We start from the raw sequence: 57,671 nt of genomic DNA on the forward strand, positions 1-57,671 counted from the left end.
TAACCACAGGCCAGCCAGATTCAGGCTTACTAATGGCAGTTACACCAGAGTCAGGTATGGCTGCCAATACAGCTATAACCGTGGGATCTGGAATAGTAATTTGAACATTGAGGGTTTCGGTACCATCATCATTTGTGCCTTGAGCAGCTGGAATAGGACTATAACGAGTAACATGGCGTAAGTCATTTACCCCCACATTAGTCAAATCCAAATCTAACAATTGACCACCAGATGCAGCTTGACACAGGTCGTTATTCTCGCCAGTAGTAATAGTACCATTGGCCAACAAGGTAGCTATTTGTTCGCTGCCTAGCGTCTGCAGTGCTAAACCATTTGTACATGCAGCTTCCCAACGTCCATTTAATGGATCGACAGGATCACTGTAATAGGGTAAATCTATAATTCCTGACTTCATAGAAGCAGCACAAAATGCCCCTACTTGAGGGAAAACGGCAGCCGCAGTATCGAATAATGGCGAAGACGGATCAGAAATCGCGGAAATCATACCATCACAAGTATTGAGCCCCACCGCAGTTAATCCTGCCAAGTGATCTTCACCTAATAAACTCGGCGCTAGCATATCAAATGCTGTTGATACTGGCGCTTCCGATACTGGAATGACAGGTAAATATGCTGCTGCAGCTTCAGGAGATAATCCACCTTGTATAGCTTGTGCAAAAGGCGCAATTTGTAGTTGTTTAACAGTATCTATAATTTGCGTGGTAGATTGTGTGGTAAAAGTATAGCTAAATATTATCTCATCTTGACTCAATCCAGCTTGGCTAGTTAAAACCGCTTCGTAAGAATTGATAATACCCTGCAAACTAAGTTGCGATTCTGTTGCCAATGGCAAAGTTGTAATATCTTGTCTTACTAACTCATAAGTAGTTGATGGTTTTAACGCTTGTCCACCAGCAGTTAGCTTATTCGTCGCTACCACATAATAAGAAGTTGATTCTTTTAACGGTTTGAGTGGCACAATAGCCACATCATTACCACTAGCAGTAGTTACAAAATCTACCCCAAAGGTCAATTCTGCACCGACTTTACAGCCAGTAATGGGTGATACATTGGTGCAATCGGGATCATTCAAATCGCCACCAATGGCACCTTCGAATATACGCACTGCCCCAGCACTTGCCGCTGAAGCAGCATCTAAACTTACACCATCAGGATGAGAAGTTGAAAAAGTGAATGGATGTTGAGTTGACCAACCATCTAACGCTCCTAGTGCAGCCGATGGATTACCAAAATCTGGCGTTCCGCCATTTGCCTGTCCCGCAACCTCATCCGGCATTTCCAACGTACCATCATCTGTCACTTCCACTAACGCGAAAAATAAGTCATTTGGAACATTCAATACACTATTGGAGGGGTCAAACATAATACGTGAAGCGGGAACTGTTTTCGTAGTATCTTGTTGGATTTCTTTCAGTTCATCGCCACCACCGCAACCAGCGAGCACAAACACTGCAGCGATACTTGTGCTGATTAACAGTTTTTTCATTATTTCTCCCAAATACAGTTAATTCATTGATACACATGCAAAAAGTTGATTTTTTGGCCAACATTTGTATGTTGTTTGAGCCTTTCAACTTCTAACAAGTATGACCAGTTGTCATTACCACCATAGTATTGGCTTTGTTAGTTTTTTGCAAATGAGTTTGTTAAAATATTGTTAGATATCTTCACAGTGAAATAGAAGCCTAATTTTCATGGTTTGTTAAACTCCCTGAACTTACAAAAGGATGAATTCTTTCAAAACCGACTCTGATTATTCAGTTAAATTAAAAATGAATACCTCCAAAAGCCCTTAAATGTTAGGATCTATTACCTTTTTCTTAACTCATATTTTAACATGCTCAATTTTTCTGCCTCTTTAAATGCCTTACAAAACAAAACAATATTAATTACTGGTGCCGGTGCTGGAATCGGTAAAGCGGCCGCTATCAACTTCGCCAAGCATGGTGCCACAGTCATACTTTTAGGCCGCACAGTTAAAAAGCTTGAAACGGTTTACGATGAAATAATCGAAGCTGGATACCCAGAGCCAGCTATCGTCCCCTTAGATATGAAAGGCGCAACAAAAAAGCATTATCAGGATATGGCTAACACTATTATTAGTCAGTTTGGAAAACTAGACGGCGTATTGCAAAATGCCAGTCTATTAGGACACCTAGAGCCTTTTAAACAAATTGAAGAAGATATATTCAATGAGGTAATGCAGGTTAATTTAAACAGTCAATTTTTAATGACACAAGCATTGTTAGAAGCGCTTGAACTTGCTCCACAAGCCTCTGTTGTGTTTACTAGCTCCAGTGTGGGTAGCCAAGGAAGAGCCTATTGGGGAACCTACTCCATATCAAAATTCGCCACTGAAGGAATGATGCAAGTTTTAGCGGATGAATACGCAGGTACAAAATTACGCTTCAACTGTATTAATCCAGGTGCAACTCGCACTTCCATGCGCGCAAAAGCATTTCCAGGTGAAGAAACAAGTACCCTTAAAACACCAGAAGATATTATGCCTCTTTATTTATATTTAATGGCAGATGACAGTAAAGAAGAAAATGGAAAAACCTTCGTAGCCCAACCAAAATCCTAATATTATGGCTAAAGCCGAGTATTAAATAGGCCTAAAGAATACATTCCTTAGAAACAAAAAAAGTGCAGCTTTTTCAAGCAGCACTTTTTGATTAGACGAAGATAAACCTAGCTTCAGAAACTCAGTTTACATAAAGTTAATCGCCAATTTTTGCCCAAGTATCACGCAAACCAACGGTACGATTAAATACCAATTTACTTTCATTACTGTCTTTGTCTTTACAGAAATAACCGGTCCGTTCAAATTGTACAGTTTGGTTTATTTGTGCATCTAATAAGCTAGGTTCAACCCATCCATTTTTAACGATTAATGAATCAGGGTTGATGCAGTCTACAAAGTTTTCCTCAGCTGCAGGATTAGGCGTAGTGAACAAACGATCATAAAGTCGAATTTCAGCAGGCACTGCTTTACTGGCACTTACCCAATGGATCACGCCTTTGACTTTACGGCCATCGGCTGGGTCTTTACCTAAGGTATCGGGATCATAACTACAGTAAATAGTTGTCACCTCTCCTTCTGCATTTTTTTCAACTCGTTCCGCTTTAATCACATAAGCATTACGCAAACGTACCTCTTTACCCAATACTAAGCGTTTAAATTTCTTATTCGCTTGCTCACGGAAGTCATCAGCTTCAATTAATACTTCTTGGGTAAAAGGAATACTGCGCGTGCCCTTGCCTTCATCATTTGGATGATTGGCGGCAGTCAGTTCTTCAACTTGATCAGCAGGGTAATTTTCAATCACGACTTTCACTGGCGATAATACCGCCATGGCACGATTGGCATTTTCATTGAGGTCTTCTCGAATACAAGCTTCAAGCATGCCCATTTCGACCATATTATCCATTTTGGTCACACCAATACGTTTACAAAACTCACGCACTGAATCTGGGGTATACCCTCTTCTGCGCAATCCGGCAATGGTGGGCATACGTGGATCATCCCACCCGTGCACGTAGTCTTCTTCAACCAATTGGATCAGTTTACGTTTACTCAACACGGTATATTCTAAGTTTAACCGTGAAAATTCGTATTGACGTGGTTGTGACTGAATATCAATATTATCTATCACCCAGTCATACAGACGACGATTATCCTGAAATTCTAAGGTACACAGTGAATGGGTAATCCCTTCAATGGCATCTGAAATACAGTGGGTAAAATCGTACATTGGGTATACACACCATTTATCACCTGTTTGATGATGGTGAGCAAATTTAACTCGATATATGACGGGATCGCGCATACACATAAATGCCGAGGTCATATCAATTTTAGCTCGCAGAACACACTGCCCTTCAGCATATTCACCCGCAGTCATTTTTTTAAATTCAACTAAGTTTTGTTCAACTGTGGTGTCCCGATAAGGACTATTTTGTCCAGGCTGGGTTAAGGTACCACGCATTTCACGCATTGCTTCTTGGGTGGAGAAGTCAACGTACGCCAAACCTTTTTCGATTAACTCAGTGGCATAAGCGTGTAGCTGATCAAAATAGTTTGAAGAGTAACGAGCGTCACCTTCCCATTCAAAACCTAACCAATGAACATCGTTCTTGATTGAATTAACATAATCAATATCTTCTTTATCAGGATTAGTATCATCAAACCTGAGGTTACAGGTTCCTTGATAATCTTGCGCAATACCAAAATTCAGGCAGATCGATTTCGCGTGTCCTATGTGAAGATAACCATTAGGCTCAGGCGGAAAACGTGTGTGAATTTGTTTGTGCAACCCTGCTTGCAAATCTTTATCAATAATTTGACGTATGAAGTTGGTCGGACGAATGTCTGTCTCGGCCATTAATAGTTCCCCTGTAACACATGAATTAGAAACGAAAAAAGAAGCCATTATAGCACTTTGCTACCAAGGCAAAATCTTTTTAATCAAATAATTTATAAAGCTTTACACCAAAAGCTGGTGTATAAAAGTAAGGAACTAAACCAATTCCATTTACCAGCATCGCTCAATAATAATAATAAGTAATCACTATGAAAGTAAAAGCGACCTCATTTGATATTGCCCATTTAGCCGGAGTGTCACAATCTACCGTATCTAGAGCCCTTAGGGATAGCCCTTTGGTTAATCAACAAACCCGCGATAAAATCAAAGCTATCGCGGCTGAATTAAATTATAAAGTTGATAAAAATGCGAGTAATTTACGTCAACAACAAAGCAAGACATTAGCGCTGTTGTTGTTTGAAGATTTAACCACTGACGATTCTTTAATCAATCCATTTTTTCTTTCTATGATTGGCAGCATCACTAAAGCTAGTTCACTGGCCGGATACGATCTTTTGATTTCCTTTCAAAATATGGGTGATGATTGGCACGCTGAATTTAAAGACACCAATAAATCCGATGGGATTATCTTATTAGGCTATGGAGACTTTGTTGATTATCAAGATAAATTAACCCAATTAGAAGAACAACAAACCCATTTTGTTAGATGGGGCCCCGAAGATAAAGAACACCCTGGTATTTCTATTGGATGTGACAACTACCAAGGCGGATTTGATATTACTCAACATTTAATTGAAGCAGGACGTAAAACCTTTGCTTTCATAGGCGGAGCTGACGATCATGCACCAGAATTTCAGTCTCGTTATTTGGGTCATTGCCAAGCATTAAAAGATGCGCGACTAAAGGTAGAGAAAAACTATCAAGTTGAAGCATTTTCAACTGAAAATTCAGGTTATGATGCGGCTAAACAACTTTTGACAGATAGTCCAGAAATAGATGCTATCTGTTGTGCTAGTGACTTAATCGGTATTGGAGTAATGCAAGCATGCCAAGATCTAGGCAGACAAATCCCCACTGATATTGCTGTTGTAGGTTACGACAACATCCCAGTATCACGCTTTACTCACCCACCGTTAACGACGGTTTCTCAAGATACTATTCGCGCGGGTGAATTATTAGTGGCGAGTCTTGTGGCGCTGATAAACGGTAAAGAACCGAAAACACAATCCATGCAAGTAGAAGTGATTAAACGTGGATCTTGTGGATATAAAAACTAGCCTCCACTCTGTTATTTGTCCTTAATATAAAAAACGCTAGATACCGTCATCCACGTAGTTTATGCTATCGCTTTCATCCTATCCATTGAATGCACCACGGACAAACACAGTAGTACTGCCATAAGGCACCACATCCGGCGCACCAGAACTGGCATCTTGTTAAGTATTTGCAGTCTGTTAACTGGCTTGAAATTCAACCAAGATTAGATTTCAAGCAGTAATACTGATCAACGGGTAAACTCATTAGAAGAATAAAGTTAGACATAAAAAAACCCGCCTTTTTGGCGGGTTTTGTCTAGTAAATTAATTGCAGCTTACCAACCGGTAATTTCACGCAATCCTTTACCAATATCAGCAAGTGAACGAACCGTTTTAACACCTGCATCTTCAAGTGCTTTAAACTTCTCATCCGCTGTACCTTTACCACCGGCGATGATTGCACCAGCGTGACCCATACGCTTACCAGCAGGTGCAGTTACACCAGCAATATAAGACACAACTGGCTTAGTAACGTTAGCTTTGATAAATTCAGCAGCTTCTTCTTCTGCTGAACCACCAATTTCACCAATCATTACAATTGCTTCAGTTTCTGGATCTTCTTGGAACAACTTCAAGATGTCGATGAAGTTAGAACCTGGGATAGGATCACCACCAATACCTACACAAGTAGATTGACCGAAACCTTCATCTGTCGTTTGTTTAACCGCTTCATAAGTAAGAGTACCAGAACGTGAAACGATACCCACTTTACCAGGCTTATGAATATGACCAGGCATGATACCAATTTTACATTCGCCCGGAGTGATAACACCTGGGCAGTTTGGACCGATCATACGAACGCCTTTCACAGTCAAGTATTCTTTAACGAACAACATGTCGATAGTAGGAATACCTTCAGTGATACAAATAATCAATTCGATGCCCGCATCAGCAGCTTCAACAATTGAATCTTTACAGAAAGGTGCAGGAACATAAATAACAGAAGCTGTTGCGCCAGTAGTTTCTACCGCTTCACGAACAGTGTTAAATACAGGTAGGTCTAAGTGAGTTGTTCCGCCTTTACCAGGTGTTACACCACCAACCATTTGTGTACCATAAGCAATAGCCTGCTCAGAGTGGAAAGTACCTTGACCACCAGTAAAACCCTGACAGATAACTTTGGTATGTTTATTAATTAATACTGACATTATTTGCCCTCCGCAGCTTTAACAACTTGCTGAGCTGCGTCAGTCAAACTGCTTGCAGCGATTATATCTAGGTCAGAAGAAGCAAGAACTTCACGGCCTAGTTCAGCGTTAGTACCTTCAAGACGCACAACTACAGGTACGTTTACACCGACTTCTTTAACTGCACCAATAATACCTTCAGCGATCATGTCACAACGTACAATTCCACCGAATATATTAACTAATACTGCGCTAACGTTACTGTCAGAAAGAATGATTTTGAATGCTTCAGCAACACGTTCTTTAGTTGCACCGCCGCCCACATCAAGGAAGTTAGCTGGCTTGCCACCGTGAAGGTTAACAATATCCATTGTACCCATTGCTAGACCGGCACCGTTAACCATACAACCAACGTTTCCGTCTAGTGCTACATAGTTAAGTTCCCATTTAGCCGCTTCAGCTTCACGGGCATCATCTTGTGATGGATCGTGCATGGCTTTCACTTTAGGCTGACGATAAGCAGCGTTGCCATCGATTGCCACTTTAGCGTCTAGACAGTGAATGTCACCGTCATCTTTAATCACTAATGGGTTAATTTCGATAAGTGCGATATCAAGATCAACAAACATTTTCGCTAAACCTAAAAAGATTTTAGTGAACTGTTTGATTTGCACACCTTTAAGGCCCAACTGGAATGCCATATCACGTGCTTGGTACGGTTGAGCACCAACGATAGGGTCGATTTCAGCTTTTAAAATCTTTTCAGGAGTTTCCTCAGCAACGGTTTCAATTTCAACACCGCCTTCTGTAGATGCCATGAAAACGATACGACGTGAAGTACGGTCTACAACCGCACCTAAATAAAGTTCGTCAGCGATATCAGTACAAGATTCAACTAAAATCTTGCTTACTGGTTGGCCATTTTCGTCAGTTTGGAATGTAACTAGGTTTTTACCTAACCATTTTTCAGCAAACGCTTTAATTTCATCTTTGGATTTAACTAACTTAACACCGCCAGCCTTGCCTCGGCCACCTGCGTGTACTTGGCACTTTACTACCCATTCACTTCCGCCAATTTTATCGGCCGCTGCTGCAGCTTCTTCTGGAGAATCTGTAGCAAACCCTTCAGATACTGGTAAGCCATATTCTTTGAATAATTGCTTACCTTGATATTCATGCAAATTCATGGTGTTTCTATCCGTTTAATTTAATATAAAAGCCGCATTTTAGCGACTTGATTAAAGGTGTCGATAAAATACCGACATTTGGATAGATGATAGCTTTCACTATCATCTATCAATTCGATTTAGAACAAGATATTACACATCTAATAGTAGACGAGTTGGATCTTCTAACATTTCTTTAACCGTAACCAAAAAGCCTACGGATTCTTTACCATCAACAATACGGTGGTCATAAGATAGCGCCAAATACATCATAGGTAAAATTTCAACTTTTCCATTGACCGCCATTGGACGGTCTTGGATTTTGTGCATACCAAGAATAGCACTTTGTGGTGGATTAATAATTGGTGTTGATAACAACGAACCAAATACACCGCCGTTAGTAATAGTAAAGTTACCACCTTGAAGGTCATCCATAGCTAGTTTGCCATCTCGACCTTTAAGAGCAAGAGATTTAATACCACTTTCAATTCCTGCCATACCTAAAGCGTCACAATCTCGTAAAACCGGTGTAACCAATCCACGTGGCGTAGAAACCGCAATAGAGATATCAAAATAGTTATGATAAACGATATCATCACCATCAATTGATGCATTCACTTCAGGGAAACGTTTTAGTGCTTCAGTTACCGCTTTCACATAAAACGACATGAAACCTAAACGTATACCGTGACGCTTTTCGAAGCTTTCTTGATATTGCTTACGCAAATCCATAATTGGCTTCATGTTGATTTCATTAAAGGTAGTCAACATAGCCGTAGAATTTTTCGCTTCTAATAAACGACTTGCAATCGTTTTCCGTAATCGGGTCATTGGAACACGTTTTTCAGTACGTTCACCCACTAAAGCTGCAGGTGCGGCTGGCACATCTTTAGCTGCAGGTTTAGAAGCGCCTTTAAGATGTTTTTCTACATCTTCTTTGGTAATACGACCGCCTTTACCCGTGCCTTTGATATTAGACGCATCAACGCCTTTTTCAGCCAATAAACGTCTAACTGATGGGCTTAACGCGTCATTTTCATCAGCAGATTCAGCTTCTTCAGATTCTGACGCTGCCGGAGCCGATGCACCTGCACCTTCTGCAAAGTTTGCGATGACTTGCTCTGCAGTTACAGTGTCGCCTTCTTGAGCAACAATGTCAGTTAGTGAACCATCTGCTGGAGCAACGACTTCTAACACAACTTTGTCAGTTTCGATGTCCACTAGGTTCTGATCCCGAGAAACAGCTTCCCCAGGTTGTACGTGCCATGTTGCGATTGTTGCGTCAGCTACCGATTCTGGCAGCACAGGAACTTTAATTTCCACTGATTTACCCTTTGTACTTGATGTAGTTGGTTGACTAGCTGCTGGTGCTGCTGGTGCTTTTACACTGCTAGCGCCTTCGCCTTCTTCTAGTTTTGCAATGATTTGTTCACCAAGGACGGTATCGCCCTCAGCATCCATAATCTCTGTGATTGTACCCGCATCTGGTGACACAACTTCTAACACTACTTTGTCGGTTTCGATATCAACAAGATTTTGATCTCGACTGACTTTGTCACCAACTTTGACATGCCATGTGGCAATCGAAGCATCTGCTACTGATTCTGGTAGCACCGGTACTTTAATTTCTATTGTCATACTGGTTCCTAATTATAGAGTAAGTGCATCATCAACCAACGCTTTTTGCTGTTGATTGTGAACTGCATTATAGCCAACTGCAGGAGAAGCAGATGCAGTTCTGCCTGCATAAGTTAGTTTTGCTCCTTCTGGGATAGATGCCCAGAAGTGATGCTGGCTACAATACCAAGCTCCCTGATTCTGTGGTTCTTCTTGACACCATACCCAATCTTTAACATGAGGATACTTTTTAGTGATGTTTGCCACCACTTCCTCACTTGGGAATGGATAAAGTTGTTCAATTCTGACAATCGCTACATCATGTTGTTCATTTTTACGACGTTGTTCTAATAAATCGTAATAAACTTTACCGGAACACATAACAACACGCTTAACGTCTGCTGGTTTAATATCGTCAATTTCGTCAATAACAGTATGGAAAACACCATCGGTTAACTCATCAAAACTCGACACTGCTAAAGGATGACGTAATAGTGATTTAGGAGACATTACGATTAACGGTTTACGCATGGGACGAATTGCTTGACGTCTGATCATATTGTAAACCTGTGCCGGAGTAGAAGGCACACATACTTGCCAATTATGATCAGCACATAATTGTAGAAAACGTTCTAATCTAGCAGAACTATGCTCTGGACCTTGCCCTTCGTAACCATGTGGCAACAATAGAGTTAGTCCACATAAACGTCCCCACTTGGCTTCACCAGAACTTAAGAACTGATCGATTACCACTTGGGCACCATTGGCAAAATCACCAAATTGCGCTTCCCAAATAGTTAATGTACCTGGTTCAGCAGTGGCATAGCCAAATTCAAAGGCAACAACCGCAGCTTCAGAAAGCACCGAATCGTAGATTTCCATTTTACCTTGCTCTTCACTAACGTGTTGCAACGGCATATATTCTGCGCCATCACTTTGGTTATGCAAAACAGCATGGCGATGGAAGAAAGTACCACGACCGGAATCTTGACCAGTTAAGCGAATATTTGTTCCTCTTGAAACAATATCAGCATAGGCTAAATTTTCAGCCATTCCCCAGTCAATCAGTTTATCTTCAGCCAACATGGCTTCACGATCACCATAGAGCTTTTTCACTCGAGATTGCAGTTTAAAACTCTCTGGATAACTAACAATAGAACGCCCTAACTCGATAAGTTTGTCTTTTTCGATTTGTGCATCATAAGGCGAATTCCATTCATGTCCTAAATACGGAGTCCAGTCAACAGAGTGCTCAGTCATAGGACGCCATTCAGGTACAACACAAGCACCATGATCTAAGGCTGCTCGATACTCACTGACTAATTTGTCCACTTCGTGGGCTTCAAGACTTCCTTCAGCGGTTAGTTGATCAGCGTACAATGCACGGGGAACAGGATGCTTTTTAATTTTTTGATACATCAATGGCTGCGTTGCATTTGGCTCATCAGCTTCGTTATGGCCATGACGTCGATAACAAACTAAATCAATCATCACATCACGTTTAAAGGTGTTACGATAATCTAACGCTAGTTTGGTGACGAATAATACAGCTTCAGGATCATCAGAATTTACGTGGAATATAGGAGCCTGAACCATTTTTGCAATATCTGTACAGTATTGCGTTGAGCGGGTATCTTCAGTTTTAGATGTGGTAAAACCAACTTGGTTATTTATCACGATTCTAACTGTTCCACCCACTTTAAATCCGCGTGTCTGAGACATGTTAAATGTCTCCTGAACAACACCTTGTCCAGCAATAGCCGAATCACCATGAATAGTAATTGGCAAAACGGTAGAACCATCTTCACACTGGCGGCGATCAAGGCGGGCTCTTACTGAACCAATAACCACGGGGTTTACAATTTCTAAGTGGGACGGGTTGAAGGCTAATGCTAAATGCACGTTACCACCTTCAGTCGCAAAGTCAGATGAGAAACCAGCATGGTATTTTACATCACCAGCACCTAGTGACTCATCATGCTTTCCTGAGAACTCATCAAACAAAACTGAAGGGTTTTTACCTAAAACATTCACAAGAACATTTAGTCGGCCACGGTGAGCCATCCCAATCACTACTTCTTTAGTGCCATTTACACCAGCGTGACTAATCAAGCCTTTTAGCATAGGAACTAATGCATCGCCACCTTCTAATGAAAAGCGTTTAGCACCAGGGAATTTAGCCCCTAAGTACTTTTCCATACCATCCGCGGCTACTAAGCCTTTCAGTATATTAACTTTTTCATCGCGACTAATTTCAGGTTTAGCCTGCACCGATTCAATGCGCTGCTGTAACCAGCGTTTTTGTTCAGTATCAGTAATGTGCATATATTCAGAACCAATAGAACCACAATAGGTTCTATTTAAGGAAGTGAATAAATCCTTTAATGTCATGGTTTCTTGACCAATAGCATACGAACCAACATTAAAATGGGTATCGAAATCTTTTTCAGTCAAGTTGTGGTGGGATAACTCTAGATCTCGAACTCTAGGCTGCTTCCATAAATCCAATGGATCTAAATTAGCATGTTGATGCCCTCTGAATCGATAAGCATTGATTAGTTGCAGTACTCTTACTTGCTTCTCATCACTACTTGCAGCCTTCGCTGGCGCACTGCTGGTTGCTCTAGCCGCAGGACCTAGTGCTGCTAGGGCTTTGAATTGCTCTCTTATTAAAGAATGGTTGGTATCTAATTCAACACCATCTACTTTAGGCAAAGCTTCGAATATACTTCGCCACTGCTCTGAAACACTGTTTGGATCTTCCAAAAATGCTTCGTAGAGTTCTTCTATATAAGCAGCGTTTCCGCCAGCCATGTGTGAAGAATCCCACCATGCTTTCATCACGCTTTGTTGCATTATTGTCCCTTTAAAAAGTCAGGCTAACAACTGGATATCTAATATGCGTAAATATCCAAAAAATTAAAGTAAATAAACCCAAAAGGTTTGATTTTTTAAGCAAAAAAGCCATCCTACGAAGGATGGCTATTTAGACTTGCTGTCACGATTAACACCAATGGTGTCAAATGACTAAACTAAACAGCCCGTTGTAGTAGCATCGACTTAATATGGCCGATAGCTTTAGTAGGATTAAGTCCTTTCGGGCAAACACTAACGCAGTTCATTATCCCGTGACAACGGAAAACGCTAAATGCGTCATCCAAATCACTGAGTCGTGCATCAGTGGCTGTATCACGACTATCGATTAGGAATCGATAAGCGTGCAGCAATCCGGCAGGTCCAATAAATTTATCTGGATTCCACCAAAATGACGGACATGAAGTAGAACAACATGCACAAAGTATACATTCATATAAACCATCTAGCTTAGCACGCTCTTCAGGCAATTGAAGATGTTCACGTGCTGGCGGATGATTATCATCATTAATCAAAAACGGTTTAATTTTTTCATATTGAGTATAGAACTGACTCATATCAACGACTAAATCACGTACCACTGGCAAACCTGGTAAAGGACGAACTACGATTTTGCCTTTTCCTAATGCGGAAAGTGGCGTAATACAAGCCAAACCATTTTTACCATTCATGTTCACGCCATCAGAACCACACACACCTTCTCGGCATGAGCGTCTAAATGATAACGTTGGATCTTGTTCTTTAAGGGCGATAAGTGCATCAAGCACCATCATGTCTTGCCCTTCTTCCACTTCAAGCGAGTATTCTTGCATGCGTGGCGCGTTATCAACATCCGGGTTGTAACGATATATTGAGAAAGTAAGATTCATCTTCGTTACTCCTATTAATAAGTTCTAGCTTTAGGTGGAAACGCTTCGCGTAGCTTCGGTGTCATGTTCACGTCACGCTTAAGCATTGACTCTGACTCTGGCAAATAAACAGAGTGACACAACCATTGTGAATCATCACGATCTGGATAATCGAAGCGGCTATGAGCACCACGACTTTCTGTTCTAAAGTTCGCAGCTACTGCAGTACTAAACGCAGTTTCCATTAGGTTATCAAGTTCAAGACACTCAATGCGTTGAGTGTTGAAATCACTACTCTTGTCATCTAGACGAGCGAATTTCAATCTTTCCCTAATTTCTTTCAGTTCAGCAAGACCTTCGGCCATCGCATCCCCTTCACGGAATACAGAGAAGTTAAGTTGCATACATTGCTGCAAATCTTTCTTAATTTGAACTGGATCTTCACCTTTACCAACCTCTGAGCTTTCCCAGCGATTGAAACGTACCATTGCCTCTTCCACATCTGTTTGTGATGCTTCTGTAGAATCAATTTTATCGATAGCTTCACCAAGATGTAGACCTGTGGCACGACCAAATACAACCAAGTCTAATAACGAGTTCCCACCTAAGCGGTTGGCACCGTGTACAGATACACAAGCAATTTCACCACAAGCGAATAGTCCGCCAATGGGTTTTTCATTACCGTCTTTATCGATACCTATCGCTTGACCATCAACATTAGTTGGAATACCACCCATCATATAGTGACAAGTAGGAATAACTGGGATTGGTTCTTTAACCGGATCAACGTGGGCGAAGGTACGAGACAATTCAAGAATACCAGGTAATCTTGACTCAAGTACATCTTTACCTAAGTGATCAAGCTTAAGTTTAATGTGAGTACCCCAAGGACCGTCACAACCACGCCCCTCACGAATCTCGGTCATCATTGAACGAGCAACAACGTCACGACCCGCCAAATCTTTCGCGTTTGGTGCATAACGTTCCATAAAGCGTTCGCCGTCTTTGTTTAGAAGGTAACCACCTTCACCACGACAACCTTCGGTTACTAGGGTACCAGCGCCGGCGATACCGGTCGGGTGGAACTGCCACATTTCCATATCTTGAACCGGTACGCCAGCTCGTAATGCCATACCAACACCATCACCAGTGTTAATGTGAGCATTAGTAGTTGAAGCATAGATACGACCTGCTCCGCCTGTAGCTAACACCACCGCTTTAGATTTGAAGTAAACGACTTCACCACTTTCAATGTCAATTGCAGTACAACCTACTACATCACCATTTTGGTTTTTGACTAAATCAAGGGCGTACCATTCACTGAATACTTTCGTTTTATTTTTAACATTTTGCTGATAAAGCAAATGCAATAATGCGTGACCTGTACGGTCAGCTGCCGCTGCAGTACGAGCACCTTGCTCACCACCGAAGTTTTGCGACTGCCCACCGAAAGGACGCTGATAAATTCTGCCGTCTTCAAAACGAGAAAATGGTAATCCCATATTTTCCATTTCAATAATGGCTTCAGGACCTGTTTTACACATATATTCGATAGCATCTTGGTCACCGATATAATCAGAACCTTTAACGGTATCGTACATGTGCCATTCCCAGTTATCTTCGTGGGCATTACCTAACGCTACAGTAATTCCACCTTGAGCAGAAACCGTGTGTGATCGTGTTGGAAATACTTTTGAAAGTAACGCACAGGACTTACCTGATTGAGAAATTTGTAAAGCTGCTCGCATTCCAGCGCCGCCAGCTCCTACTACTACTGCATCGAACTCATGTACCGGAATACTCACTACACACCCCACAAAACAAATAAACCAACTGCAACATAAACAAATGCAATAATGTTAAGAACATATTGTAACGTTGCTCGCAAACCTGGCCCCTTGACATAGTCTGTTAAAACTTGCCAAAGACCAATTCTTACATGATACATAATTGCTACTAGCGTAATGAAAGTGAAAACTTTCATAAATATGCTAGAAAATAAATCTTTCCAAATTTCAAATGTCACCACGGGTGTAGCAATGAAGAAATAGGTCATGTAAAAAGAAAATAAGGTTATGATAAGTGCCGTAGCACGCAGAGTAACAAAATCTTGTACTCCGTTACGTTTTAAACCCGCTTGTTCGGTTACCACAATATAACTCCTATAACGATAGTCACTAATACCCACAAACCAATAGTGGCTTGTGCGCTTAAGTTGCCTGAATCGATTTCTTCCCAGTGACCCATATCCATAATCACGTGACGGATACCGCCAAGGATATGATAGGTCAAGGCGGATAAGGTACCGATAGCAACGAATTTACCAAGAGGCCCTGCCATTACTTCTTGCACTGTATTGAATCCATCTAAGGATGATACAGATACAGCCCACGCCCAGATCACAAAAATCAGAGCGAAGAACATAGCCACACCGGTTGCCCGATGTAAAATAGAAACTATAGCTGAGGGGGGAAAACTTATCGTATTGAGTTGAAGATTGACTGGTCTTTGTTTTTTCACTTTATGTGCCTGTAATCATTGTTGAGGTTTGACGCATTTATTTAAAGTTATTATGTTGTATAGTGCATAAACGAAATAGAGTTAAGCAAGCCCAACTGTTAACGCCTTGTTAATTAACTGTTAAACCTTTAACAACTAAGCGTTTTTTTCATTTAGTGTTGTAAAGTATATCCAGCGTTGAGATTAATTACAATTTTTGTTCTAGATAAAAACAGTTTAATTCTGAATTTGGGTAGTTATGAGTATTCTAGGTACATTTTAAGAATAAATATTAAACATTCATGTATTAAAATTGACTTGAGCTAACTTTCTAAGTACAAATACCACATTTTTTTTCATGGCTGTTATTATTGTATATATTTTTAACAGTTTAAGAACTTAGTCTAAGGAGAACATCTTATGGCAGAAACTAAAGCCATTTTAAAAGTAGGCGACAAAGAAGTAGAACTTCCGGTACTTTCGGGAACTGCTGGGAACGACGTAATAGATGTTCGAGCATTAGGCTCTAGCGGGTACTTCACTTTCGACCCTGGTTTCATGGCTACTGGTTCTTGCGAATCATCCATCACTTTCATTGATGGAGCTAAAGGCGTATTGCTACATAGAGGTTATTCAATTGAAGAATTGGCGAGAGACGCTGATTATATTGAAGTTTGTTACATGTTATTACACGACAAAACGCCAACTTCAGAAGAGTATACTGATTTTAAAAACACCATAACGCGTCACACTTTGGTTCACGATCAATTAACAAATTTCTTTAGAGGCTTCCGCAGAGATGCTCACCCAATGGCCATGTTGTGTGGCACAGTTGGTGCTCTTTCTAGCTTCTATCACGATGACTTGGATATTTCAGATCCTGAACAACGCCTAAGAAGTGCATACCGCTTAATCGCGAAAATGCCGACTTTAGTTGCTATGTGTTACAAATATAACGTTGGTCAACCCTTCGTTTATCCAAGAAATGATTTAAGTTATGCAGAAAACTTCCTAAATATGATGTTTTCTGTACCTGCTGAAAATTATGAAATAAGCCCAGCAGTTTCTCGCGCTATGGATCGTATCTTTACGTTACATGCGGATCACGAACAAAATGCTTCTACTTCAACAGTAAGACTTGCCGGTTCATCTGGTGCTAACCCTTACGCATGTATCGCCGCTGGTGTTGCATCTTTATGGGGACCTGCTCATGGTGGAGCAAATGAAGCATGTTTAAACATGTTACAAGAAATTGGCAGTGTTGACCGTATTCCAGAGTTTATTGATCGCGCTAAAGACAAAAATGACCCGTTCAGATTAATGGGCTTTGGTCATCGCGTATACAAAAACCATGATCCTCGTGCAACTGTAATGCGTGAAAGCTGTCATGAAGTCCTTGAAGAAATGAATATTGACGATCCATTGTTAAATGTAGCAATGGAACTTGAAAAAATTGCATTAAGCGACCCTTACTTCGCTGAGAAGAAGCTTTTCCCGAATGTGGATTTTTATTCAGGTATCATTCTTAAGGCAATAGGTATTCCAACTAACATGTTTACTTGTATTTTTGCCCTAGCAAGAACTGTCGGTTGGGTATCTCATTGGCATGAAATGCTAAGTCAACCTGGTCAAAAAATTGGTCGTCCTCGCCAGCTTTATACTGGTGAAGAGGTAAGAAAATACAACCCAATTAAAAAGTAACCAGTTAGTAATGTTAAAAATAGCGCCTATTGGCGCTATTTTTTTTCCTTTTAATTGACTGTAAACTTACTATTTTACAAAAACTTAGATATCTACGTTAATTTATCTTTAAAATTATGAAACTTGTCGTCATTGTTGACGTAACAAATATATAACATTAAAAAAAGTGATAAAAATGCTTAAATACCACGCCAAAATATTAGGTTACGCAGGATTAATACCCTTTATCATGCTGCCTTTTTTTATACTTTGGGAAACCGTCTCTTACTTTGAAGGCGTAGACTTTTTCATTCAGTATTCTGCAATAATTTTATCATTCTTAGGTGGGGCATTATGGTTTGATGGAATTGACAAAAAACGCTCTGTAGTCTTCTTATATATGGCGATGCTGCCGTCAATTCTAGCTTGGCTAAGTGTAATTTGGTTACCTCCGGTAATCGCGCTAATGACCTTAGCTTGCAGCTATACCCTAGTCATTTTCTACGAGTTTAGACTCTATACCCTCGCCTCATGGTATCGCTCATTGCGTATCCGTCTAACCGCAATTACCATTGGCAGCCATTTAATGATTATTTGGATAATTCAACAAATGTCTCGATAGTTGCCACAATGCCTGTCCCTACCATCATTCATTATCCAAAAAAAATAGCCCATAAGGACTATTTTTATTAACTTTTAACTACTACACAATTGAATTAAGCGCGGATAATCTCCAATAACTCTGCGGTTTTTTCCTCCATCAAGGTAATATCCCCTGAGGATTCAACATTTAATCGGATAACAGGTTCGGTATTCGATTTCCTTAAGTTAAACCGCCAATTACCAAACTCCAATCCTACACCGTCAGTATCATCAATGACCTCTGCCATGGGCTGATATTTTGCTATAACACGAGCAAGTGCAGCATCAGCGTCTTCTAATAAGCTATTAATTTCACCAGAAGATGGGAAAGCTGCTATACGCTGTTTCACTAATGCAGATAAAGGTTGCGCGCTGGTGCAAATTAACTCTGCTACCAATAACCAAGGGATCATACCTGAGTCACAATAAGCGAAATCTCGAAAATAATGATGAGCACTCATTTCACCACCGTAAACAGCATCCTCTTTACGCATTCTTTCTTTAATAAAAGCATGCCCAGTTTTACTTTTAATTGGTGTGCCACCGGCATTTTTCACAATATCTTCGGTATTCCAATATACCCGCGGGTCGTAAATAATTTTGCTTGAGGCATCTTTATCTAAAAACGCTTTTGCTAACAAACCGACGATGTAATAACCTTCAACAAATTCACCCTTTTCATCAAACAAAAAGCAGCGGTCAAAATCACCGTCCCAGGCAATCCCCATATCTGCTTTATGGGCAATAACAGCATCAGCTGTATCCGCCCGGCTTTCAGGTAATAATGGATTTGGAATACCATTAGGGAAGTCACCATCTGGTTGATGATGCACTTTAATGAATTTAATGGGGATATTGAGAGCTTCCAGTTGTTGTTCAATACTATCTAACGCTTTTCCTGCCGCTCCATTACCCGCATTGACTACCAGTTTCAGTGGCTTGAAGTTATTTAAATCAACATAAGAAAGCATATGTTCAACATAGGCCGGTAAACAAGAGCGCTGTGAATATTTGCCAGATGCGGTGAGCTTTTCAGTGGAAACACTTCCCTCTCCTTTTAGAAAAGCTTCATCACTACAGCGTTTATCCGAAAAAAAACTCAAACGCGACTCGACAGTGTCTTGCTCATATTGTTCAGCAATATCTTTAATTGCAAACAATCCAGTATCACCACTAATAGGACGAGATTCGCTTTTAACTAACTTCATACCATTGTAATCAATTGGATTGTGACTAGCGGTAACTTCTATACCACCATCCACTCCTAAGTGTTTAGTAGCGAAGTAAATCTCTTCAGTACCTGTCATGCCTAAATCAATCACATTAGCGCCACCATCAACTAAACCAGCACTCAATGCTAATTTTAATGGTGCTGAAGTGTGACGAACATCACCACCCACAACGACTTTATCGGCTTTCAAATACTCGGCATAAGCACGGCCTATGCGGTAAGCAACATTTTCGTCTAATTGCTCAAGTAACTTGCCACGAATATCGTAGGCTTTAAAACAACTTATTTGCATCTTGAATCCTTAATTACTTCGCTGTGCGACCATATCTATCTGAAAAACGCACAATGTCGTCTTCACCTAAATAACTTCCTGATTGCACTTCAATAAGTTCAAGGGGTACTTTGCCTGGGTTTTCTAAGGCATGGACAATGCCAATTGGTATATATGTGGACTCGTTTTCAGTCACTAAGAAGGTTTCTTCACCATTGGTTACTTTTGCAGTGCCTGAAACAACGATCCAATGCTCTGCGCGGTGATGGTGCATTTGCACGGATAATTTTTCGCCTGGATTTACGGTAATACGTTTCACTTGGAATCGTTCACCATTATCAATGGAATCATAGCTACCCCAAGGTCTGAACACTTCTCGGTGAAATTCAAACTCAGGACGATGTTGTGCTTTAAGTTCATTCACAACTGTTTTTATATCTTGAACTTTGTTCTTGTTGGCGACCAAAATAGCATCTTTGGTTTCTACCACAACTACATCATCTAACCCAACCACAGCAATTAAGCGCTGCTCTGAATTAATGTAGCTATTGTTTGTATTAGTTAACATAACATCACCCACACAAACATTGCCTTGCGGATCTTTGCTGTCAGCCGTTTCCCATAAAGATGACCAACTGCCAACATCATTCCAGCCAGCATCAAGAGGAACCATAGCCGCATCATCGGTTTTTTCCATTACCGCATAATCAACTGAATCATCTGGGCAAGTGGCAAAAATATCGGCATCAACGCGAACAAAGTCTAAATCTTTAGATTCAGATGAAATCGCCTCTTTACATACTTTGAGCATTTCAGGTGCAAATTTTTCTAGCTCTTGCAAGTAACGGCTCGCTTTAAACATAAACATGCCGCTATTCCAATAGTAGTCACCATTTGCAACATACTTTTCGGCGGTTTCCATATCTGGTTTTTCAACAAATTGAGACACTGCGAAGCCGGTCTCGGAATGGTTTAACTGTTCACCTCTGCGTATATAACCGTAACCAGTATGGGCACAGTCTGGCACTATACCAAAGGTAACCAACTTACCTTGTTCGGCCAATGCATTAGCGTGTTGTATCGCTTTATGGAAAGTTTTATTGTCTTTAATAAGATGGTCAGCGGCCAAAACCAGTAACACAGGATCTTCACCTTCGCTGCACGCTTGTAACGCAGCTAATGCGATAGCAGGAGCAGTGTTACGACCGACAGGTTCAAGTAATATACCACCGTGCTCCCTACCTTGTTGGCGCAATTGTTCAGCGACAAGAAAGCGGTGAGCTTCGTTACAGATAAAAATTGCAGGGTCCATATCTAAACCATCAAGACGGCTGATAGTATTTTGCAACATGGTGTTTTCATCGGTTAACGCTAAAAACTGCTTTGGCAATGCAGCTCGTGATTTTGGCCACAATCTACTTCCAGATCCGCCCGCCAGTACAACTGGTTTCATGTATTTTTCCTTTTTTATATTTTAATGATGCCTAGACCCATGACGTACTCCCAATACACGTATTAGAGCCCGTCATTTTCCTGAAACCATCCGTTCCACAAAGATAGATAAAAGCATGCTATAAAAGCTGCGCTTAGTAATCAACAACTGAATACCGATAAACTTAAAAACATGCGAATAAACTAAAATATAATCACTATTTTTACTTTTACGTTGCAAACTTTTAACGTCTCCTGATTACTTAAATTAGCAATATTGTTAGTAATTGATATACTGCGCCAAAATTACTATATAACAAACAAAACTCATCTATGCAGGAACAAAAATCCCGTTTCGGCGGCACCGAAAGACTTTATGGTGTTAACGAAACACAACGTCTAAAAAATGCTCACTTTTGTGTGGTAGGGATCGGTGGTGTAGGAACCTGGGCGGCTGAAGCATTAGCCCGCACAGCCATAGGGAAAATTACCTTAATTGATTTAGACGATATTTGTACCACCAATACTAATCGACAAATTCATGCTCTGAGCAATACCATTGGTGAAGCTAAAGTTGAAGTTATGGCTGCGCGCATTAAACAAATTAACCCTGATTGCGCAGTAAATTGTATAGAAGATTTTATCACTGCTGATAACTTACAAGATTACATAAACAAAGAATTTGATTATGTCATCGATGCCATTGATAGCGTGCCTGCAAAAGCGGCTTTAATCGCCCACTGTAAACGAAATAAAATAAAAATCATCACTACTGGCGGTGCTGGCGGTCAAATTGATCCAACTAGAGTAACCATTGCTGATCTATCTAAAACGATTCAAGATCCCCTTGCAGCAAAACTTCGAAATCAGTTAAGACGATTTCACAACTTTAGTCAGAACCCTAAAAGACGTTTTGCTGTTGAATGTGTTTATTCCACTGAACATCTGCGCTATCCGCAAGGAGATGGTAGCGTATCGTGCCAAAAATCAGACGCTCAAAGTAGTGCGCGATTGGATTGCAATAGTGGTTTTGGAGCATCGGTTTCAGTGACGGCATGTTTTGGTTTTTTTACCGCATCTCGAGCAATCAATAAGTTCTTGGGGGTATAGGTTAAACTCAATTGCGATAAAATTTCAGCTTAGTGCTGTGCGGCGCGCCACTGCTTAATGTCTAATATAATAGCGACGACCAACCAAACCAAAACCATTGAAATCATCAACCATGTGCTTTCAGCAACTTGCATTATTTCTTCACTTAACAATGCCGTACCAGTAATTAGGACTAAGTAATAAGGTAGGTTGAGTAACCCTGCCATCCAAACCACTTTTACCGGCTTTCTGTTACTACCTTGATTAAACATGAAAAAAGCCAATGAGTTAATGTGCACCATAGCTAATAAAAGCGCTTTCAAACTCGTAGATGAATGACCGGTTTTATGGTCACTACTTAAGCGCCCTAACCGGTAATTAATAAAAGAACCTAAGGTGGCGGCGGCAACCATAGCTAGGGTCAACCAGAGAATATCTGTGATACTTGGTTTGGATAAAATCACCAACACCACCGCAAAAAACTGCCCAGGAAAGTAGAACCCAACATAGACGATTGATTCAGCTAAGATAATGCAGAAAATTAACACATAAAAGTACTCTCCAAAAGACGACTTTAAGTCCTCTAAAATGGCGAGACCTGGTGGAATAACATCAAAGTGCACCAGAGTGGCAATTAACCACAAAGCAAAAAGAGCGGTTGTAGGTAGAATAAATTCATACTTCATGTGAACGTTACGCGTCTTAGAGGCTTTGGGATCAACCTAATGAATTTAACGGCCTAATGGAATTAAAAAACAAAAATAACAAATCTTTAAGAAAAGAAATGAGCCAGTTTGCCGATATCAAACCGTGCACTAATTAAATCCATTGGAAAATTAGACAAAAAGCGAATATATCGCCACAATCACGTTACTGTAATAGACAATACTCATATTAAGGATGCTTCATGCGCATGACCCAAGAAGAACTCAATCAGTTGATGGCAGACAGTGCTCAAAACGCGATTGATACGACGTTGGATGAATTTAAACTTGTATTAGATGGCTCAGTTGAAAGCATTGCTTTAGTCGACGATGTGATTTTAGCATGGATCGAAAGATACAAAGATCAAGCTTTGGAAAATGATGCAGTGTTCACAATATCTAACATTTATGGTGCTTATCTAGGCGAAATTTTTAAACAATTAGTTGGTGGAAATTGGCGTTATGATGAATCTGACAAAGATGCGCCCTACGTGGTAATGGAGTATTCTGGGAAATCTTATGCATTTGCTGGTATTTGTTATCAAAGACTGGTTAATGACAGTCAAATTAGTGTTCAAGATTATTTTCAACAAGCTGTCGCAAACAGCGTTCAATAACCACAAGAATAACCTGAAAAACAATTATGTGGGCTGTTTATCGGCCCAATCGGCTATCATGTAACGTACATGTCGACTTTTTAAAATCCAATATAACACTACAATATCAATCAACATCATTAACCCCACAGGCCAAGAAAATTGCCAATACTGACTGACCGAAATTTGCATTTGATGGGCTAAGTCGAGTAATACGGTCATAATCAAACAAGGTTTAATTAAGCATCGAACAAATTGCCACTTGCCATCCCACCACTTTTCTCTGTATGCCACTATGATGATGGCAAGAAGCGCTCCCCCACCAATCCCAAAACCGATATATAGCTCGCTTTTTTGTGGATAAAATATTTCAAGTAATCCGTCTGCATCACGGAAGTTACTAAGAGAAAGTACAAAAATAACGTAGCTTTTTGCAAGAAATAAACAACTCCACCAAAAAAAACGAGGAGGTTTAATTCTTCCGGCTTCATCATAATGATTTAAGGGTAATAATAATTTCGACATCTTAGGCGTTTATAGATTTTAGGGGATCAAGCCCTGAGTTGCGCCAACACAAATTATTCGCTTTCAGTTTGAATTCCTAGGGACAATAACATGTCATCAAGCACTTCATCTAAATCAACAAATGTTCCACTAGAAATATAAATACTCATACTAGAACGTATACTTACTTGCTGACCCTGTTGTTCCCCTAGAATTGTGTTTTCCAATGCATATCGCATACGTTCAAAAAATGATTTGGCTGAATCTTCTTCTATATCCGTCAAACAAACTATGAATTGTTCTGGTGCAAATCGTCCTAAAATATCTCTATCACGTGTTACCTGACTAAGGGTTAAAGATATTTGCTTTAACGCCAATTCGCTATTGGTCGCGCCTATTTGCCGATTTACATCGCGGAAATTGCCTAAATCAAATAACGCTAAAGCATTAGTGCGCCCTGGTGAGGGCTCTGGGACTCGTCTAATTTTAGCCAGGGCCGCTTTACTATTTAAAAGATTAGTAACCGTATCAAAGGACAAACTATTCAGGTAGCGGTGTCGTAACCAAAATATAATTGCCACAATAATAACCAAAAGCACACTGACGATGATGACGATGGTTTGTATACGCTCAAGTTTCGATGCTTGTAAACTAGCCTCTAAGCTTTGTATTTGACTATGCAAATTGGCAACACCAAGTATTTTACCTGATTCTTGCTGCTCAACTGTCTTATTGATCATTACATCTGAAAATGTATCAAAGGCCTTTTCAGCGCCTTCAATATCACCTAAAAACAAGTGTATTTGTACAATGAACTTCAAATAATCCTTATTTCTATTAATAAATAATTTATAACCATCACTGGTATTTTGTTCATCTACTAAAAATTGCTGTAGGCATTCAACATCATCATCCTCATAACACACCACAGCACTATACCAACGATACAAACTGTTAAATGTGGAACTGTTTATGGAGTCAAGATAGATTTTCCACTTCGCCAAACTAAAGCGTAATTGCTCAATGTTATTGGTTCGATAATGATAACCCGCTTCGGAAAAATACAGCCAGACGTTTGATAATGCGGTGTCGACAGAGAGGTTTACGCGTTTAAACTCTTGTATTGCTTGTTCTGCTTTTTCAAAATTCCCAGCGGCCATATGAGACGAAATGACACTCATAAGTGTGGCGAGTAAATTGGAACTTGTGTAAGTGTTTAGACCTAATTCATAAGACTTCTGAAATTGTTCAGCGGCTAAAACTTGCTGACCAAGCGATGCGTAAAGAAGGCCTATGTTGTTATGGATGTGAGCTAAAGCCGCCTGATCATTTTTCAATGCATAGGTTTCTAATAAAGCATACATTTTTCCAAGTTTGACACCATCATCCATGTCAGCATGACACACAGTGATCAAGCCCAATTGCGCGCTTAAATTAATCCCTTCAAAATTATCATTGGAAAGCTGCTCTGCTTTTTCATAGAGCTCACAGCGTTCTAAATTTTCTTGCACATCATAAATAAAACCTAACTGATAAGTGGCCGATGCATAATATTCCATGGTTTGATTGACATCAGCGTTATTGAGAAGCTCAATTAAAGCCTGTTTAGCTTCCTCATGTTTACCAACACAAATTTGCCAATGGGTTTTCATCACCATAAGTTGGAATCGTTGCGTATCGCTCAACCCAGGAATATTTAAATAGCGGTCAATTGCTAGATTCGCATCATCTTCAGGACAATCATAGGGCGCCACAGTGGAGGTCAGAATAAAGTTATCAATCTCACTAATTTCATCAGCAAAACCTACCGATGACGTAATCAGCAAAACAATAAAAAAACAAAAATAGACTAGCTTTATAATCAAGATAATATCCGATCAGTAGTTAAAGAGAAGCAGTTATTCAGCATAATTTAATCATTCTTTTTATTGTTTTTTGTTACTTGATTTTTGTTTTAAAGCTAAACACTGGAGCCCCTTAAAACCCTTACGATTAGTTTAATTCTTTATAGTTTTAAGCACAAGATAGAATCAAGGGTTTGAAAAAGCCGAATAAAGGGTAAAGGTCTTGCAACTGTAGCATTAAACGTAAAATCAGCTTTGTTTTAGTTTTTATTAGGCGCTATCGTCACAAAGGACAATCCTGTATAATCCTGCGCGTTAAATAATCAATTCAGCTAAGACAGTCTATTTCGACTGCATTTTAGATTAATTCCGTATTTTAATGTTTGAACCAATCTGTTTAAACAACACTAGTTAGAGCACAAGGCGCAAAATGACCGTAGAAATCGTTAACCCCAAGCAAACCACAACCCTTGAAACACCAGTTAAGGTCTTGGAATCAAATACTGCAAATAAAGCAGCTTCGGGAACCAAGATAGGGTTTGTTAGCTTAGGTTGCCCTAAAAACTTAGTCGACTCGGAACGCATTTTGACTCAGTTACGCACCGAAGGATATGACGTCGTACCAACTTACAATGACGCGGAACTAGTGATTGTTAATACCTGTGGATTTATCGATTCTGCAGTGCAAGAATCATTGGATACCATAGGTGAAGCGCTTGCAGAGAATGGCAAAGTCATAGTCACTGGGTGTTTAGGAGTCAAAGAAGACGAAATTCGTGAAGTGCACCCCAATGTATTGGCGATTACCGGCCCCCACGCATATGAAAGCGTAGTCGAGCAAGTTCATTCACATCTGCCGAAACCTAAACACGACCCTTTTATGCAGCTTGTACCAGACCATGGCATTAAGCTTACCCCTAAACATTACGCCTATTTAAAGATTTCCGAAGGCTGTAATCATAGATGTACGTTTTGCATCATTCCCTCTATGCGCGGGGATCTAGTTAGTCGTCCTGTGGGTGACATTTTAGATGAAGCCACTCGATTAAAAAATGCCGGAGTCAAAGAGCTATTGGTCATTTCTCAAGATACTAGCGCCTACGGTGTTGATGTAAAATATCAAACCGGTTTCTGGGATGGAATGCCGGTGAAAACCGACATGCTAGGGTTATGTAAAAAGCTGGCGGAAATGGGCATTTGGGTGCGTTTGCATTATGTTTACCCTTACCCTTCAGTTGATAAAGTAATTCCATTAATGGCGGAAGGGAAAATATTGCCTTATTTGGATATCCCTTTTCAACATGCCACTCCTAGAATACTCAAGCTAATGAAACGTCCAGCGGCGGCTGAGAAAACCTTAGAGCGCATTAAAGCTTGGCGAGCCATTTGCCCACAATTAATCATCCGCTCCACTTTTATTGTGGGTTTTCCTGGCGAGACAGAAGAAGAATTTCAACAGCTTTTGGACTTTTTAAGTGAAGCTCAATTAGACCGAGTGGGTTGCTTTAAATACTCGGACGTTGAGGGAGCTAAAGCGAATGATTTACCGGATCCAGTTTCCGAAACCGTTAAACAAGAAAGGTTTGAGCGCTTTATGGCTTTGCAATCTCAAATCAGTGCGGAAAAGCTGCAACAAAAAATAGGCTTGGAATATCAAATTCTGATTGACGAAGTAACCAGCGAAGGCGCTGTAGGACGGTGTTTCGCAGATGCTCCAGAAATAGACGGACAGGTTTATTTAACTGATGAATTTGACGTTAACCCTGGCGATCTAATTTGGGGACAAATAATTCATGCTGACGAGCACGATATGTGGGCCGTAAAAGTAGAAGATTAACTTACTTTTATTATGCTAATGAGCAATACGCTCTTCACCTTCAATAACGGGCTGTCAATCAGCCCGTTATGCTAAGTACGGACACTGATAAGTACGAATACTTTTTATCTCCTTAACTTTCGCCTTTATCCTCTTGTGCTTGTTCAACTAATTCTTGTTTAAGGCGCTTATTGGTTTGTACCCCCAATTCACGGAATTGTTCTATTTGACGAACAAGATTTCCTTTCCCTGAGACCAATTTATTGGTAGCTGCATCAACATGTTTTTGTACCGTTTCGACGGATTTACTGATTTTTTCAATATCATCTACGAAACCGTGGAATTTGTCATACAACTTCGCTGCTTGTGAGGCAATTTTCTGGGCATTTTGATTCTGATATTCGTATTGCCAAATGTTATTTATGGTCCTCAGTGCCACTAGTAAGTTGGTAGGGCTAACCAACATAATATTGTTATCCAAGGCCAACTTAACCAAGTCTGGCGCTTGATCTATGGCGACTAAAAACGCCGATTCGATGGGAATAAACATCAACACGTAATCGAGCGTGCGTATGCCTTTTAGATCTTGATAATCCTTTTTCCCTAAGCCCTTAATGTGGTTGCGAATAGACTGGGTATGGGCCTGCAAAAATTGCTGGCGGGCAAGTTCATCATCCTGACAATTAAAATAACGTTCGTAATCTGCCAGTGACACTTTGGAATCAATCACAATGTCTTTGTCGTTGGGTAGGTGCACCACGACATCCGGCTGATATAGTTTTCCTGATTCATTTTTCAGGCTCACCTGAGTATCGAATTCGTGCCCTTCCCGCAACCCAGACTCGGTTAAAATGCGCTCTAAAACAACCTCGCCCCAATTCCCTTGTTGTTTATTATCGCCTTTGAGGGCTTTGGTTAACGCGGCAGCGTCTTGGGTAATTTGCTGATTTAGCTGTTTGAGCCCTAAAATTTCTGTTTTAAGAGAAGCCCGTTCTTGCCCCTCTTTCACATATTGATCGGAAACCTGCTTTTTGAAGCCTTCTATTTGTTCTTTAAGAGGCGTTAGTAGCGCATCTAATCCTGCTTGACTGGATTGTGTAAACTTCTGTTGTTTTTGTTCAAATATTTTATTGGCTAAATTTTCGAATTGTTCCTGCAAGCGTTTTTCAGCGCTAGTCAGTAAATCTAGCTTATCTTCTAAGGCGATGCGTTCTTGGGCAAAACTGGCCCCTTGGGATTCAAGTTGGGAATAATATTTATTCGATTTGTCGTTGGCCTTTTGCGCGTTTTCTTGCCAAGTTACGAGCTGCTTAGATAACTGCTCTATTTGTAAATCTTTTTGTTCCAATTCACCAAATTTTCGCTGTGCAATGAGCTGCTGTTCATGAGCCTGGTCAATTTTTGCCTGCATTTTTTCAAGTTCATCATGCTGCTGCAGAATTTGCCTTTCAAGTTGTTGACGATTGAGTTCTTGCTGTAATTGTAGCTCTTCTTTGTCAGCAGAGTGGTTTTTACGATTTATAATGTTGGTAATAAGCGCCCCAAATAACAGTCCTACAAATGCGGCACTGACTAACAGTAAAATGGTATTTTGATCTAAATCTACATTCATATTAACGGATTCTAATTATTGATGGTGGGTACATATTACGAAGCTTTCGAGTCAAGAAAATGAGTGCACCCCAGGCGAGATGCACTCTTATAGCGTTTAAACAGACGATAATTACGCCTTGTATGATTCCTCTATTTTCACTTTCCAAATAGCCGGCCCAGTTTCGTGGGCATTTGCGCCACTACTATCCACGGCAACGGTTACTGGCATATCTTCAACATCAAACTCGTAGATTGCTTCCATACCTAAATCTTCAAATGCAACTACACGTGACTTTTTAATCGCTTTTGATACTAGGTACGCTGCGCCGCCCACGGCCATTAAGTAAACGGCTTTGTGTTTAGCAATGCTATCTACAGTTGCAGGTCCACGCTCGGCTTTACCGATCATGCCAATCAAACCGGTTTTTTCCAGCATCATGTCCGTAAACTTATCCATGCGCGTGGCGGTAGTTGGTCCTGCGGGACCAACGGCTTCATCACCAACCGCATCAACTGGGCCAACGTAATAAATAAAACGGTTTGTAAGGTCTACACCCTCTGGTAGCCCTTCACCATTGTCCATCATGGTTTGAATGCGTTTATGAGCGGCATCACGACCAGTCAACATTTTGCCTGAAAGTAAAACGGTTTCACCTACTTTCCAATCCAAAATATCTTCTTTAGTCACTTCATTTAAATTCACTCGGCGGGTATTTTCTCCCACTTCCCAAGTGATATCTGGCCAGTCTTCTAATTTAGGTGGCGTCAATTCAGCCGGACCACTGCCATCAAGGTGGAAATGAGCGTGACGGGTGGCCGCACAATTGGGGATCATAGCAATGGGTTTTGACGCTGCATGGGTAGGCACCGATTTAATTTTGATATCAACAACAGTGGTCAACCCACCTAACCCTTGTGCACCGATACCAAGATCGTTAACCTTTTTAAATATATCCAAACGCAGTTTTTCTTCCGTGGTTTCTGCGCCGCGTTCCATTAATTCTTGAATATCAACAGGATCCATTAAGCTTTCTTTGGCCAATACCGCAGCTTTTTCCGCAGTACCACCAATACCTATTCCTAACATACCTGGCGGACACCAGCCCGCGCCCATTGTGGGTAGGGTTTTGACCACCCAATCAGCAATGTCATCACTTGGGTTAAGCATCACCATTTTTGATTTATTTTCAGAGCCGCCGCCTTTAGCCGCGATCATCACTTCTATACCTTCACCTGGTACCATATCAATATGTACTACTGCAGGGGTGTTATCTTTAGTGTTCTTACGCGCACCTGCAGGGTCAGATACAATCGACGCTCTAAGTGGGTTGTCAGGATTGAGGTAAGCACGACGAGTTCCTTCATCGACCATTTGTTGAACCGTCATGTCAGTCTTATCCCATTGCACGCCCATTCCAACCTTGACAAAACAGGTCACAATACCTGTATCTTGGCAAAGGGGACGTTTACCTTCAGCAGACATACGAGAGTTAATTAGAATCTGCGCCATGGCATCTTTTGCTGCCTGACTTTGCTCTCTGTTGTAAGCCGCTTCTACCGCTTTTACATAATCTATTGGGTGATAATAGGAAATAAATTGTAATGCATCTTCAATGCTATCAATTAAATCTTGCTGACGAATGAGTGCCATAGGTGCCTCTAAATCAATTGTAGGGAAGTTTTTTGTGTCTTAAATATCCGCCAATATGATACCCTCTTGGAATCAATTGCTCCATCGCTAAACGCGTATAATTTAAATTTGTTGGTAAAATTTTCATGCAGCATAGCGCTTGTAAAAGCTCTCGTATTCAAACACTTGCTATTCCAGCCTCCACAGACATCACGGAATTGTTTGCTCATTACTGTCAATCTAAATGGTCTATTTTACTGGATTCAGCAAATAGCTCCCACAAAAATGCGCGTTTTGATATTTTTGTCGCCAAGCCTATTGCTGCGATAACCGCATATCAAAATTCTTGTGAAATTGAGTACTTCTATGATCATCTAAATGATTATTCGCCGATAGAAAAAGTGGAGAAAATAACCGGACAACCCATTGCCATTTTACGAACCTTGCTGCAATCAAGCCTTCCCAAAGAGCAGCCAACAACTAAGGACAGAGACCGCCTATTACCTTTTACCTGCGGTGCCATGGGCTATTTTGGTTACGACTTAGGTCGTTGTTATGAAACTTTGCCTAAAGTTGCAAAAAGTGTCTATCAAAGCCCTGATATGGCTGCAGGGATTTATAGTTGGAGTGTCATAAAAGACAACCACACTGGGTTATTTTACCTGACAGATATCCCTAGCCTGCCTGCACCATCTAAAGCAGAAATTGAAAACCTATTGAACCGTCCTTTATGTGAAAAAGCTCAAGGGAAATGGCAGTTAAGAACGCCTTGGCAATCTAATATGTTAAAGAATGAGTATGTGGATAAGCTACAAAGAATTCTAGATTACTTGCGCGCAGGAGATTGTTATCAGGTTAATTTGGCTCAACGTTTTCACGCGCAGTTTAGTGGATCAACATGGCAAGCCTACCTAACACTTAGAAAATCCAATCAAGCTCCTTTTTCTGCTTACATTCAACTTGTAAACAGCACGGTGTTAAGTATATCGCCGGAACGTTTTTTAAAGGTAAAAGACAGCCAAGTGGAAAGCCAACCAATAAAAGGTACACGCCCTCGCTCGACAAACCCAAGCACAGATATAAGCAATATCGAAGATTTAAAAAATTCTACAAAAGACCGAGCTGAAAATTTAATGATAGTGGATTTATTGCGAAATGATTTGAGTAAAGCTTGTGAAGACCACTCGATTCAAGTCCCTGAGCTTTTTGCCATAGAATCCTTTAAAGCGGTTCATCACCTTGTGAGCACGGTTACTGGAAGATTAAATAGCAGTGATGATAGTCTAAGCTTGTTACAAGGTGCATTTCCGGGCGGTTCCATCACAGGTGCACCTAAAATACGTGCCATGCAAATAATTGATGAATTGGAGCCTCATAGAAGAAATATCTATTGCGGTAGCATTGGTTATATAAATAGAAACGGTGATATGGACACAAGTATTTGTATTCGTACTTTATTATGTGAAGATTCACAGATATATTGTTGGGCAGGGGGTGGAATTGTTTTAGATTCAGATCCTGAAGATGAATATCAAGAAAGTTTAGATAAGGTGTCGAAAATTTTACCCATTTTGGAAAACGACTTATGAATAAAGAAGAATTTATTCGTCGCTTTCAACATATTAGAAAAATTAAACCAGAAGCAGATTTCCCGTTAACTGAAATAGGTAAACCTGCTGCTGTTCTGATCCCGATTATAGAGCGCGCAGATCAATTAACCGTTTTATTCACCCAACGAGCTATGCACTTAAAAAATCACCCCGGTCAAGTTAGCTTTCCAGGTGGAAAACTGGAGAAAAGCGATATTGACCTAGCTCACACAGCGCTGCGGGAAACAGAAGAGGAAATCGGACTTACCCCAGAGAAAATAACCCTCATTGGGAGCTTACCCAAATATCGTACTGTCAGCCGTTTTGAAGTCACGCCTTTTTTGAGTTTTGTACAACCTGAGTTTGAACTCATTCTGGATAGAAACGAAGTTGACAATGTGTTTGAAGTACCGCTATTACACCTTATAAACAAACAGAATCATTTTATTCATTGGGTCAATCGCGGCCAAATTAAACATCCTATTTATTTTATCACTTGGCAGGATAAAACCATTTGGGGGGCGACAGCTTCGTTCGTTAGACTGCTGTCAAATCACATAGATTATGAATCCCTAGATGAGACTGTATAAGTTTTATTTACGCCGTCATTAACAATTCTCGTCTAAAAACCCCCTGTAAACACTTGCCCTCCTGAGTAACTATCCGCATAGTATTGTGGTATTCATTTTAGCGAGGAAAATACGGAAATGATCAGCGTTTTTGACATGTTTAGTATTGGTATCGGCCCATCGAGTTCACATACAGTAGGACCCATGCGCGCCGCAAATGCCTTTTGTCAGCAACTATTTTCAGACAATTTGCTATCCAACGTTGATCAAGTTTGTGTTGAACTATTTGGCTCTCTTGGCCAAACCGGAAAAGGTCACGGCACCGGAAAAGCAGTGATTTTAGGCTTAATGGGATTCGACCCAGAAACCGTTGACGTATCCAAGGTTGAGACTTGGTTATCTGACATTCAGCAGTCTCAACAAATTAACTTATTCGGTACACAAAAAGTCAAGTTTCCTCGCGAAGGCGCTATTGTATTTCATCGCCGTAAAACCTTAGCCCTGCATTCAAATGGTATGACTATTCATGCCTACCAAAATAAACAACTTGTTATTAGTCAAACCTATTACTCTATTGGCGGTGGATTCATTGTCAAAGAAGAGGATTTTCAATCTGTTAAAGATATGTCGTTGGAAAAGCAGCAAAAACCCTTACCCTTTCCGTTTGCAAGTTCCTTTGAATTAATTAAACAGTGCAAAGAAAACGGCCTTTCAATTAGCGCATTGATGTTAGAGAACGAATCCACCGTGCAGCCTAAAGCAGATGTCATCGATAAACTCTGGAAAATTTGGCAGGTCATGCTGGAATCTGTGAATAACGGCATTCACACTGAGGGGATCTTACCTGGTGGCCTTAAAGTGACTCGTCGGGCCCCTGCCCTTTATCGGCGCTTAGAAACTGAACAAACAGCAGATCCAATGCAGGCTATGGATTGGGTTAACCTTTTTGCATTGGCAGTAAACGAAGAAAATGCCGCCGGTGGACGAGTGGTTACCGCGCCGACCAATGGTGCTGCAGGCATTATTCCAGCTGTGTTGTGTTATTTTGACAAATTTGTCCGCAAAGTGGAGAAGCCGACCGCCGCGAGGTATCTGCTTACCGCGGCAGCAATCGGTATTTTATATAAAAAGAACGCGTCAATCTCGGGTGCAGAGGTAGGTTGCCAAGGTGAAGTTGGCGTTGCGTGCTCCATGGCCGCGGGTGCTTTAACGGAAATCATTGGTGGCTCTGTGGATGCGGTGGAAAATGCTGCTGAGATCGGTATGGAACATAATTTGGGGCTAACGTGTGATCCCGTAGGCGGCTTGGTACAAGTACCTTGTATTGAACGTAATGCCATGGGCGCAATAAAAGCCATTAACGCGTCACGATTAGCCTTGCGAGGCACTGGCCAACATAAAGTGTCCTTAGACAAAGTGATTAAAACCATGTGGGACACAGGCAACGATATGAAGTCCAAATACAAAGAAACCGCACGAGGCGGTTTAGCAGTAAATATAATAGAGTGTTAACTGATTAAGTTAAGTCTAGATTGGCGTGCGTTACCCGTTACTTAACGGGTAACGTTAGGCCTTTAAACATCTTCTCTACTTCATCATTATTCTTTTGCATCATCGCACGCTCAACCACATCTTTGGTTAAGTGTGGAGCAAATCGTTCGATAAATTCATACATGTAGCTGCGTAAGAATGAACCTTTCCTAAAGCCAATTTTAGTCGTGCTATACTCAAACAAGTGGCTGGCATCTATTTTAACCAAATCATTATCGAGTTTGTCATCTACTGCCATAGAGGCAATAACACCCACTCCGACACCCAATCTGACGTAGGTTTTAATCACGTCAGCATCTGTTGCCGTAAAAACAATTTTAGGTTTTAGTCCCGCTCGGTCAAACGCCTGGTCTAATTCTGAGCGTCCGGTAAACCCAAACACATAGGTAACCAATGAATACTCAGCAATGTCTTGAATAGTGATTGTGGTCTTTTTCGCTAATGGATGATCGCGATTAACGATAATACTGCGATTCCAGTGATAGCAAGGTAACATGACTAAGTCGTTGTACAAATGCAAGGCTTCAGTTGCAATGGCAAAGTCAGCCTCTCCTTTAGCCGCTAAATCACTAATTTGCGACGGCGTACCTTGATGCATATGTAATGATACTTTTTTGTATTTACCCATAAAACCTTTAATCACGTCAGGCAGTGCATAGCGTGCTTGAGTATGGGTAGTCGCGATATTCAATTTACCTTGGTCAGGTAAAGTGTGCTCTCTGGCTACAGCTTTAATACTTTCTACTTTTGCCAAAATTTCACGTGAAATATTAATCACGTCTTGGCCAGCATCAGTCACATGTGTAAGATGTTTACCGCTACGACCAAAAATCTGGACGCCTAACTCATCTTCTAGCATGCGAACTTGTTTGCTTATCCCCGGTTGCGAGGTGTATAAATTTTCTGCCGTAGCAGAAACATTCAGATTGTTGTTTAAGACTTCAACAATATATCTTAGTTGCTGTAATTTCATTTTTATTAACCAAGTGCCTTTGAGAACATATAGATATATGAATAACATATTTACTCTAGGTTACATTAATTCCATAAAATTTTAATAAAAATCTGCTTTTTTATTCCAGTTAAGTAAAATTTTTGGTAAATATCCCTCAGTTCAGGGATACTAAATCTTTTGTAGCCCAGTTCAACGAGTAATACAGTGACAGAAAAAGAGCACCAATTGATTGACTTTTCAACCATATTAGCCGCAGCCGTGCACGATATGAAAAGCTCACTAAATCTCTTGCAACAGTCTATTGATGGTCTAAATAAAACAATCGAACCAGGAAATCGCTCTGCTCAGCAATTTTTATCTAGTGCTCACTACGAATCTTCACGTTTAAATACAGGATTAGTACAACTTTTGTCTTTATATAGGGCGGAAATGGAAAACCTGCCGATAAATGTAGATGAGTGCTTTATTGACGATTTGTTGGAAAACATTTTTATTACCCATGAGTATTACTTGGGGTATAAAAATATGACTCTGGAAATCGAGCAAACTCAAGGGCTGGTGCGTTATTTAGATCAAGACTTAATTCACCTTCTGTTAAATGACATTTTAGTAAATGCTATACGCTACGGTAGTTCAACCTTGTTAGTGTCTGCTTATGAAGAAGACGACTGGTTGGTCATTAAAGTAGAAGATGATGGTAATGGTTATCCGAGTAAAATGTTAGAGAACAACGAAATTGAGATGCAAGACATTAAATTGAGTAACGGGCGAACAGGTTTAGGAATATTTTTTGCTAGATTAATAGCTTCAGCTCACCGCCGAGGTGATAAAAAAGGCGAGATAGTGCTATCCAATGGCGGAAAATTAGGCGGTAGTGTATTTACACTTAAGTTGCCTTAACATTCGGTTTTATAGAAAAAAGTCAGTTGTTACAGGATTTAAAGACTAAATGATTTTTCCTATCATAATAATTTTAATAGTCTCGTTGGTGGTGGTCGCAATAGTGGTGAACGCATTGCAGCAGCACAAAGAAAAAATCGAGGCAGAAAAACGGACTGAAATTGCCAAACAGAAATCGGTGATTGATGAAACCGAAGATATCCTGATGACTGTAGATACTATCCCTGTATCTCAACGGTTAGTTGCCGTGTTGCAAAATCGTATTCTTAATGCCTTAAAAATTATGTATGAACTCAATCCCAGCATCCCGGAATTAAAACAACGGATAAAACAGAGCCAAGATCGACTAAAAATGGTTGATATGGAGTCTCCTCCCCCAAGTCACGATAACTTTGTCTTACCTGATAGCGACAAAATGGTCATTCAATATATCCAAGCCGTAAAAAAGTTTCGCTCGTTGTTGCGCTCGGAGCATGCAAAAGGAAAGGTAGATACACAGTTATATAGTTTAGAAGATAGACAACTTTCCGCGTTGCAGATAAAAGTCAATGTTGAGACGCTTGCAAAGCGCGGTAACTCGGCTTTGCAATCCAATATGTTAGGGTCTGCCCGTCAATATTTTGAAAAGGCAATTGCAGCCCTAGAAGCACAAAACCAACCCGATCAATATAATTTGGAACGTAAAGCCACTCTAGAGGAACGTTTGAAAGTTATACAAGATAACCTGCGTAATGCGAACGCCAAAGATAGACAGAAAAAACAAGAAGAAGAAAGAGATGAATTAGACGAATTATTTGCTCCTAAGAAAAAGTGGTAAAACTGCTTTTTAATATTCGTTAGTTATTGTGATGTTTCTTGCCATTACTATTTTGAATGAGCAATTTCCATAAGGTTTCAGCTGGCACAGACAGGGATTTTCTCGATGCCTTAACCATCCCAATTCGTCGAACTAGATTTTCCCCTTCTATGGGTAAACACACCAGTTCCGTATGACTAAATTGCTGCTGACAAATACCCGGCACAACCGAGACTCCAATATCTTGTTTGACGCATTCGCCTAAGGTCGCCAATTGATTAGCCTCAACCACAATATTTAAATCAATACGATTAATTTGTGCAAAGTCTTCTATCCATTTCCTTACTGATGAGCCCCTATTCAATACCACAAACGGATATTCACACAATTGTTGCCAAGTTACTTTTGCACATTTTGAAAGAGGATGATTTGAGGCTACAACAGCAATAAACTTATTAGTCATCAAAGGCTGAAAATCCAATCCATCCAACTGATCATTTTCAAAGGTAAATCCAATTTCCGCCCGCCCATCACGAACCGAGTCAATCACATTTTCCATAACCACATCACGAATAGTTAGATTGATGTCTTGCCAATTTTTATGAAAAGACTTTAATACACCAGGCAAAATACTGCTGGCAAAAGATGGCATAGCTGCAATGGTTAGCCGCCCCCTTTGCATGGCAAACAAATCTTGCATGTCAGCAATAGCCGTTTCCCAATCATGCATTAATCGTTTAGCTACAGGCACAAACTCCCTACCTTCATGACTCAGTTGTACTTTACGGGTAGTACGCGAAAATAGTGCACCTCCCAAGAAAGCTTCTAGCTTTTTAATCGATGTGGATAACGCAGGTTGTGATAAGTGCACTTTTTCTGCCGCTTCTGCAAATGTGCTAGAGCGCGCTAACGTTATAAAACATTGCAATTGTTTGTAGGACAACATTAATTGAACCCATTAATAAAAATTATTTATTAATAATCATATTAAATCAATTTTACTTTAATTCAAGTTGGATTAATACTAAGTTAAATTTATGTAAAGAAGAGGCTTTTATGAGCGGATTTAATAAAGTTGTTACTAGCTATGAAGACGCATTAGCAGGCTTACAAGACGGCATGACAGTTATTGCCGGCGGATTTGGTTTGTGCGGTATCCCCGAAGGTTTAATTGCCCAAATAAAGGCTATGGGAACCAAAGATCTTACCATTGTTTCCAACAACTGTGGAGTTGATGGCTTTGGGTTAGGCTTGCTACTTGAAGATAAACAAATTAGCAAAATGATTTCTTCTTATGTGGGAGAAAACGCCTTATTTGAAAAGCAATTATTAGACGGTGAGTTAGAAGTTGAACTGACTCCTCAGGGCACCCTAGCTGAAAAAATGCGCGCCGGTGGAGCTGGAATTCCGGCATTTTATACGGCAACGGGTTACGGTACTCCTGTTGGTGAAGGCAAAGAAGTTAAAGAGTTTAATGGCCGCCCCTATATTTTAGAAGAGTCGATTACTGGCGACTTTGCTATCGTCAAAGCTTGGAAAGCGGATATTTTTGGAAACTGTATTTATCGTCATACCGCTCAGAATTTTAATCCGATGGCGGCAACGGCGGGTAAAATCACTATTGTAGAAGTAGAAGAGATTGTTCCTCCAGGTGCTATTCCACCCAGTCAAATTCAAACTCCAGGTATTTATGTGAATCGAGTCATCCAAGGTGAATTTGAAAAACGAATTGAACGTCGTGTTGTTGCAAAAACTTAAGGAGAAATCTAATGGCTTTATCTCGAGATCAAATTGCTATGCGCGTTGCGCAAGAGTTTCAAGACGGAGACTATGTAAATCTTGGTATTGGAATTCCAACTCTTGCAGCTAATTATGTGCCTGAAGACGTTGCCGTGATGTTGCAATCAGAAAATGGCTTGTTAGGAATGGGACCAAATCCAACCGAAGAGCAACTTGATGCAGATATGATAAACGCAGGCAAAGAAACCGTCACTGCTATTACCGGAGCGTCCATTTTCAATTCTGCTGAAAGCTTTGCAATGATTAGAGGCGGCCATGTAGATTTTACCGTGTTAGGTGCCTTTGAAGTCGACTCCAGCGGCAATATAGCATCTTGGATGATCCCCGGTAAATTGATAAAAGGCATGGGCGGAGCTATGGATCTGGTCGCCGGTGCTAAAAACATCATAGTGACCATGACCCACGCAGATAAATATGGTAACTCAAAACTATTGGAGACTTGCACGTTACCCTTAACAGGCGTGAATTGTATCAACAAGATTATTACTGATTTAGCCGTGGTTGAAGTCAAAGACGGTGCATTTCATTTATTAGAGCTTGCGCCTGGCGTGTCTGTGGATGAAGTAAAAGAAAAAACAGCTGGAAAACTAGTCGTCAGCGACTCAGTTAAAGAAATGGTATTTTAAGCCAGTTTTAAAGTGTAATTGAGGGATATGTTCCCTGCCCTCAATTGCACTATTTTATTTGTATTCTTCAACAAATTTAATTTCCCCCTCCAATCTAAACCCCCGTATATACAGGTTAAGATTAACGATACATAAATTCCCTTATCTCAATTAATATTTATTGTTTACAGTCCACTTAAATTGATTACTTTTAAACCCCTTTCCATTACAATCTACCAACAACTCCTTCGCTATTTATAGACACACTTAACTCGAGACTCATTTTGAACAAAGCAATATTTATGGCTGCATTGTATTTGATTTTTGTTTTTCCTTGCTATGCAAATCAACAAATCTTAGCCATGCCTATTCAAGATAAATTAAAAGAAGCAAGAGACTATTTGTCTGTTTTACCCGAAAGATCCCTAGCCATTTTAAGTAACAAAGAGCATCTATTAAGTATTGATAGTCAGGAAACGTTAGCGGATTGGTATGATGCAAAATTAATTGCTGCAATAAGAGTGGCAAATTTACAACAAATTTATTTAACCCTTTTAGAAATAAGTGAACTACAAAATACAGTGTTTTTCCAAAAACATAGCTCTACAACGTTTAACGGTATTGGCATTTGGATGCGTCGTTCTGGTTTTCTTAAAGAAGCTAAAATAAGTTACGCATGTAGTTTAGAAAATAGCAAAACGGAAAGAGCTAAAATTTCACCTATGTTAAATCTGGGCATAGTGGAAACGAAGTTAGGTAATAATGCTAGCGCCAAGCAACTTTATAATTTGGCGTTTAATACCGCAGAAAAATATGAAATGGAGAATATATTTGCGGTTGTCGAGAACAGTCTCGGCAACATCGCCTTATCTGAAGGGAATTATCCAGAAGCAGAACGTCTATATGCCAGCGCTTTAGAGCGTAACGAAAAACTAATGCGTCGTTCCGGCGAATTAACCAGTGGCTTAAATTTATTATTAAGTTTTTTGTATCAAGACAAGTTAGATTTATTTTCGCGTTTATCTGGACGGATAGAACGAAAACTCAAACGCTCAGAAGTTGGCATAAAAACAGCGACGTTCGAAATTCTGAAAGCGGTTTATACTGCCAGAATAGATAAAGCTGCTACATCAGATTTAACTGAAGTAATAGCTAGAAATATGAAAATGATCAAAGATAAATCCCTGCAAAAACTTTTAAGCGACCTTATTGGGGTTTATGGATTAGCCTGGGATGATAAAATCATTGAGGGCAATCAAGCCCAGCGAGATCATTTACAAGCACGATATCCCAGTTGCGATTGGGACAAGTTTTCAGATGAAAACTACATCTCTGTGTTAATATCTCAATTTGACCAAACTCAAGCCCTTAAAGAGAACTAACTTTGCAATTTAACGATTTCCCCTTAGACCACCGAATTTTAAAAGCCTTAGAAGTAAAAGGATTTGAAGAAGCCACTGACATTCAGGCAAAAGCCATTGGCCAGGGCCTGCTGGGTAAAGATTTGCTTGCTTCGTCCAAAACTGGCTCGGGGAAAACGCTGGCGTTTTTGATTCCGGCTTTACAACGTGTATTTAAGCAACGGGCATTGAGCAGAAAAGATCCTAGAGTACTGATATTAGCACCGACCCGAGAGTTGGCAAAACAAGTGTTCATGCAGCTCAAATGGCTCATCGCCAATCAAAATATTTTTGCGACTCTAATTTTAGGTGGTGAAAACTTCAATGATCAAGTTAAAGCATTAAAACGCAACCCACAATTTGTGGTAGGCACAGCGGGTCGAATTGCGGATCATGTAAAAGGCAAAAGTCTATATTTGAATGGGCTTGAATTGCTTATCTTAGATGAAGCCGATCGTATGTTAGATTTAGGTTTCGCCGATGAATTAAAATTAATTGACCGCTGTGCTGATCATAGAAAGCGTCAAACTATGATGTTCTCTGCCACGTTAGATTCCGCAGAGTTACATTATTTAACCGAAAGAATGCTGAATGCCCCTCAACGTATTAGTGTGGGCGACTCAAGAGAACAACACCTCGATATAGAACAGCAATTTTACTTGGCTGACCATTTAGATCATAAAATATTATTGCTCAAAAAGTTGCTTGAAAATGCAGATAACAAACAAGTTATTGTGTTTACCGCGACCAGAGAAGACACTGAGAAATTGTCCTTATTATTGTCGGCCGATAGCATAGATAGTGCAGCTTTGAGCGCCAGTTTAAGCCAGTCTCAACGAAGTAACATTATGAATGCCTTCAGTCGTGGTCAGCATCAAGTGTTGGTTACCACTGACGTAGCCTCACGAGGCTTAGATCTTAGAAAAGTTGAATGGGTAATCAATTTTGACCTGCCCAAACTGGCAGACGAGTATATTCACCGTATCGGTCGTACTGGTCGAGCCGGTAATAAAGGCAACGCTGCGTCGCTTGTGGGACCAAAAGATTGGCAAAGTTTTATCGCCATTAAAGGCATTTTGCAACAAAGTATTAGCTTTAGTGTATTTGAAGGGCTAGAAGGAAAGTTCAAGGGGCTTAAACCACTTAAACAACGAGCACTAAAAGGTGCACCACAGAAAAAAGCCAAAAAAGTCGCGCCTCAAAATGCGCCTAAACCGCAAAAGCGTATTCGCGCCCAAGAAGGTGTTGATGTGGGTCACATACCCATGCGCAAAAAAGCTAGACCTGCGGACTCTGAAGAGTAAACATCAGGAAGCTGCCGAATGCAGGTTGAAGATATAAAAGTATTTATTCCCAGTTTAGATTATGACAAATCAATTAGTTTTTATAATCAACTGGGATTTAATTGTGACTACGTCACTGACGATCTAACCTTGTGCAAAAACGGCGAATGTTACTTCTTTATACAGCGATATTATAATCAACAACTAGCTGAGAACTTAATGCTGCAAATATGCGTTAGCGATATTCAAGAAGCCTACGCATTAGCCCAAAAGTCACAATACAAAACCAAATTATCAGAGATTCAAAAGGAACCTTGGGCTAGCGTTTTTTACCTATGGGGCCCCGCTGGAGAATTACTGCACATAACCCAACTGAATAATCCTCAACTATAGTAGCTTAGATTTACCCTAACCTTCCCTTATGTGTAATGTTTGAAACGGCACTTAATAACACTTTTGTTTTGCAGTCTCGGGGTAAATTTAAAGCTCAAAACCCGTGTTAGGCTAGATCTAAATCTACTTTAAAAGTATGGAATTGACTTAGGAACAAATAAGGTCATCGGTAACCCCAAAAAAAGGGATTACTGTTGACTAATTTCAGCAAATTTCCCATCGAGTAATTTACTAATATCTTGAGCCGCTAATTCGATTTCTAAGCCTCTACGCCCTGCACTCACGTATATGGCAGGAAATTTTGTTGCACTGTCATCTATAATGGTTTTCAGCCGCTTCTTTTGACCTAAGGGGCTTACCCCACCTAACACATAGCCGGTGGCTCGTTCTACATCGGCTTTATCGGCCATATGAACTTTTTTAGCACCGAGTGCTTTGGCCATTAACTTCATACTTAAACTGGTATTAACAGGTAGGATGGCGACAGCTAAGGCTGTTCCGTCAAACTCCACAACCAAGGTTTTAAACACCTGTTCTTCGGCTAAACCAAGCTTGTTAGCCGCTTCTAAGCCATAAGATTTAGCATCCGTGTCATGTTGATATTGATGGACAGTAAATTGAATTTTGCGTTTTTTAGCAAGGTTAATTGCAGGTGTCATTTTTCGAATACTCTCTCAATTTCAAGCTCACAATTATGCCTCACCATTACCTAAATTGTGCTCTTTCATATATTCAGCTAAAAGCTTAGCAATTGGATCCGCACTATTTGTTAGGCCTGTAAAAACACCCTGTTGATCTTCATGGCTGCGGTGTTGGCCTAATTTTTCTTTACCCTGAATGTCAGTAACTTCCAGTTTAAAACCGACAACACCTTGGCGCAAACGTTGCTGAAAATCATCGGGCATTGTGTTCTGATCGTCTAACAAATCAGGTTCATAGTGAGACACCAGTTGGTTCATTCTTGCAACTGTCTCATTGTCGTTTAGCAGTTGAACATCACCATAACAATGCACTGCCACATAATTCCAGGTTGGAACAGCCGGTTTCTTCGCATACCAATTTGGTGAAATGTAGGCATGTGGTCCGCTAAACACAATTAATCCTCGTTTATTATCAATGGTTTTCCAATGGGAATTGGCTTTTGCCATATGCGCAAATAAACAAAGTTTGCCATTTTCGTCTAGCTCGCTAACAAAGGGAAGATGTGTGGAATTTAAGTCAGCTGTGATAAACAATCCAAAACTATTTTTTGCAATAATAGCCTGTAACCTTTCAAGATCAGTCAATTGAAAATGTTTTTCAATATGCATGAATTGGTATCCTTACTCCACAATATCGCTATCGAAAATGAAAAAGCCCCGTAAGGGGCTTTTAAAACGCTTAACAATGATTGGAATTAATATTCCCACCAAGCTTCTTGCCACCACTCTAGGAACTCTTCGAAATCGATGAATCCATCGTTGTTCTCATCAATTAGTGAGAAACCTTCTTGTACATGGCTCGCCTTAGTTTTTGGCGAAAGAATGGTTAAAAGTTCTATAAACTCAGGTAAATCAATCTGACCATTTTTATCCTGGTCAAAAAAGTCGAACTCTTTACGAATTTCAGCAATTTTGCTGTCATCCATTGGTGTTTTGTCGGTCATATTTAAGTCTTATAATACTTACTAATTTAATTCAAACATCAGTTTAACGCGTTATAAGTGTCTCTGTCTATGCTGACTTACCTGCTGCTATGCGTCTTTCTCTGCGCTCAGCAGCTTTCTGTTGGCGACGCAGCTTAGTGGCCTTTCTTGCCTCAGAGCCTACGTGCTCTTCATTACGTTCTTTGGCTAAATTAACCTGTTTCTCACGTTCGCGAAAACGTGCAATCTGCTCTTCAGAATGTTTCCCAAAACACTTTGGACAACTCACCCCAGGTTCATACTCTGGCGTTTGTTTATCTTCTTCGGTAATAGGTAGACGGCAAGCATAACAGGCTTCGTAATGACTTTTTTGCAACTTGTGATCAACAGCTACGCGGTTATCAAAGACAAAACAGTCCCCTTTCCACATGGTGTTTTGCTCTGGTACTTCTTCCAAATATTTTAAGATACCGCCTTCTAAGTGGTACACCTCGTCAAAACCCTGCTCTTTCATAAATGCAGTGGATTTTTCACAGCGAATACCACCAGTGCAGAACATGGCCACTTTTTTATGCTTTTTAGGATCAAGGTTTTCTGCCACGTATTGGGGAAACTCCCGAAATGAGTCCGTTTTAGGATTCACTGCGTTTTCGAAAGTACCAATTTCAATTTCGTAATCATTACGAGTATCAATGAGCAACACCTCAGGATCAGAGATTAATTCGTTCCAATCAGCGGGTTTCACATAGGTCCCAACGGTTTTTTGTGGGTCTATTCCTTCCACGCCCATAGTGACAATTTCTTTTTTGAGTTTCACCTTGGTTCGATAGAAAGGCTGCACGTCGTCTAGTGACTCTTTGCAAGAAATCGGGTTAATGCGGGGGTCACTATTAAGATAAGCAACTAAGCTGTCTATAGCTTCACGGGTAGCAGAAACCGTGCCATTGATACCTTCACTAGCCAGTAGCAAAGTTCCTTTAATATTGTGATTTTCTAACACATCAAGAAGTGGCTGACGCATTTCTTTATAATTTTCAAGCGCAACAAATTTGTACATTGCGCAAACAATGAATTTAGACATATTTTACCTTTTTGCGAATTGGAACGTAAAACCAAAGCATATTTTTTGCGGCGCGGATTATACCAACTACGGATAATTTTGCAAAAACCTTATATTCAATAAGGTTAATTAGTCGTGGATCAACTCATCCCATTTAAAATATCGTATAGTTTGGTTTCATCTACTTCTATTTTACGGGACGGTTCACTGTGGAAACGTTGTTGAGTTTGTAAACCACAGTTAATGATAACTTCAGGTTCAATACGTTTTGCATCATTGAAGGTAGACAATGGTTGTGGATGCATTTGCTGCCAAAGAATAGCATCAGTAACATTTTGCGCCATTAACTGGCTAGTGGTGCGAGCTAACGACCAGTCCTGCTCTTCTGCTTTTAGCGGCGTTTGTGGATAGTGATGTTTTGTAATACTGCTGGGAAAATGACTAGGCTCATCATTGTCATCACTGATGTTAGGACGTTGCAGGTAATCATCTTCCAACATTGCTAATAGCAATGCGAATTTATCCCCTTGCTGTAACGCACGATTGAGGGTTCCCGACCACTCAAGATCGGAAACAACCACTTTAGATTCTGGGGTTATTTCAGCCGTCAACGTATTTTCCTTTTCATCTACTTTTTATCGTAAATTAAAAAAAAATCTTTAATTCTATTTACAGACTGAAATTTCCTGTTAGTATACGCGCCTCTTTGGAGGGGTACCCAAGCGGTCAACGGGAGCAGACTGTAAATCTGCCGGCTCAGCCTTCGCAGGTTCGAATCCTGCCCCCTCCACCACCTTTCTTTGGACGACTTCCGTTCAAATTCAAACTCAAGATTAAATAAATCCCTAAAGGGGCCGGACGAGAAGCTGCGATCCGCAGGTCGACTATTTTGTCTGGGTGAATGAGCACGTTTCAGCTGCGCAGCAGCGTGAGCGAATGAACGACATTCATGGATGAATGGCTGGACACAGCACCATGGATGGGTTAAACGTCAAAAACTTCCAAACCCCTTGTCAGCAAATATTGTAAAGTTTACTTTTATTGTCATCCTGCCCCCTCCACCACTTTTCTTTGAACGACTTCCGTTCAAATTCAAACTCAAGATTAAATAAATCCCTGAAGGGGCCGGACGAGAAGCTGCGATCCGCAGGTCGACTATTTCAATTCGCCTTCACAATTTGTTTGCTGCAATCCAAGCTCAACTTCACTAAACGGTAAAATTTTTATTCGATAGCTTTTTTACGGTTACTCAGTTATGGTTAACGAAAGTATAGATTCTGATTAATTTCAATCAGCTGAGAGCATTTCATGGTTAATTCCCGTCCCTTTCAAAAAATAATTAAAACAGTTGGCACTTGTGTCTGTTTCATTTCTTTATCTGCTTGCATGAGTAACGACAATCCCTGTGAAGAAGTGCTTGAAGTGAAACAACAACATCAAGATTGCGAACGATTGCGTAAAATAATGTTAAAAACGGATTATCCGCAGCAAGCCCTGACAGCTAAACTGAGATATGAAGAAGCCTGTGTAAATTTGCGTTACTACCGCGATGAATTTGATACGATTTGCAAAAAAGATGGCACACCTATTGGTCAAAAGCCAAAAGAAAAGTAATTAGGATTGGTTGATTAACTGCATAATCTATCTTCCATTGGGAGTGGAGATAGACCCGCAGTTACTTTCTAAGATGTTCATTGTAAATTTGTGTTTTTGGCGTTGTCGTCAAAGTCGATGCTAGTTATCTTCCCATCCATCCGCCATCAACTAACAAAACGGAGCCATTGACATAACTAGACGCCTCAGACGCTAGGAATACAGCCGGCCCTTCAAAGTCCTCAGGGGTTCCCCAGCGGCCCTGTGGAATGCGTTCTAATATGCTGGCAGCACGAGTCGGATCATTGCGTATGGCCTCGGTATTGTCGGTATCAATGTAACCTGGTGCAATGGCATTCACATTCACACCTTTACCAGCCCACTCATTAGATAAAGCTTTTACTAACTGTCCAATTGCGCCTTTACTGGCGGCATAACCGGGAACCGTAATGCCACCTTGAAACGTCAACAAGGAAGCCGTAAAAATTATCTTACCATGGCCACGGGCCACCATTTCTTTGCCAATTTCTCGACTCAAAATGAATTGCGAGTTTAGGTTAACGTCTATTACTTTGTCCCAAAGCTCATCACTATGTTCAGCCGCCGGTGCACGCAGTATGGTGCCTGCGTTATTGACTAAAATATCAATTTTTGGGAAGTCAGCTTTCACGTTTTGGATGAATGTATATAAGGCTGTTCGATCCGAGAAGTCACATTGATATCCAGCAAACTTTCGGCCAAGTTCATTCACCTGTTTTTCAACATCTGAACCTTGTGACTCTAAACTCGCTGAAACTCCAATAATATCTGCGCCCGCGGCAGCTAATCCCAAGGCAATGGCTTTACCAATTCCCCGTTTGCAGCCGGTAACTAACGCAACCTTTCCTTCTACACTAAACTTATCTAACATATATGCCTCCAAGCTTTATCGTGTCCAATACTCATTTTTACTAATATTCGCCAACATCAACGCGCTAAACACCGTCATAACTTGTTGTTTTAACTAACTTACCTCCCTTATCCTTTAAAATAGACAACCACTTAGTTTGGGCATAAATGTCGCCATACTCTATGCTATTTTCACTTGAATATAGGAAAGTTTCAGTAAACTGCTTAGAGCGAATTTCCACCCCAATACAGTTCTTACCTTTAAGAGATTGTATTGAAATATCATTCTCTTTATTTGAAAGAAGTGCATCCTTAGGTTGGAAAACATTCAAAAAGGTGGTGTTTTTACTTTTTTGCGGATTTTCAATCAATAGTGTTTTTAAGCTTATGCGACGAATGTCATCAGGTCGCTGGGGGGTCATTATCTCTTCCACCAAGGTCTCATCTATTTTTGTATCCCGTGCTTCAGGAAAAACAGTAAAGACATTCAGTGCTCCTTCGCCATTGACGATTTCAAACTGATCGTCAGCGACTTTATTTGCATATTTTTCAGAGTGAATTCGCCAAGTGTAGGTATGCTCCAATTCACTTGCTAGTTCATCCAGTAAAATAAAATAACCACATTCGCTATTAATAATATGCCTAGCGTTTCGGGTAAGTTGCATTTCTGGATAATACATTCGACTGGATTCACCCACTACATAAGCGTAACCATCTTTATTCGAAAAGGCTTCAACTTGCGCAATGGCGTCTTCGGGCACATCACGCCAAACGTTATGAATGCCCTTGCAGTTTAAATCGAATAATACTGGATCACTTAAATCCCCTTCATCCCAAATTTTTTCACCAACACAACCGGTACCATCCACGGTAATTAAGTTATGAATTTCCGCTTTAGAGGTACGGTTATAACCTTCATCTATCACCAAGGACGCACCATTGTGGACTAACACAAATTGATTAAAGTCCACGTGATAATGGGTAAGACTGCGGGTTTTCCAATCATTTTGTTTATCCAGTTGCCAGCTCATCTCCCACTGTTTGTGGCCGCCTGCTGGGCTAGATTTAAATGACAAATGAGTGGCGTCTGTATCCCAACTTGAGCGCATAACCACTAAACCAAGATCAGGAAAGTATTTAGTTAGCGGTAAGTTTTCTGGAGATTGTTGCTCTATCTCAGGGTTGTACCAAATTAATTCAAGAAAAGCTTCTGGTAATATCCCAGGGAAAATCTTGCTTTGATAGGCCTCTCTAAATAAGAATTTAGTGCGAACCATCTCCCCTAACCACTGTGCTTGGCCATTATTGTATTCTGATGCGATTTTGTAATAGGCACATATTGAATGGGAACTGCGCTTGTCGTGGACATCTGCAAAATTAATATTCTCTTCCCAATTGGGCGCAGACTGATACAGTCGGTAATCAAATGTATTTTCCATAAAACCGGTTTTGAAGTGGTCCGTACCACCGTCTTTACGGATCAAGTCTGCGGCAACTAGGAAGAAGTTCATGGCAAATCGCCAATACCCTGTGCCCTCATAGTTAGAACCATCTTCAGGTAAATAGTCAAAGACCTTGTCAAAGTTATCTTGAATTTCGTCAATCCAAACTTGAGCCCCTGAATGCTCTGGACGAATGGCATATGCGGTGGTCAACAATCCTGAATAATTTATCCAATTGTGATTCTGCCAATAATTGATAGACCAACAATGGCCGAGGTTTTCCTGTCCATAATCAAAAATTTTGTTGCCTTGCAGGATTAGTTTATTTAGAAATTTTTGACGTTCCTTATCACTAAGGTGAGCTTTAAGCCAGTCATAGGATAAACCTAATCCAAATAGCATCCACGAAGCGCTAAGGTCAACATCCACTAGAAAACCATAACCCCACACATCGTAATCAACCGCGGTGAAAATCCAACGTTTTGCCTCAGTTAAATAATGTTCTTGCTCGGTGAGTAAATACGCCAAACTTAAATTTGCAGCGGCCATGCCCATGTAAGTAATGCTGGTATGCGGATGTTCTTTAGAAAGTACTTCATCTTCATACAACCGACATTGCTCAATAAGGCGAGTTAAATGCTCTTTACGAGTGGTTTTAATCTCAGCCTTCAGGGTGTCCAGTTGTTCGTTGATAAGTAAATAGTTCATGGTTTCTTCCTGTAATCAAAATTCATTTTCGTAGATAAGCTGCGACGCATTAAAAAACACTGCGCCATTATTTAACCTGGGCCGCAGTGGAATTTTTTTCTTTAGCCGGTGGTTTACCAGCTTTGAGCATCAAGGCACTTATCACACCGATAATTAGTGCAAGCACCAAAATCGCTATCCTGCCCTCTAAGGGATTAGGGATTAACAACATTAAGGTAATAAATCCCGTTACTGCGGTGCCAAATTGGCCGATGGCGGTTAATTGACTCAAATCGTTGCCCTCACCTATTTCTTTTTCAAAATCGATGGGTGTCTTCATATTTTTAAAAAATGCATTAACCATTTTGCGGTGTGCGGAGTTGGCATTAGGTGCAAATAACATGGAGATTAGAAAACCGAATGTACCAGTGCCCAGCACGCCAAAAAATTGATGTTGGAAGTTCCACTCGAAGCCATCACTATAAGCTTGTGAAAAGCCTAAATAACTCAAAGGAACTTCGAAGAAAGCCAAACTAGAAAAAATTAATGCACATGCAATGGACGACAATGCCGCCCACCAAGGTGTTTGCCGAATAAACATGCCTAATAACAACGGAATGGTAATGGGCATAGATAACAAGGTTCCCACCTGCAACATGATCTCAAAAATTCCTGATCCATCTTGCTGAGCGAAATACAGGGCTAAAACAACGATTAAAAATCCCATCACCCAAGTTAGGGTTCGACCATAATTTAAAAGCTCCGACTCCCCTTTAGACTGCCAACGTAGTCTGCGGGCAACTTTGGGATAGATATCTTTAATCAAAATAGCAACGTTGGTATTCAAACCCGTGTCCATGGAGCTCATTGTTGCCGCCAGAATAGCCACCACAATCAATCCAACGAGCCCCACCGGTAACAAACTAATACTGGCAACCGCATAGCTGGCCTCCGCCGGTTTTGCGATATCGAAGGCCATCACAAGTTCTGGATAAAGAAGTCGTGCAGTTATTGGCGGTAAAAACCAGATAAGGCTGCCTAGCAACATTAAGATTGAACAAAACAAGGCGGCTTTGCGGGCTTCCCGTCCATCTTTGACTGAAAAGTAGCGTGGCGCGGCGTTCATTGAGTTAAAGACGATGAATTGTTTGGCCATCATTGCGCTCGCCCAGCCCCAGGTATAAGCCCCACCAAATAAAGTCGCAGAATTGACCATACTGTATTCTTCGCTTAAACCCTGAGCTTCTATTTCTGAAAATAAATTGCTTACACCGCCAAGGGCATCCAAACACAACCAAGCAACAATTAAGGTAAGGGGTACTAGAATTAATCCTTGTAGAAAGTCAGTGGCCATTACCGCCCAACGACCGCCGGTTGCTGAATACAGCAAGACCACAATGCCACAAACCACAATTACATAATTGATGTCATAACCAAAAACGGCGGAACAAAATATTCCCAGACCGTAAAGAGCCATAGCAGAGTATAAAATACGAATTGGTACTTCATAATAAGCATAAAAATCACGGGTTGTTTCGCCAAAACGGCTGGCAATGGCTTCAGGAAAGGTGGTCACGCGCATCTGTCGTAACCAGGGTCCCATAAATAGAAAATTCACAAAAAAACCAAGGACATTACCAAAGAAAATAAACATGGCAGAAAAGCCTGATTCGTATGCAATGCCCGCCGCACCGGTGAAGGTCCAAGCACTAAAGGCACTCATAAAGGCACTACTCCCAACTAGCCACCAAGTGCCCTTACAGCCACCTTTAAAATAATCATCCGTATTGGCTGAAAACGTTTTAAAAACAAAACCAACGATAATAATTAACGCTAGATAACCAATAATTACCAAGTATTCAACATTCGAAATTTCCACACTTTCCCTCTTACTATATTACCTAATATTATCAATAAGATATAAAAACTAAAAGGTTTTACTAAAACGGTTTGGTTGATTAAGTTAACATGTTGTTGCAAAATGTCAATATCCATACCTTTCGTACTTTTAAAGAAATAATTAAATGGCAAAAACAAAACTTATCGACGTGGCTGAGCGCGCTGGGGTATCAAATAGTACCGTTTCTCAATATTTGAATGGGCGTTTTGATTACATGTCGGAAAAAACTAAAGAGCGGATTAAACAAGCCATTAGCGATCTGGATTATGTTCCCAACCCAATTGCTCGCAGCCTTAAAATGAATAAAACCAAAACCATTGGCGTGATTGTGAGGGATATAACCGGTTTTTATACCAGCCGCACTATAAGAGGCATTGACGACTTCTGTAAAAACAGTGAGTACAACTTATTAATTTACAACACTGATGTGGATCCAAAAGTTGAAGCGAAATCCTTGGAAACCCTCAATCAGTTACGAGTCGATGGGATTATTATCGCCTCGTCAGGACAAAATACTGATTTAATCAATAAATACAGTGAAAATGGTTTACCCATTGTCCACTTCCAACTCGAACATGATGGTAATGAAAAAAATATTATTATTTCCGACTACCGAAAGGCCGCGTTTGAAGCTACTGAGTACCTAATTCAATTAGGACACAAACGGATTTGTTTTGTCACACAAGACTTTAAACAGGTGAAATCGCGTAAAGATCGATTTCTAGGCTATTCCGATGCCCTACAAAAACATGGCATCCCTATGGATAAACAGCTGATTAAATATTGGCACCGTGAGACAGGATTTGAACAATCCCCCGTCGACTTCTTGCAATCAGACAATCCCCCAACGGTATTTTTCACCCAACATTTGGCCATCACCACTGAGTTATTATCTAAGTTAAATACAGCAAATATAGTGATCCCCGACGATGTTTCTTTATTAGGGTTTGATGACATTCCCATGGCGGAATATTTTAAAGTGCCGATTACGGTTATCACCCAAAATCCCTATGAAATAGGCCGACAAGCTACCATGTTATTGCTCAATAATATCAACAGTAAAGTGCCCTCTTCTGAAAAGTTCTTGATCCCATGCTCTTTGATAAAACGTTCATCTTGTAAGGAAATTTAATGATTGAGCCTATGCACTAAACATTCGCTATTAAGAGCTAGCTATAGGCTAACGACGCGATAGAGGCATTCAAATACTTTCATTGGGAAAATGCGTGTGACTACACCACGGGCTTGATAACTTTACGTTTGGCCAACGCTGTGGTCATGGAGCCACCCACAACACACACCGCTCCTAAAAGGACAAACTCATTAAGTTTTATTAAACTAAACTGTTCTGGCAGCAGTTGCTGTGCAATCACCACACTTATAAATGTAAACACCGGTCCAGTTGCAATCACCGCACTGACTTTAGCAGCGCTCCAAACATTTAATGCTTCGGTAAAACAGCCATAAGCAATTACAGTATTTAAACAACAAAACAGCAAAGCAAACCACTGTAATTGAGTTAAATCTGTTAGCGCAGATAGATGAATAAAAGGTGTAAGTGCAAAGATACCGATAAAGTAAATAAGTAAGGTTAATTGTTTGGCGGTAAACGACCTTAGTAGGACTTTTTGCATGAGCGCGTATGCAACCCAAGTTACAGCAGCCAGTACCACTAATAAAATACCTGAGTTATACGAATTAATTGATGAAAACAACAAGCTTAAATTGGGACTAAAAAACAGCCACAAACCAACAAATAATGTGACAGCTCCAATAATTTCAAGGTGATTAAGGTGCTCTTTATAAAACACGATGCCACCTAGCATCAATAGAATAGGTGCGATTTGCATCACCACTTGCACCGTTTCTGGATTGACATAATCTAGGCTTTTTACATTAGAAACGTAGTTCACCACTAAGGCTAATGCTGCAATAAGCAATATAAACTGTGCTCTAGGCAGTTGTTTTAAAATATTCGGTAACGCATTTTGACTGGACAACAAAACAAACACCACGAGCCCTGCGAATAAAAAACGTATCCACGTAATTGTCATACTATCGAGGGCTTGTAGACATATCTGCAAAAATACCGGCAAAATGCCCCACAGAACAGCGGTTATCAAAGATAGAAAAAATCCGTTTAACCTAAATTTCATGCTTTCATTACCGCTGACTATTTTTTTCGAATTTTTATTCCGCTATTTAACCGTATTATCGTTAAGAATTACAGTTATTTAGGCCGATTAATAGTTTATCGAAAAGTCGAAAGCAAAGGTACTAGGCTAGCCCGGATAAACCGTTAAATTGCCCGTAGTGCCAGATACAGCATACTCTTCATCTAATGCATTATTAACTTAATATTATAATTCAAGCATTAAGGGCTTGATGTAAACAAGGTAAAGCTTAGGAACAAGATAGAGGGTTAATTCAAAGAAGAAAAAAGCTGGATAGATTAAACACCTAAGATAGCTTTTATACTGAGTTAGGAAGGTAATCAACAATCCAAATTAGACTATATAAATGACTAATCGTCGATTAGGTCATCTATATCATCAATTAAATCATCTAGCTCATTTAAAATATGTTTGGTTTGCTTTTCACTAAAAGTTGTTTGTAACTCTAGAAGTAATTGAATATACATTTTACGATTATGTTCACTGGCTTGCTGGTATTCTGGAGTTTTAAATAACACAGGGTGCTGAAACATGTAATCGACTTCTTCTGCATAGTTGCTTACGTCGTGACGAGACAGCATAATATTTTTAACAGAAGCTTGAAAGTTACGACGGTAGTCTATCCACCCTTCAAAAGTAGGCAGAAATTTAACCGTATATTCGGCAATCAAATCTTTTTGCGATTTCGATAGTTTACCCACCCATTTTTTAATTTGATCTTGGGTATCTTCAATGGCGTTCTCCCAGCGCTCTTCTGCAGATTTTTTATTGCGCTTTTGTTCTTTTTTTTGATTCTCTTTTTCTAAGGCGTCAAACATTTCTTGTATCTGAGTGTCATTGAGATGGATGGAAAGTTCAGCTAACTCTGGACTAATTTGATTTCTGAACCTTGTCCAATGGTCGCTTCCTCGTTGTATATGCTTAGACCATTGCTGCGCAGTTAAATTACCATTTTTCAGATCCGCTTTAAGATCCGCTAAATGCTGACGGTAAGTAACTAACTCTTCTTGGCGGTGCCATTTCAACCATTTTTCAACTTTTTCATCTAACAAGACTTTTTGAGATTTATCTAAATCGACATAGTCGTCCACATACCAATACATCATCCAATCAATATTGTTATAGGCAAACTTCGACGTGCAGCCACCAAGCAATAGTATTGCAGCTAAACAGACACTGACAAATAAAGGTGTAAACTTCATAAAATTAATCTCTTATTACTCTTAATACTATTCATATATTGAACATCATTGCCTACAAGACCAAGTGAGGCAATAACAATACATTAATTATTACAGTTTTAAACAATTACCCTATTTATAGGCTTGAATGCTCAAATCTTTATAGTTTCTCGTATAACGGCTATGTTTAACAAAGAGTTATCAATTTTTGTTCAACCAAGGGGGAAAATACATGCGTAAGATTGCGCTTCTCACGTCAGGCGGCGATGCGCCGGGAATGAATGCTTGTATCCGCGCGATAGTGTTAACAAGCTTGCGTTATGGTTTAGAGGTTTATGGCTATCGCCATGGTTATAATGGTTTACTTGAGCAGGAATATTTAAATCTGCGTTCGAAAAACATTCAAAATATTATTCAGCGCGGCGGCACTATTTTAAACAGTGCGAGGTGTCTAAGTTTTAAATCAGATGATGCCCCAAAGATGGCGGCAAAAAACTTGGATGCACTGGGTATTGAGGCGCTTTTAGTCATTGGAGGTGATGGTTCATTTCGTGGTGCAAAACACCTCACTGAGTTTTGGTCTGGTCAAGTTATTGGAATTCCCGGCACTATCGACAATGATGTAAATGGCACAGACGCAACTATAGGCTACTACACAGCGATTGAAACCGCGTTAGATTCAATTGATAAAGTTAGAGATACCGCTGATGCCTTTGAGCGTATTTTCCTTATTGAAGTAATGGGACGTCACGCTGGCTTTATTGGACTAAATGCTGCGATTGCCTCTGCTGCAGATCATATTTTACTACCAGAAATATCTCGTAGTTGCGACCATGAATTAGAAAATTTAGTTGAACATATCGAGGCGGTAAAAAAGCGCAGAGGAAATTCCAGTTACATCGTAGTGGTAACGGAAAACCTATGGCCAGATGGCATCACTAACCTTGCTGAAATTCTCACTGAAAAAACTCAGATTGATTGCCGTCCGGTGATCCTAGGTTATATCCAAAGAGGCGGCTCTCCAGTATCTCAAGACAGAGTTTTAGCAACCAAACTGGGAGCCTTTGCTGTTGAAATGGCACTTGAAGGTAAATCTGGTGTCATGGTAGGTGAAATAAATCAACGATTAGTTTGCAATGACATACAGACCAGCTGGCAAAAGAACAAAAGCTTGGATCCATACTTAGTAAGGATCCAACAAGATTTATTCGATATATTAAAACGTCCTTAGTGACGTTACCGTTTTTAAGCTTAGCCACATTTTATCATGGGAATGAGACGGCTATTTACATAATAGAAATTGATTAGTAAAAATAGAGGGCTTTACACCCTTATCATTTCTTTCACTTTATCTCTGTGGCTGCGGCTTACTTTCAACTCAGTATCATTACTAAGTACAAGATGATATTCACCGCTAACATGACTTACCATTTTAGTGACATATTGAATATTGACAATGGCTGAACGATGAGCTCTAACAAATTTTCGAGGATCTAACTCTACTTCTAGCTCTTTCATTGTCCGACGCATAATGTGAGTGCCATCGAGTGCATGAACACACATGTAGTCCCCTGCTGCATCAATCCATTGAATATCATCAACGGCAACCCGAGTGACTTCAGATCCATCTTTAATCGCCAGTATCGACGGATAACGTTTGTTATCTAAACTCTCACCTGATGCCAAACGTTGTAAAATATCTTCGCAATCATCCCCGGTGAACTCCGCCACTAACTTAGCGAGCTTTATTTTTTGCTCACCTTCGGTGGTTTGACCGAATACCGCAGTTACCTTTTCAATTGCTACTCGCAAGCGTTTTTCATCGATGGGTTTTAAAACGTAATCTAACGCATGGATATCAAAGGCTTTAATAGCATAGCTATCATAAGCGGTAACAAACACAATAATGGGAATAGGTTGCTGTAATTCCCTTAGTTTATTAATCACTTGAAAGCCGTTCAGTCCAGGCATTTGTATGTCGAGGAAAACCAAATCAGGACGTAATTGAGGAATGACAGAAACAGCTTCTAGACCATTTTGACATTCTCCTAATACTTCAATATTGTCAAATTCTTGCAACCTTACCGCCAAACCCTTTCTAGCCAAAGGCTCATCATCAACAATCAACGCTTTAATTTTAGTTTTCACCTTCATTCACCTCAAAAGGAATTCGAATGCTCACTTTTAAACCGGTTGGATGATTGTGAGATACGACGTAAGAAAAGTTATTGGAATACAAGGAGTTAAGCCTTTCTTGAATATTAGGCAGTCCAACACCATTGCTTCTGTTTAGCTGGCCATTTTCAATATCCGCACCAGGGCCATTGTCACTGACTTCAAGCATTAAATCTCGCCCGAAAGATTTAGCAACCACTTTTATTTTACCGCCTTTTTCCATTTTGGAAATAGCATACTTAATGGCATTTTCAATTATAGGTTGCAATATAAGGCTAGGCA

Annotated in this window: 51 protein-coding genes and 1 tRNA gene (2 of these 52 only partly in view); 21 read left to right on the plus strand and 31 right to left on the minus strand. The window is 40.3% G+C overall.

What is annotated here, in order from left to right:
• Positions 1 to 1,507, minus strand: the 5' portion of a protein-coding gene (locus AB6T38_RS04925; protein WP_372546248.1) for a VolA/Pla-1 family phospholipase. Its footprint begins 1,073 nt before the window's first position; the window shows 1,507 of its 2,580 coding nt (coding positions 1–1,507); its start codon is at positions 1,505 to 1,507; its stop codon lies beyond the left edge, outside the window.
• Between the two features lie 351 nt (positions 1,508 to 1,858).
• On the opposite strand from AB6T38_RS04925, the gene AB6T38_RS04930 reads away from it, so the two are divergent.
• Positions 1,859 to 2,605, plus strand: coding sequence for a YciK family oxidoreductase (locus AB6T38_RS04930; RefSeq protein WP_372546249.1), 747 nt, complete (start codon positions 1,859 to 1,861; stop codon positions 2,603 to 2,605).
• A gap of 136 nt (positions 2,606 to 2,741) precedes the next feature.
• On the opposite strand, the gene glnS is transcribed toward AB6T38_RS04930, so the two are convergent.
• Positions 2,742 to 4,406, minus strand: a complete 1,665-nt coding sequence (glnS, locus tag AB6T38_RS04935) for a glutamine--tRNA ligase (protein WP_372546250.1) — start codon at positions 4,404 to 4,406, stop codon at positions 2,742 to 2,744.
• Between the two features lie 188 nt (positions 4,407 to 4,594).
• On the opposite strand from glnS, the gene AB6T38_RS04940 reads away from it, so the two are divergent.
• Entirely contained in the window at positions 4,595 to 5,623 is a 1,029-nt protein-coding gene (locus tag AB6T38_RS04940) for a LacI family DNA-binding transcriptional regulator (RefSeq protein WP_372546251.1), read from the plus strand.
• 314 nt (positions 5,624 to 5,937) lie between these two features.
• Here the strand turns inward: AB6T38_RS04940 and sucD are convergent, their stop codons facing one another.
• The 8 genes from sucD to sdhC form a co-directional block, all read right to left on the minus strand.
• Positions 5,938 to 6,810, minus strand: a complete 873-nt coding sequence (sucD, locus tag AB6T38_RS04945) for a succinate--CoA ligase subunit alpha (protein WP_348490083.1) — start codon at positions 6,808 to 6,810, stop codon at positions 5,938 to 5,940.
• Positions 6,810 to 7,976 (minus strand): ADP-forming succinate--CoA ligase subunit beta, encoded by a 1,167-nt coding sequence (gene sucC / locus AB6T38_RS04950; RefSeq protein WP_303473770.1) that lies wholly within the window; start codon positions 7,974 to 7,976, stop codon positions 6,810 to 6,812. The genes sucD and sucC overlap by 1 nt, the downstream gene beginning before the upstream one ends.
• A gap of 132 nt (positions 7,977 to 8,108) precedes the next feature.
• Entirely contained in the window at positions 8,109 to 9,593 is a 1,485-nt protein-coding gene (gene odhB, locus AB6T38_RS04955) for a 2-oxoglutarate dehydrogenase complex dihydrolipoyllysine-residue succinyltransferase (protein WP_372546252.1), read from the minus strand.
• 12 nt (positions 9,594 to 9,605) lie between these two features.
• Positions 9,606 to 12,428, minus strand: a complete 2,823-nt coding sequence (gene sucA, locus AB6T38_RS04960) for a 2-oxoglutarate dehydrogenase E1 component (RefSeq protein ID WP_372546253.1) — start codon at positions 12,426 to 12,428, stop codon at positions 9,606 to 9,608.
• A gap of 176 nt (positions 12,429 to 12,604) precedes the next feature.
• Positions 12,605 to 13,315: a succinate dehydrogenase iron-sulfur subunit gene (locus AB6T38_RS04965; RefSeq protein WP_348490086.1), complete on the minus strand. Its 711-nt coding sequence runs from the start codon at positions 13,313 to 13,315 to the stop codon at positions 12,605 to 12,607.
• A gap of 14 nt (positions 13,316 to 13,329) precedes the next feature.
• A complete protein-coding gene (sdhA, locus tag AB6T38_RS04970; RefSeq protein ID WP_372546254.1) occupies positions 13,330 to 15,099 on the minus strand; it encodes a succinate dehydrogenase flavoprotein subunit in 1,770 nt (589 codons plus the stop codon).
• Entirely contained in the window at positions 15,099 to 15,446 is a 348-nt protein-coding gene (sdhD, locus tag AB6T38_RS04975) for a succinate dehydrogenase, hydrophobic membrane anchor protein (protein ID WP_348490088.1), read from the minus strand. The genes sdhA and sdhD overlap by 1 nt, the downstream gene beginning before the upstream one ends.
• Complete coding sequence (gene sdhC / locus AB6T38_RS04980; protein WP_303473763.1) at positions 15,440 to 15,814, minus strand: succinate dehydrogenase, cytochrome b556 subunit; 375 nt, start codon at positions 15,812 to 15,814, stop codon at positions 15,440 to 15,442. Before sdhC ends, sdhD begins: the two co-directional genes overlap by 7 nt.
• Before the next feature lie 399 nt (positions 15,815 to 16,213).
• On the opposite strand from sdhC, the gene gltA reads away from it, so the two are divergent.
• Positions 16,214 to 17,494: a citrate synthase gene (gene gltA / locus AB6T38_RS04985; RefSeq protein ID WP_372546255.1), complete on the plus strand. Its 1,281-nt coding sequence runs from the start codon at positions 16,214 to 16,216 to the stop codon at positions 17,492 to 17,494.
• 175 nt (positions 17,495 to 17,669) lie between these two features.
• Positions 17,670 to 18,095, plus strand: a complete 426-nt coding sequence (locus AB6T38_RS04990) for a DUF3429 domain-containing protein (RefSeq protein ID WP_372546256.1) — start codon at positions 17,670 to 17,672, stop codon at positions 18,093 to 18,095.
• Positions 18,096 to 18,189: 94 nt separating this feature from the next.
• On the opposite strand, the gene AB6T38_RS04995 is transcribed toward AB6T38_RS04990, so the two are convergent.
• A complete protein-coding gene (locus tag AB6T38_RS04995; RefSeq protein ID WP_372546257.1) occupies positions 18,190 to 19,638 on the minus strand; it encodes a phosphomannomutase CpsG in 1,449 nt (482 codons plus the stop codon).
• Between the two features lie 13 nt (positions 19,639 to 19,651).
• A complete protein-coding gene (locus AB6T38_RS05000) occupies positions 19,652 to 21,070 on the minus strand; it encodes a mannose-1-phosphate guanylyltransferase/mannose-6-phosphate isomerase (RefSeq protein ID WP_372546258.1) in 1,419 nt (472 codons plus the stop codon).
• Positions 21,071 to 21,381: 311 nt separating this feature from the next.
• Between AB6T38_RS05000 and tcdA the strand changes: the two genes are divergently transcribed.
• Positions 21,382 to 22,158: a tRNA cyclic N6-threonylcarbamoyladenosine(37) synthase TcdA gene (tcdA, locus tag AB6T38_RS05005; RefSeq protein WP_372546259.1), complete on the plus strand. Its 777-nt coding sequence runs from the start codon at positions 21,382 to 21,384 to the stop codon at positions 22,156 to 22,158.
• A gap of 29 nt (positions 22,159 to 22,187) precedes the next feature.
• Here the strand turns inward: tcdA and AB6T38_RS05010 are convergent, their stop codons facing one another.
• Positions 22,188 to 22,823: a hypothetical protein gene (locus AB6T38_RS05010; RefSeq protein ID WP_372546260.1), complete on the minus strand. Its 636-nt coding sequence runs from the start codon at positions 22,821 to 22,823 to the stop codon at positions 22,188 to 22,190.
• A gap of 221 nt (positions 22,824 to 23,044) precedes the next feature.
• On the opposite strand from AB6T38_RS05010, the gene AB6T38_RS05015 reads away from it, so the two are divergent.
• Positions 23,045 to 23,458 carry a hypothetical protein gene (locus AB6T38_RS05015; RefSeq protein ID WP_372546261.1) on the plus strand — a complete coding sequence of 138 codons (414 nt, stop codon included), beginning with the start codon at positions 23,045 to 23,047 and terminating at the stop codon, positions 23,456 to 23,458.
• A 24-nt stretch (positions 23,459 to 23,482) separates the two neighbouring features.
• On the opposite strand, the gene AB6T38_RS05020 is transcribed toward AB6T38_RS05015, so the two are convergent.
• Together AB6T38_RS05020 and AB6T38_RS05025 are read right to left on the minus strand one after the other, a co-directional pair.
• Positions 23,483 to 23,962, minus strand: a complete 480-nt coding sequence (locus tag AB6T38_RS05020) for a DUF2919 domain-containing protein (RefSeq protein WP_372546262.1) — start codon at positions 23,960 to 23,962, stop codon at positions 23,483 to 23,485.
• A 53-nt stretch (positions 23,963 to 24,015) separates the two neighbouring features.
• Positions 24,016 to 25,806 (minus strand): diguanylate cyclase domain-containing protein, encoded by a 1,791-nt coding sequence (locus tag AB6T38_RS05025; protein ID WP_372546263.1) that lies wholly within the window; start codon positions 25,804 to 25,806, stop codon positions 24,016 to 24,018.
• 409 nt (positions 25,807 to 26,215) lie between these two features.
• Here AB6T38_RS05025 and rimO point away from each other — a divergent pair, with 409 nt between their 5' ends.
• A complete protein-coding gene (gene rimO, locus AB6T38_RS05030; protein ID WP_372546264.1) occupies positions 26,216 to 27,622 on the plus strand; it encodes a 30S ribosomal protein S12 methylthiotransferase RimO in 1,407 nt (468 codons plus the stop codon).
• Between the two features lie 112 nt (positions 27,623 to 27,734).
• On the opposite strand, the gene rmuC is transcribed toward rimO, so the two are convergent.
• Entirely contained in the window at positions 27,735 to 29,213 is a 1,479-nt protein-coding gene (gene rmuC, locus AB6T38_RS05035; RefSeq protein ID WP_372546265.1) for a DNA recombination protein RmuC, read from the minus strand.
• Positions 29,214 to 29,324: 111 nt separating this feature from the next.
• Entirely contained in the window at positions 29,325 to 30,845 is a 1,521-nt protein-coding gene (locus AB6T38_RS05040) for a fumarate hydratase (RefSeq protein ID WP_348490100.1), read from the minus strand.
• Positions 30,846 to 30,970: 125 nt separating this feature from the next.
• On the opposite strand from AB6T38_RS05040, the gene pabB reads away from it, so the two are divergent.
• The 3 genes from pabB (at position 30,971) to AB6T38_RS05055 (ending at position 34,494) form a co-directional block, all read left to right on the plus strand.
• The gene (pabB, locus tag AB6T38_RS05045; protein ID WP_372546266.1) at positions 30,971 to 32,413 is read left to right on the plus strand and encodes an aminodeoxychorismate synthase component I; all 1,443 of its coding nucleotides are present in this window, start codon (positions 30,971 to 30,973) and stop codon (positions 32,411 to 32,413) included.
• The gene (locus AB6T38_RS05050) at positions 32,410 to 33,003 is read left to right on the plus strand and encodes a CoA pyrophosphatase (RefSeq protein WP_372546267.1); all 594 of its coding nucleotides are present in this window, start codon (positions 32,410 to 32,412) and stop codon (positions 33,001 to 33,003) included. The genes pabB and AB6T38_RS05050 overlap by 4 nt, the downstream gene beginning before the upstream one ends.
• Before the next feature lie 117 nt (positions 33,004 to 33,120).
• Positions 33,121 to 34,494 (plus strand): L-serine ammonia-lyase, encoded by a 1,374-nt coding sequence (locus tag AB6T38_RS05055; protein WP_372546268.1) that lies wholly within the window; start codon positions 33,121 to 33,123, stop codon positions 34,492 to 34,494.
• Positions 34,495 to 34,531: 37 nt separating this feature from the next.
• Here the strand turns inward: AB6T38_RS05055 and cysB are convergent, their stop codons facing one another.
• Entirely contained in the window at positions 34,532 to 35,506 is a 975-nt protein-coding gene (gene cysB / locus AB6T38_RS05060) for an HTH-type transcriptional regulator CysB (RefSeq protein ID WP_372546269.1), read from the minus strand.
• A 186-nt stretch (positions 35,507 to 35,692) separates the two neighbouring features.
• Here cysB and AB6T38_RS05065 point away from each other — a divergent pair, with 186 nt between their 5' ends.
• Both AB6T38_RS05065 and AB6T38_RS05070 read left to right on the plus strand, forming a co-directional pair.
• Positions 35,693 to 36,388, plus strand: a complete 696-nt coding sequence (locus tag AB6T38_RS05065) for a sensor histidine kinase (protein ID WP_372546270.1) — start codon at positions 35,693 to 35,695, stop codon at positions 36,386 to 36,388.
• Between the two features lie 49 nt (positions 36,389 to 36,437).
• Positions 36,438 to 37,205, plus strand: a complete 768-nt coding sequence (locus AB6T38_RS05070; protein WP_372546271.1) for a hypothetical protein — start codon at positions 36,438 to 36,440, stop codon at positions 37,203 to 37,205.
• 19 nt (positions 37,206 to 37,224) lie between these two features.
• Here the strand turns inward: AB6T38_RS05070 and AB6T38_RS05075 are convergent, their stop codons facing one another.
• Positions 37,225 to 38,130 carry a LysR family transcriptional regulator gene (locus AB6T38_RS05075; RefSeq protein WP_372546272.1) on the minus strand — a complete coding sequence of 302 codons (906 nt, stop codon included), beginning with the start codon at positions 38,128 to 38,130 and terminating at the stop codon, positions 37,225 to 37,227.
• A 110-nt stretch (positions 38,131 to 38,240) separates the two neighbouring features.
• Here AB6T38_RS05075 and AB6T38_RS05080 point away from each other — a divergent pair, with 110 nt between their 5' ends.
• The 5 genes from AB6T38_RS05080 to AB6T38_RS05100 all read left to right on the plus strand — a co-directional run bounded on the left by AB6T38_RS05080 (position 38,241) and on the right by AB6T38_RS05100 (position 42,665).
• Positions 38,241 to 38,942 carry a CoA transferase subunit A gene (locus tag AB6T38_RS05080; RefSeq protein ID WP_372546273.1) on the plus strand — a complete coding sequence of 234 codons (702 nt, stop codon included), beginning with the start codon at positions 38,241 to 38,243 and terminating at the stop codon, positions 38,940 to 38,942.
• An 11-nt stretch (positions 38,943 to 38,953) separates the two neighbouring features.
• Entirely contained in the window at positions 38,954 to 39,610 is a 657-nt protein-coding gene (locus AB6T38_RS05085) for a CoA transferase subunit B (RefSeq protein ID WP_372546274.1), read from the plus strand.
• A gap of 281 nt (positions 39,611 to 39,891) precedes the next feature.
• Positions 39,892 to 40,971, plus strand: coding sequence for a tetratricopeptide repeat protein (locus AB6T38_RS05090; protein WP_372546275.1), 1,080 nt, complete (start codon positions 39,892 to 39,894; stop codon positions 40,969 to 40,971).
• 2 nt (positions 40,972 to 40,973) lie between these two features.
• Positions 40,974 to 42,293, plus strand: coding sequence for a DEAD/DEAH box helicase (locus AB6T38_RS05095; protein ID WP_372546276.1), 1,320 nt, complete (start codon positions 40,974 to 40,976; stop codon positions 42,291 to 42,293).
• A gap of 18 nt (positions 42,294 to 42,311) precedes the next feature.
• On the plus strand, positions 42,312 to 42,665 hold the full coding sequence (locus AB6T38_RS05100) for a lactoylglutathione lyase (RefSeq protein WP_372546277.1): 354 nt from the start codon (positions 42,312 to 42,314) through the stop codon (positions 42,663 to 42,665).
• Between the two features lie 188 nt (positions 42,666 to 42,853).
• On the opposite strand, the gene ybaK is transcribed toward AB6T38_RS05100, so the two are convergent.
• The 5 genes from ybaK to AB6T38_RS05125 form a co-directional block, all read right to left on the minus strand.
• Positions 42,854 to 43,324: a Cys-tRNA(Pro) deacylase gene (gene ybaK, locus AB6T38_RS05105; protein WP_372546278.1), complete on the minus strand. Its 471-nt coding sequence runs from the start codon at positions 43,322 to 43,324 to the stop codon at positions 42,854 to 42,856.
• A gap of 33 nt (positions 43,325 to 43,357) precedes the next feature.
• Positions 43,358 to 43,975 (minus strand): FMN-binding negative transcriptional regulator, encoded by a 618-nt coding sequence (locus AB6T38_RS05110; protein ID WP_372546279.1) that lies wholly within the window; start codon positions 43,973 to 43,975, stop codon positions 43,358 to 43,360.
• An 86-nt stretch (positions 43,976 to 44,061) separates the two neighbouring features.
• On the minus strand, positions 44,062 to 44,310 hold the full coding sequence (locus AB6T38_RS05115; protein WP_372546280.1) for an EF-hand domain-containing protein: 249 nt from the start codon (positions 44,308 to 44,310) through the stop codon (positions 44,062 to 44,064).
• 67 nt (positions 44,311 to 44,377) lie between these two features.
• Positions 44,378 to 45,370 carry a rhodanese-related sulfurtransferase gene (locus AB6T38_RS05120; RefSeq protein WP_372546281.1) on the minus strand — a complete coding sequence of 331 codons (993 nt, stop codon included), beginning with the start codon at positions 45,368 to 45,370 and terminating at the stop codon, positions 44,378 to 44,380.
• A 119-nt stretch (positions 45,371 to 45,489) separates the two neighbouring features.
• The gene (locus AB6T38_RS05125) at positions 45,490 to 45,960 is read right to left on the minus strand and encodes a VC2046/SO_2500 family protein (RefSeq protein ID WP_372546282.1); all 471 of its coding nucleotides are present in this window, start codon (positions 45,958 to 45,960) and stop codon (positions 45,490 to 45,492) included.
• A gap of 97 nt (positions 45,961 to 46,057) precedes the next feature.
• On the opposite strand from AB6T38_RS05125, the gene AB6T38_RS05130 reads away from it, so the two are divergent.
• Both AB6T38_RS05130 and AB6T38_RS05135 read left to right on the plus strand, forming a co-directional pair.
• Positions 46,058 to 46,142, plus strand: a tRNA-Tyr gene (locus tag AB6T38_RS05130).
• 515 nt (positions 46,143 to 46,657) lie between these two features.
• Positions 46,658 to 46,963, plus strand: a complete 306-nt coding sequence (locus AB6T38_RS05135) for a hypothetical protein (protein WP_372546283.1) — start codon at positions 46,658 to 46,660, stop codon at positions 46,961 to 46,963.
• Positions 46,964 to 47,087: 124 nt separating this feature from the next.
• Here AB6T38_RS05135 and AB6T38_RS05140 read toward each other — a convergent pair whose 3' ends face one another.
• The 3 genes from AB6T38_RS05140 to AB6T38_RS05150 form a co-directional block, all read right to left on the minus strand.
• Positions 47,088 to 47,852: a 2,5-didehydro-3-deoxy-L-galactonate 5-reductase gene (locus tag AB6T38_RS05140; protein ID WP_372546284.1), complete on the minus strand. Its 765-nt coding sequence runs from the start codon at positions 47,850 to 47,852 to the stop codon at positions 47,088 to 47,090.
• 64 nt (positions 47,853 to 47,916) lie between these two features.
• A complete protein-coding gene (locus tag AB6T38_RS05145; protein WP_372546285.1) occupies positions 47,917 to 49,980 on the minus strand; it encodes a DUF4962 domain-containing protein in 2,064 nt (687 codons plus the stop codon).
• Between the two features lie 67 nt (positions 49,981 to 50,047).
• Positions 50,048 to 51,838, minus strand: coding sequence for a hypothetical protein (locus tag AB6T38_RS05150; RefSeq protein WP_372546286.1), 1,791 nt, complete (start codon positions 51,836 to 51,838; stop codon positions 50,048 to 50,050).
• 145 nt (positions 51,839 to 51,983) lie between these two features.
• Between AB6T38_RS05150 and AB6T38_RS05155 the strand changes: the two genes are divergently transcribed.
• A complete protein-coding gene (locus tag AB6T38_RS05155; protein WP_372546287.1) occupies positions 51,984 to 52,991 on the plus strand; it encodes a LacI family DNA-binding transcriptional regulator in 1,008 nt (335 codons plus the stop codon).
• A 100-nt stretch (positions 52,992 to 53,091) separates the two neighbouring features.
• On the opposite strand, the gene AB6T38_RS05160 is transcribed toward AB6T38_RS05155, so the two are convergent.
• Together AB6T38_RS05160 and AB6T38_RS05165 are read right to left on the minus strand one after the other, a co-directional pair.
• Positions 53,092 to 54,015 carry a DMT family transporter gene (locus AB6T38_RS05160; RefSeq protein WP_372546288.1) on the minus strand — a complete coding sequence of 308 codons (924 nt, stop codon included), beginning with the start codon at positions 54,013 to 54,015 and terminating at the stop codon, positions 53,092 to 53,094.
• 368 nt (positions 54,016 to 54,383) lie between these two features.
• A complete protein-coding gene (locus tag AB6T38_RS05165) occupies positions 54,384 to 55,235 on the minus strand; it encodes a DUF6279 family lipoprotein (protein WP_372546289.1) in 852 nt (283 codons plus the stop codon).
• A 211-nt stretch (positions 55,236 to 55,446) separates the two neighbouring features.
• Between AB6T38_RS05165 and AB6T38_RS05170 the strand changes: the two genes are divergently transcribed.
• Complete coding sequence (locus AB6T38_RS05170) at positions 55,447 to 56,445, plus strand: 6-phosphofructokinase (protein WP_372546290.1); 999 nt, start codon at positions 55,447 to 55,449, stop codon at positions 56,443 to 56,445.
• 92 nt (positions 56,446 to 56,537) lie between these two features.
• On the opposite strand, the gene AB6T38_RS05175 is transcribed toward AB6T38_RS05170, so the two are convergent.
• Together AB6T38_RS05175 and AB6T38_RS05180 are read right to left on the minus strand one after the other, a co-directional pair.
• Positions 56,538 to 57,362, minus strand: a complete 825-nt coding sequence (locus tag AB6T38_RS05175) for a LytR/AlgR family response regulator transcription factor (RefSeq protein WP_372546291.1) — start codon at positions 57,360 to 57,362, stop codon at positions 56,538 to 56,540.
• Positions 57,352 to 57,671, minus strand: partial view of a sensor histidine kinase gene (locus tag AB6T38_RS05180; RefSeq protein ID WP_372546292.1) — the end only. It continues 760 nt past the right edge of the window; only the last 320 of its 1,080 coding nucleotides appear in the window; its start codon lies beyond the right edge, outside the window; its stop codon occupies positions 57,352 to 57,354. Before AB6T38_RS05180 ends, AB6T38_RS05175 begins: the two co-directional genes overlap by 11 nt.

This window comes from Aliiglaciecola sp. SL4, from assembly GCF_041538045.1.
Lineage (GTDB): Bacteria > Pseudomonadota > Gammaproteobacteria > Enterobacterales > Alteromonadaceae > Aliiglaciecola.

Coding starts and splice junctions, on each gene's coding strand:
- AB6T38_RS05100 (WP_372546277.1), top strand. CDS start 42,312: ATGCAGGTTGAAGATATAAAAGTATTTATTCCCAGTTTAGATTATGAC.
- gltA (WP_372546255.1), top strand. CDS start 16,214: ATGGCAGAAACTAAAGCCATTTTAAAAGTAGGCGACAAAGAAGTAGAA.
- AB6T38_RS05120 (WP_372546281.1), bottom strand. CDS start 45,370: ATGTCTAAATTCATTGTTTGCGCAATGTACAAATTTGTTGCGCTTGAA.
- glnS (WP_372546250.1), bottom strand. CDS start 4,406: ATGGCCGAGACAGACATTCGTCCGACCAACTTCATACGTCAAATTATT.
- AB6T38_RS05055 (WP_372546268.1), top strand. CDS start 33,121: ATGATCAGCGTTTTTGACATGTTTAGTATTGGTATCGGCCCATCGAGT.
- rimO (WP_372546264.1), top strand. CDS start 26,216: ATGACCGTAGAAATCGTTAACCCCAAGCAAACCACAACCCTTGAAACA.
- AB6T38_RS04990 (WP_372546256.1), top strand. CDS start 17,670: ATGCTTAAATACCACGCCAAAATATTAGGTTACGCAGGATTAATACCC.
- AB6T38_RS05170 (WP_372546290.1), top strand. CDS start 55,447: ATGCGTAAGATTGCGCTTCTCACGTCAGGCGGCGATGCGCCGGGAATG.
- AB6T38_RS04995 (WP_372546257.1), bottom strand. CDS start 19,638: ATGCAAATAAGTTGTTTTAAAGCCTACGATATTCGTGGCAAGTTACTT.
- tcdA (WP_372546259.1), top strand. CDS start 21,382: ATGCAGGAACAAAAATCCCGTTTCGGCGGCACCGAAAGACTTTATGGT.
- AB6T38_RS05140 (WP_372546284.1), bottom strand. CDS start 47,852: ATGTTAGATAAGTTTAGTGTAGAAGGAAAGGTTGCGTTAGTTACCGGC.
- AB6T38_RS05115 (WP_372546280.1), bottom strand. CDS start 44,310: ATGACCGACAAAACACCAATGGATGACAGCAAAATTGCTGAAATTCGT.
- AB6T38_RS05085 (WP_372546274.1), top strand. CDS start 38,954: ATGGCTTTATCTCGAGATCAAATTGCTATGCGCGTTGCGCAAGAGTTT.
- AB6T38_RS05040 (WP_348490100.1), bottom strand. CDS start 30,845: ATGGCACTCATTCGTCAGCAAGATTTAATTGATAGCATTGAAGATGCA.
- AB6T38_RS05135 (WP_372546283.1), top strand. CDS start 46,658: ATGGTTAATTCCCGTCCCTTTCAAAAAATAATTAAAACAGTTGGCACT.
- AB6T38_RS04930 (WP_372546249.1), top strand. CDS start 1,859: ATGCTCAATTTTTCTGCCTCTTTAAATGCCTTACAAAACAAAACAATA.
- AB6T38_RS05000 (WP_372546258.1), bottom strand. CDS start 21,070: ATGAAACCAGTTGTACTGGCGGGCGGATCTGGAAGTAGATTGTGGCCA.
- AB6T38_RS05015 (WP_372546261.1), top strand. CDS start 23,045: ATGCGCATGACCCAAGAAGAACTCAATCAGTTGATGGCAGACAGTGCT.
- AB6T38_RS05145 (WP_372546285.1), bottom strand. CDS start 49,980: ATGAACTATTTACTTATCAACGAACAACTGGACACCCTGAAGGCTGAG.
- AB6T38_RS05155 (WP_372546287.1), top strand. CDS start 51,984: ATGGCAAAAACAAAACTTATCGACGTGGCTGAGCGCGCTGGGGTATCA.
- sucD (WP_348490083.1), bottom strand. CDS start 6,810: ATGTCAGTATTAATTAATAAACATACCAAAGTTATCTGTCAGGGTTTT.
- AB6T38_RS04965 (WP_348490086.1), bottom strand. CDS start 13,315: ATGAATCTTACTTTCTCAATATATCGTTACAACCCGGATGTTGATAAC.
- pabB (WP_372546266.1), top strand. CDS start 30,971: ATGCAGCATAGCGCTTGTAAAAGCTCTCGTATTCAAACACTTGCTATT.
- AB6T38_RS05010 (WP_372546260.1), bottom strand. CDS start 22,823: ATGAAGTATGAATTTATTCTACCTACAACCGCTCTTTTTGCTTTGTGG.
- AB6T38_RS05080 (WP_372546273.1), top strand. CDS start 38,241: ATGAGCGGATTTAATAAAGTTGTTACTAGCTATGAAGACGCATTAGCA.
- ybaK (WP_372546278.1), bottom strand. CDS start 43,324: ATGACACCTGCAATTAACCTTGCTAAAAAACGCAAAATTCAATTTACT.
- odhB (WP_372546252.1), bottom strand. CDS start 9,593: ATGACAATAGAAATTAAAGTACCGGTGCTACCAGAATCAGTAGCAGAT.
- AB6T38_RS05050 (WP_372546267.1), top strand. CDS start 32,410: ATGAATAAAGAAGAATTTATTCGTCGCTTTCAACATATTAGAAAAATT.
- rmuC (WP_372546265.1), bottom strand. CDS start 29,213: ATGAATGTAGATTTAGATCAAAATACCATTTTACTGTTAGTCAGTGCC.
- sucC (WP_303473770.1), bottom strand. CDS start 7,976: ATGAATTTGCATGAATATCAAGGTAAGCAATTATTCAAAGAATATGGC.
- AB6T38_RS05090 (WP_372546275.1), top strand. CDS start 39,892: ATGGCTGCATTGTATTTGATTTTTGTTTTTCCTTGCTATGCAAATCAA.
- sucA (WP_372546253.1), bottom strand. CDS start 12,428: ATGCAACAAAGCGTGATGAAAGCATGGTGGGATTCTTCACACATGGCT.
- AB6T38_RS05020 (WP_372546262.1), bottom strand. CDS start 23,962: ATGTCGAAATTATTATTACCCTTAAATCATTATGATGAAGCCGGAAGA.
- AB6T38_RS05165 (WP_372546289.1), bottom strand. CDS start 55,235: ATGAAGTTTACACCTTTATTTGTCAGTGTCTGTTTAGCTGCAATACTA.
- AB6T38_RS05070 (WP_372546271.1), top strand. CDS start 36,438: ATGATTTTTCCTATCATAATAATTTTAATAGTCTCGTTGGTGGTGGTC.
- AB6T38_RS05160 (WP_372546288.1), bottom strand. CDS start 54,015: ATGAAATTTAGGTTAAACGGATTTTTTCTATCTTTGATAACCGCTGTT.
- AB6T38_RS04940 (WP_372546251.1), top strand. CDS start 4,595: ATGAAAGTAAAAGCGACCTCATTTGATATTGCCCATTTAGCCGGAGTG.
- AB6T38_RS05110 (WP_372546279.1), bottom strand. CDS start 43,975: ATGCATATTGAAAAACATTTTCAATTGACTGATCTTGAAAGGTTACAG.
- AB6T38_RS05075 (WP_372546272.1), bottom strand. CDS start 38,130: ATGTTGTCCTACAAACAATTGCAATGTTTTATAACGTTAGCGCGCTCT.
- cysB (WP_372546269.1), bottom strand. CDS start 35,506: ATGAAATTACAGCAACTAAGATATATTGTTGAAGTCTTAAACAACAAT.